Annotated in this window: 51 protein-coding genes and 2 pseudogenes (2 of these 53 cut by a window edge); 36 read left to right on the forward strand and 17 right to left on the reverse strand. The window is 61.6% G+C overall.

Annotated features, from left to right (window positions below):
* The 12 genes and pseudogenes from RVAN_RS17830 to RVAN_RS19890 all read left to right on the forward strand — a co-directional run.
* On the forward strand, positions 1–432 hold the 3' portion of the coding sequence (locus RVAN_RS17830; protein WP_013421091.1) for an MFS transporter. 798 nt of this gene lie to the left of the window's left edge; only the last 432 of its 1,230 coding nucleotides appear in the window; its start codon lies off the left edge, out of view; the stop codon is at positions 430–432.
* Positions 429–1,301, forward strand: coding sequence for an AAA family ATPase (locus RVAN_RS17835; protein ID WP_013421092.1), 873 nt, complete (start codon positions 429–431; stop codon positions 1,299–1,301). The genes RVAN_RS17830 and RVAN_RS17835 overlap by 4 nt, the downstream gene beginning before the upstream one ends.
* Positions 1,301–2,665, forward strand: coding sequence for a nitrogenase component 1 (locus RVAN_RS17840; RefSeq protein WP_013421093.1), 1,365 nt, complete (start codon positions 1,301–1,303; stop codon positions 2,663–2,665). Before RVAN_RS17835 ends, RVAN_RS17840 begins: the two co-directional genes overlap by 1 nt.
* On the forward strand, positions 2,665–3,945 hold the full coding sequence (locus RVAN_RS17845; RefSeq protein WP_013421094.1) for a nitrogenase component 1: 1,281 nt from the start codon (positions 2,665–2,667) through the stop codon (positions 3,943–3,945). Before RVAN_RS17840 ends, RVAN_RS17845 begins: the two co-directional genes overlap by 1 nt.
* Before the next feature lie 30 nt (positions 3,946–3,975).
* Positions 3,976–6,282 carry a tetratricopeptide repeat protein gene (locus RVAN_RS17850; protein WP_013421095.1) on the forward strand — a complete coding sequence of 769 codons (2,307 nt, stop codon included), beginning with the start codon at positions 3,976–3,978 and terminating at the stop codon, positions 6,280–6,282.
* Between the two features lie 294 nt (positions 6,283–6,576).
* The gene (locus RVAN_RS17855) at positions 6,577–8,922 is read left to right on the forward strand and encodes an arylsulfatase (RefSeq protein ID WP_013421096.1); all 2,346 of its coding nucleotides are present in this window, start codon (positions 6,577–6,579) and stop codon (positions 8,920–8,922) included.
* Positions 8,923–9,112: 190 nt separating this feature from the next.
* Positions 9,113–11,662 (forward strand): TonB-dependent receptor, encoded by a 2,550-nt coding sequence (locus RVAN_RS17860; RefSeq protein ID WP_013421097.1) that lies wholly within the window; start codon positions 9,113–9,115, stop codon positions 11,660–11,662.
* A 200-nt stretch (positions 11,663–11,862) separates the two neighbouring features.
* Complete coding sequence (locus RVAN_RS17865; RefSeq protein ID WP_013421098.1) at positions 11,863–12,594, forward strand: TonB C-terminal domain-containing protein; 732 nt, start codon at positions 11,863–11,865, stop codon at positions 12,592–12,594.
* Between the two features lie 29 nt (positions 12,595–12,623).
* Positions 12,624–13,364: a MotA/TolQ/ExbB proton channel family protein gene (locus RVAN_RS17870; protein ID WP_013421099.1), complete on the forward strand. Its 741-nt coding sequence runs from the start codon at positions 12,624–12,626 to the stop codon at positions 13,362–13,364.
* Positions 13,345–13,884: a protein TolR gene (gene tolR, locus RVAN_RS17875; RefSeq protein ID WP_013421100.1), complete on the forward strand. Its 540-nt coding sequence runs from the start codon at positions 13,345–13,347 to the stop codon at positions 13,882–13,884. The genes RVAN_RS17870 and tolR (RVAN_RS17875) overlap by 20 nt, the downstream gene beginning before the upstream one ends.
* A gap of 110 nt (positions 13,885–13,994) precedes the next feature.
* Positions 13,995–14,358: pseudogene (locus RVAN_RS20700) on the forward strand (transposase); the annotation flags it as partial.
* 258 nt (positions 14,359–14,616) lie between these two features.
* Positions 14,617–15,324 (forward strand): annotated as a pseudogene (locus tag RVAN_RS19890) (IS5 family transposase); the annotation flags it as partial.
* A 49-nt stretch (positions 15,325–15,373) separates the two neighbouring features.
* On the opposite strand, the gene RVAN_RS17885 reads toward RVAN_RS19890, so the two are convergent.
* The 3 genes from RVAN_RS17885 to RVAN_RS20590 are packed head-to-tail and all read right to left on the reverse strand — an operon-like array spanning position 15,374 to position 17,074.
* On the reverse strand, positions 15,374–16,411 hold the full coding sequence (locus tag RVAN_RS17885) for an IS481 family transposase (protein ID WP_013421101.1): 1,038 nt from the start codon (positions 16,409–16,411) through the stop codon (positions 15,374–15,376).
* Positions 16,412–16,460: 49 nt separating this feature from the next.
* Positions 16,461–16,841, reverse strand: a complete 381-nt coding sequence (locus tag RVAN_RS17890) for an ABC transporter permease subunit (RefSeq protein ID WP_049779531.1) — start codon at positions 16,839–16,841, stop codon at positions 16,461–16,463.
* Positions 16,841–17,074 carry a hypothetical protein gene (locus RVAN_RS20590; protein WP_049779533.1) on the reverse strand — a complete coding sequence of 78 codons (234 nt, stop codon included), beginning with the start codon at positions 17,072–17,074 and terminating at the stop codon, positions 16,841–16,843. The genes RVAN_RS17890 and RVAN_RS20590 overlap by 1 nt, the downstream gene beginning before the upstream one ends.
* Here RVAN_RS20590 and RVAN_RS20420 point away from each other — a divergent pair.
* From RVAN_RS20420 to RVAN_RS17900, 3 genes are all read left to right on the forward strand, one after another.
* On the forward strand, positions 16,967–17,479 hold the full coding sequence (locus tag RVAN_RS20420; protein WP_155942512.1) for an AMP-binding protein: 513 nt from the start codon (positions 16,967–16,969) through the stop codon (positions 17,477–17,479). The genes RVAN_RS20590 and RVAN_RS20420 overlap by 108 nt on opposite strands.
* Complete coding sequence (locus RVAN_RS19365; RefSeq protein WP_245258083.1) at positions 17,431–17,706, forward strand: AMP-binding enzyme; 276 nt, start codon at positions 17,431–17,433, stop codon at positions 17,704–17,706. The genes RVAN_RS20420 and RVAN_RS19365 overlap by 49 nt, the downstream gene beginning before the upstream one ends.
* 381 nt (positions 17,707–18,087) lie before the next feature.
* Positions 18,088–18,327, forward strand: coding sequence for a thiosulfate oxidation carrier complex protein SoxZ (locus RVAN_RS17900; protein ID WP_013421102.1), 240 nt, complete (start codon positions 18,088–18,090; stop codon positions 18,325–18,327).
* A gap of 283 nt (positions 18,328–18,610) precedes the next feature.
* Here RVAN_RS17900 and RVAN_RS17905 read toward each other — a convergent pair whose 3' ends face one another.
* The 7 genes from RVAN_RS17905 to RVAN_RS17935 form a co-directional block, all read right to left on the reverse strand.
* Positions 18,611–19,627: an ABC transporter substrate-binding protein gene (locus RVAN_RS17905; protein WP_013421103.1), complete on the reverse strand. Its 1,017-nt coding sequence runs from the start codon at positions 19,625–19,627 to the stop codon at positions 18,611–18,613.
* 95 nt (positions 19,628–19,722) lie between these two features.
* On the reverse strand, positions 19,723–20,625 hold the full coding sequence (locus RVAN_RS17910) for an ABC transporter permease (protein ID WP_013421104.1): 903 nt from the start codon (positions 20,623–20,625) through the stop codon (positions 19,723–19,725).
* Positions 20,618–21,454 (reverse strand): ABC transporter ATP-binding protein, encoded by an 837-nt coding sequence (locus RVAN_RS17915; protein ID WP_013421105.1) that lies wholly within the window; start codon positions 21,452–21,454, stop codon positions 20,618–20,620. The genes RVAN_RS17910 and RVAN_RS17915 overlap by 8 nt, the downstream gene beginning before the upstream one ends.
* A gap of 300 nt (positions 21,455–21,754) precedes the next feature.
* Positions 21,755–22,696 carry a hydroxyacid dehydrogenase gene (locus tag RVAN_RS17920; RefSeq protein ID WP_013421106.1) on the reverse strand — a complete coding sequence of 314 codons (942 nt, stop codon included), beginning with the start codon at positions 22,694–22,696 and terminating at the stop codon, positions 21,755–21,757.
* An 86-nt stretch (positions 22,697–22,782) separates the two neighbouring features.
* Positions 22,783–24,048, reverse strand: coding sequence for a UxaA family hydrolase (locus RVAN_RS17925; RefSeq protein ID WP_013421107.1), 1,266 nt, complete (start codon positions 24,046–24,048; stop codon positions 22,783–22,785).
* A gap of 10 nt (positions 24,049–24,058) precedes the next feature.
* Entirely contained in the window at positions 24,059–24,376 is a 318-nt protein-coding gene (locus RVAN_RS17930; protein WP_013421108.1) for a UxaA family hydrolase, read from the reverse strand.
* Positions 24,377–24,913: 537 nt separating this feature from the next.
* Positions 24,914–25,168, reverse strand: coding sequence for a Crp/Fnr family transcriptional regulator (locus RVAN_RS17935; RefSeq protein WP_245258011.1), 255 nt, complete (start codon positions 25,166–25,168; stop codon positions 24,914–24,916).
* A gap of 99 nt (positions 25,169–25,267) precedes the next feature.
* Between RVAN_RS17935 and RVAN_RS17940 the strand changes: the two genes are divergently transcribed.
* The 4 genes from RVAN_RS17940 (at position 25,268) to RVAN_RS17955 (ending at position 29,881) form a co-directional block, all read left to right on the forward strand.
* Positions 25,268–26,611, forward strand: a complete 1,344-nt coding sequence (locus tag RVAN_RS17940; protein WP_245258012.1) for a PLP-dependent transferase — start codon at positions 25,268–25,270, stop codon at positions 26,609–26,611.
* 324 nt (positions 26,612–26,935) lie between these two features.
* Positions 26,936–28,204 carry an O-acetylhomoserine aminocarboxypropyltransferase/cysteine synthase family protein gene (locus RVAN_RS17945; RefSeq protein WP_013421111.1) on the forward strand — a complete coding sequence of 423 codons (1,269 nt, stop codon included), beginning with the start codon at positions 26,936–26,938 and terminating at the stop codon, positions 28,202–28,204.
* 20 nt (positions 28,205–28,224) lie between these two features.
* Positions 28,225–29,220, forward strand: a complete 996-nt coding sequence (locus tag RVAN_RS17950) for a hypothetical protein (RefSeq protein WP_013421112.1) — start codon at positions 28,225–28,227, stop codon at positions 29,218–29,220.
* Between the two features lie 4 nt (positions 29,221–29,224).
* Positions 29,225–29,881 carry a dimethylsulfonioproprionate lyase family protein gene (locus RVAN_RS17955; protein WP_013421113.1) on the forward strand — a complete coding sequence of 219 codons (657 nt, stop codon included), beginning with the start codon at positions 29,225–29,227 and terminating at the stop codon, positions 29,879–29,881.
* Positions 29,882–30,212: 331 nt separating this feature from the next.
* Here the strand turns inward: RVAN_RS17955 and RVAN_RS17960 are convergent, their stop codons facing one another.
* Complete coding sequence (locus RVAN_RS17960) at positions 30,213–31,340, reverse strand: ABC transporter substrate-binding protein (RefSeq protein WP_013421114.1); 1,128 nt, start codon at positions 31,338–31,340, stop codon at positions 30,213–30,215.
* 554 nt (positions 31,341–31,894) lie between these two features.
* On the opposite strand from RVAN_RS17960, the gene RVAN_RS17965 reads away from it, so the two are divergent.
* The 10 genes from RVAN_RS17965 to RVAN_RS18015 all read left to right on the forward strand — a co-directional run bounded on the left by RVAN_RS17965 (position 31,895) and on the right by RVAN_RS18015 (position 42,410).
* Positions 31,895–32,917, forward strand: coding sequence for an ABC transporter permease (locus RVAN_RS17965; protein ID WP_013421115.1), 1,023 nt, complete (start codon positions 31,895–31,897; stop codon positions 32,915–32,917).
* Complete coding sequence (locus RVAN_RS17970) at positions 32,911–33,708, forward strand: ABC transporter ATP-binding protein (protein WP_013421116.1); 798 nt, start codon at positions 32,911–32,913, stop codon at positions 33,706–33,708. The genes RVAN_RS17965 and RVAN_RS17970 overlap by 7 nt, the downstream gene beginning before the upstream one ends.
* A gap of 6 nt (positions 33,709–33,714) precedes the next feature.
* On the forward strand, positions 33,715–34,416 hold the full coding sequence (locus RVAN_RS17975; RefSeq protein WP_013421117.1) for a DUF1847 domain-containing protein: 702 nt from the start codon (positions 33,715–33,717) through the stop codon (positions 34,414–34,416).
* 399 nt (positions 34,417–34,815) lie between these two features.
* On the forward strand, positions 34,816–35,184 hold the full coding sequence (locus RVAN_RS17985; RefSeq protein ID WP_013421118.1) for a NifB/NifX family molybdenum-iron cluster-binding protein: 369 nt from the start codon (positions 34,816–34,818) through the stop codon (positions 35,182–35,184).
* Positions 35,181–36,074, forward strand: a complete 894-nt coding sequence (locus RVAN_RS17990) for a radical SAM protein (protein WP_013421119.1) — start codon at positions 35,181–35,183, stop codon at positions 36,072–36,074. The genes RVAN_RS17985 and RVAN_RS17990 overlap by 4 nt, the downstream gene beginning before the upstream one ends.
* A gap of 29 nt (positions 36,075–36,103) precedes the next feature.
* Complete coding sequence (gene nifH, locus RVAN_RS17995; RefSeq protein WP_013421120.1) at positions 36,104–36,958, forward strand: nitrogenase iron protein; 855 nt, start codon at positions 36,104–36,106, stop codon at positions 36,956–36,958.
* Between the two features lie 39 nt (positions 36,959–36,997).
* Positions 36,998–38,527: a nitrogenase component 1 gene (locus RVAN_RS18000; protein WP_013421121.1), complete on the forward strand. Its 1,530-nt coding sequence runs from the start codon at positions 36,998–37,000 to the stop codon at positions 38,525–38,527.
* Positions 38,528–38,539: 12 nt separating this feature from the next.
* The gene (locus RVAN_RS18005; RefSeq protein ID WP_013421122.1) at positions 38,540–39,925 is read left to right on the forward strand and encodes a nitrogenase component 1; all 1,386 of its coding nucleotides are present in this window, start codon (positions 38,540–38,542) and stop codon (positions 39,923–39,925) included.
* 290 nt (positions 39,926–40,215) lie between these two features.
* Positions 40,216–40,482 (forward strand): hypothetical protein, encoded by a 267-nt coding sequence (locus tag RVAN_RS18010; RefSeq protein WP_155942514.1) that lies wholly within the window; start codon positions 40,216–40,218, stop codon positions 40,480–40,482.
* Positions 40,483–41,261: 779 nt separating this feature from the next.
* A complete protein-coding gene (locus RVAN_RS18015; RefSeq protein WP_013421124.1) occupies positions 41,262–42,410 on the forward strand; it encodes a trans-sulfuration enzyme family protein in 1,149 nt (382 codons plus the stop codon).
* Positions 42,411–42,426: 16 nt separating this feature from the next.
* On the opposite strand, the gene RVAN_RS18020 is transcribed toward RVAN_RS18015, so the two are convergent.
* Complete coding sequence (locus RVAN_RS18020) at positions 42,427–42,942, reverse strand: OsmC family protein (RefSeq protein WP_013421125.1); 516 nt, start codon at positions 42,940–42,942, stop codon at positions 42,427–42,429.
* Positions 42,939–44,915, reverse strand: coding sequence for an acetate--CoA ligase (gene acs / locus RVAN_RS18025; protein ID WP_245258013.1), 1,977 nt, complete (start codon positions 44,913–44,915; stop codon positions 42,939–42,941). The genes RVAN_RS18020 and acs overlap by 4 nt, the downstream gene beginning before the upstream one ends.
* A gap of 321 nt (positions 44,916–45,236) precedes the next feature.
* On the opposite strand from acs, the gene RVAN_RS18030 reads away from it, so the two are divergent.
* The 5 genes from RVAN_RS18030 to RVAN_RS18050 all read left to right on the forward strand — a co-directional run bounded on the left by RVAN_RS18030 (position 45,237) and on the right by RVAN_RS18050 (position 51,513).
* Complete coding sequence (locus RVAN_RS18030; protein ID WP_245258014.1) at positions 45,237–46,316, forward strand: ABC transporter substrate-binding protein; 1,080 nt, start codon at positions 45,237–45,239, stop codon at positions 46,314–46,316.
* A 48-nt stretch (positions 46,317–46,364) separates the two neighbouring features.
* Positions 46,365–47,192 carry an ABC transporter permease gene (locus tag RVAN_RS18035; RefSeq protein ID WP_041789509.1) on the forward strand — a complete coding sequence of 276 codons (828 nt, stop codon included), beginning with the start codon at positions 46,365–46,367 and terminating at the stop codon, positions 47,190–47,192.
* A 24-nt stretch (positions 47,193–47,216) separates the two neighbouring features.
* Entirely contained in the window at positions 47,217–47,987 is a 771-nt protein-coding gene (locus RVAN_RS18040; RefSeq protein WP_013421129.1) for an ABC transporter ATP-binding protein, read from the forward strand.
* Positions 47,988–48,040: 53 nt separating this feature from the next.
* Positions 48,041–50,530, forward strand: coding sequence for a glycyl radical protein (locus tag RVAN_RS18045; RefSeq protein ID WP_013421130.1), 2,490 nt, complete (start codon positions 48,041–48,043; stop codon positions 50,528–50,530).
* A gap of 68 nt (positions 50,531–50,598) precedes the next feature.
* On the forward strand, positions 50,599–51,513 hold the full coding sequence (locus tag RVAN_RS18050; protein WP_013421131.1) for a glycyl-radical enzyme activating protein: 915 nt from the start codon (positions 50,599–50,601) through the stop codon (positions 51,511–51,513).
* 43 nt (positions 51,514–51,556) lie between these two features.
* On the opposite strand, the gene RVAN_RS18055 is transcribed toward RVAN_RS18050, so the two are convergent.
* The gene (locus tag RVAN_RS18055; RefSeq protein WP_013421132.1) at positions 51,557–52,648 is read right to left on the reverse strand and encodes a YncE family protein; all 1,092 of its coding nucleotides are present in this window, start codon (positions 52,646–52,648) and stop codon (positions 51,557–51,559) included.
* 359 nt (positions 52,649–53,007) lie between these two features.
* Between RVAN_RS18055 and RVAN_RS18060 the strand changes: the two genes are divergently transcribed.
* Positions 53,008–53,793, forward strand: coding sequence for an enoyl-CoA hydratase (locus RVAN_RS18060; RefSeq protein WP_013421133.1), 786 nt, complete (start codon positions 53,008–53,010; stop codon positions 53,791–53,793).
* A 113-nt stretch (positions 53,794–53,906) separates the two neighbouring features.
* On the opposite strand, the gene tolR (RVAN_RS18065) is transcribed toward RVAN_RS18060, so the two are convergent.
* The 3 genes from tolR (RVAN_RS18065) to RVAN_RS18075 are packed head-to-tail and all read right to left on the reverse strand — an operon-like array spanning position 53,907 to position 55,928.
* Positions 53,907–54,446 (reverse strand): protein TolR, encoded by a 540-nt coding sequence (gene tolR, locus RVAN_RS18065; RefSeq protein ID WP_013421100.1) that lies wholly within the window; start codon positions 54,444–54,446, stop codon positions 53,907–53,909.
* Entirely contained in the window at positions 54,427–55,167 is a 741-nt protein-coding gene (locus RVAN_RS18070; RefSeq protein ID WP_013421099.1) for a MotA/TolQ/ExbB proton channel family protein, read from the reverse strand. Before RVAN_RS18070 ends, tolR (RVAN_RS18065) begins: the two co-directional genes overlap by 20 nt.
* A 29-nt stretch (positions 55,168–55,196) precedes the next feature.
* Entirely contained in the window at positions 55,197–55,928 is a 732-nt protein-coding gene (locus RVAN_RS18075) for a TonB C-terminal domain-containing protein (protein WP_013421098.1), read from the reverse strand.
* A 911-nt stretch (positions 55,929–56,839) separates the two neighbouring features.
* On the opposite strand from RVAN_RS18075, the gene cysK reads away from it, so the two are divergent.
* Positions 56,840–57,671, forward strand: the 5' portion of a protein-coding gene (gene cysK / locus RVAN_RS18080; RefSeq protein WP_013421135.1) for a cysteine synthase A. It continues 167 nt past the right edge of the window; the window shows 832 of its 999 coding nt (coding positions 1–832); it begins with the start codon at positions 56,840–56,842; its stop codon lies off the right edge, out of view.

Consider the following 57,671-nt stretch of genomic DNA (forward strand, 5'->3'; position numbering starts at 1 on the left):
GGTGCGGCTTACATCGCAACCTCCTTCTTCGCCGGGACGTGGATTCAGCGTTTCGCTTTTCCGGTGGCGCTCGGCGTCGGCACAGCGGTAATCGTCCCGTCGCTTGCAGGACTCGCCTTCGCGGAAGGCTTCCTCCTTCTCTTCGTTTTCGCGACAACCCTGGGCCTCGGCATCGGTCTGCTGACGCTTGTCGTGACGATGCGAGCCGGCACGCTGCCCGGTGCGAAAGGCGAGATCAGTTCACTCTTCATGACCGCAACAGGCCTCGGGGGCATGGTCGGCCCCGCTTTCGCCGGAGCTATAGCGGCGGCTTTCGGCACGCCAGCGGTCTTCCTTTCCTTCATGCCGCTCTTCGTCGCCCTTTTAGCCGTCACGGCCATTCGAGCCCGGGCACCCCGTATTTCAAGCCTCATCCCGTCGGAGGAAAAGTGATCCACGCGCCGAAACACATCGCGATCTATGGCAAGGGCGGCATTGGCAAGTCCACCACCACGTCGAATATCAGCGCGGCGCTCGCCGAGTCCGGGCAACGCGTCATCCAGGTCGGCTGCGATCCAAAGGCGGACTCAACGACGATCCTTCGCGGCGGCGCGGACCTGCCGACCGTGCTCGACACGCTGCGCGAGCGCAGCCGCACCACCATCGAGTCGATCTCCGCCATCGGTTTCGGCGGGGTCCTCTGCATTGAGGCGGGAGGCCCGGTTCCGGGCGTGGGCTGCGCGGGGCGCGGCATCAGCGCGGCCATCGACCTCCTTTACGAACTGGACGTGTTCGAGACGTTCAAACCGGATGTGGTCCTTTACGACGTCCTCGGCGACGTCGTGTGCGGCGGCTTCGCGGTCCCGATCCGCGATGGCATCGCGAGCAAAGCCTTCGTGGTGACTTCGTCCGACTTCATGGCAATCTTCGCCGCGAACAACCTCTTCAAGGCCATCCAGAAATATGCGCCGACCGGCGGCGCTCGCCTCGGCGGCATCATCGCGAACGGCCTTCAGGCTTCCTACGCGCGCCCGCTCGTGGACGATTTCGCCGCGAGAACAGGCACGCGCGTGGTGGGCTACGTGCCTCGCTCGCTCACGGTTGCGCAGGGCGAGCTTTACGGCCAGACCGTGATCGAAAGCGCGCCACGCTCTGAACAGGCCGACATTTATCGCGCCGTTGCGCGCGCCATCGTGGACGAGGAAGAAACGACGGTTCCCCATCCTCTCTCCGATCCCGACCTTAAAAGCTGGGCGCGTCAGTGGGGCGACCGGGCTTTCGCCGAGGAGAAAAAGCTGGTCGCTGTAGGGGGCGGAATCTGATGGCGCCTCGCCCCGGCCTTGTGATCCGCGAAAAACGGCTGAACGCGATTGGCGCATGGCTCGGCGCGTCGTCGTCGATCCTTGCCGAGTTCGCCTCGGGCGATGCCGCGCAGCGCGTGCGCACGTTCTCAGAGGCTGCGCCGGACGATGTGACGGCGGCGCTCAACTTTCTCGGTGGCATCGAGGGTGCAGCTATCGTCGTGCATGCACCCCGTGGCTGCGCGGCGGCGGCTCTCGCACAAAAGGGCGCTGCGGCCTTCGCCGTGACGGGCCTCGACCAGCGCGACACCATCATCGGCTCCGGCGAGGCTCTCGCGCGCACCATCCGGTCGCTCGTCGAACGACATCGCCCATGGGTCGTTTTCATCGTCGGCGGGCCGGTCGTGGCCATCAACAGCGATGACATCCGAAGCGTCGCCGCCGATCTGACCGAAACCCTCGGCATACCCGTCCTGCAGGTGCAGACGGACGGTTTCCGCTCGCGCATCGCTGCCACCGGCTATGATGCCGCGACGAAGCCGCTTTTGCCGCTCGCGTCGGCCCCGTTCGCGGGGGCGCGCGAGGACGTGATCAATATCATCGCGCTCAATGCGCGCGCGGGCGACGGCATAGCCATGCTGCTTGAGCCGCTCGGGCTTCGGGGGAATCTCCTGCCGGGCGGAGCGAACGCGGCGAGCTTCGAGCTAGCGGGGAAGGCGCTTCTCACCGTGCCTTTCGATGGCGATGCGGGCACGACTTTCGCGGAAAGTCTGGCTGAAGCGACGGGTGTGCCGTTCCTTTTATTGCCGCCACCCATCGGGCTTTCGGCATCGCGCGCGTGGAGCGAGGCCGTGGCCGCAGCAACCGGACGAAGCGCGTGGCCAGCCACCTGTCATCCAGTAGAGGCGGATCGGGCGCTCGACGGCTTGCGCGTCCATATCGCCTTGCCACAGGCATTTGCCTTCGCCGCCGCCGGGCTGGTGGAGGAGCTTGGCGGCGCCATCTCGGCCCTGACCGTGGATCACCTGGACAAGACGCATCTCCCCGCAGCAAGAGCCTTCGCGGAACGATGGCCCGAGGCGACGCTCCATGCGGCGGCGGGACAACCCTTTGAACTCGCCAATCTTCTGTCGAAAACAAAGCCGGACCTCTTCATCGGGCCGCCGCCCCTTGCAGCGTTTGCGAGCCGGGCCGGTATCGCCGCGGTCGGCGCGGCACCTTACCAGCTCATCGGTGCGAGCGGCGCTGAATGGCTCGCGAGCAAGGCCCGGAACGCGCTCGCCAACCGCGCTTTCGGCGCGCGCCTCGCGGGTATTCGCTCCCCATACGCAAGCGGCTGGTATCGCCGCAGTGCCGACTGGCACATCAAGCAGGAAGTTCGCTGATGGCTCATCCTATCGATTGCCCCGGCGCGGGCTGCGCGCTTCACGGGGCGATTTACGCCGCTTCGGCCGTGCGCGGGATGGTCCCGATCGTTCACGGACCGTCGGGCTGCGGTTATCAGGCAGCGCTCGCCGCGCCCCTGTCGGGCTGGCTCGATGCAGGCGGCATCGCCGTGCCGTCAACGAACCTGTCCGAGAAGCAGGTCGTTTTCGGCGGCACGGCGCGGCTGCGCGAAGAGATCAAGAACGCGGTGAAGGTCACCGATGGCGCGCTTTACGTCGTGCTGAGCACATGTCCCACCGAGATGATCGGCGACGACATTCCCGCCATGGCGAAGGAGGCGCGAGCGCAGGGCTTCCCCGTGGTCGACGTGCCCTCAGCTGGTTTTCGCGGTGCGGTGCAGGCCGGATATACAGCCTTCCTCAAGGCCGTCATCGGCGCGGACCTCGTCATCGATAAAGGCGCGCGCGATCCGACGCTTGTGAACGTGTTCGGCCTGGTGCCCGGCGCGGACGCGGCATGGGTCGGCGACATCGAGGAATGGTCGCGGCTTCTCGCAGGGATCGGCCTTCGCGCGAATGCAGTTCTCGGTCCCTCAGGCGGGGTGGAGGATCTTCGTCGCGTCGGCAATGCGGCGCTGACGCTCGTTCTTTCGCCAGCGGGACGTGGACCGGCGGAAGATCTTCAGGCACGGTTCGGAGTGCCGTGGCTTGAAGCCGGTGCGCTCCCGGTCGGTGCGTCTGCAACCGCCGATTTGCTGCGAAGGGTCGGCGACAGTGCGGGGCGTCCGCGCGATGGGGTCGAGACATTCGTCGCCTCCGAAATCGACCGCGAAAATTGGTTCCTGGAGAGGCTGTCGCACGCCTATCACGCGCTCGACCTTCAACGCAGCTTCGCTCTGGTTGCGACTGGATCAAGGGCGGCGGGTCTTTCCGCCTTCCTTACCGGAACGCTCGGGCTGCTGCCCCGGCTCGTTGTTGTGGCGGAACCGCTTGCGCCCGAGGAAAAGGCCCGGCTCCTTGCCGAACTCGACACAGCGGCCCCCGGCGGCAAGGTCATTTTCGCCGAGAGCGCGGGAGAGATCACGGATGCAATCGCGGCGGCGAAACCGGAGATTATCCTCGCGCGCTCAATCGAGGCGGACATCGCGGCGAGACTCGGCGTGCCGCTCGTGCAGATTTCCACGCCCGTCACCGACAGGATCGTGCTCGACACGCCGCTATCCGGCTCGCGCGGCGCGCTCGCGCTGATCGAGGCGATCGGCACCGCTGTCTTGCGGTAGCTTTGCCGCGCACCCGACTGAAAGCCCTCCATGCAACATCGCTCGGTTTTTGTGTGCGCCACGTTTTGCCTCACGCTTCTTGCCGGTGCTTTTTGGTGTGTGGCGGAGGCGCAGACCGGGAGCGATGCCCTGAAGTCTGTTTCGAGGGCCTTTCCGCCGGGCTATGTGGGGCAGGAGCGATGCGTCGCCTGCCACGAGTCGCAGCGCCGGGACTGGGCCGCCTCATCTCACGCGAAATCGATGCAGGTGGCGTCACCCTCAACGCTTCTCGGCCGCTTCGATGGCAAGCCGGTAGGCGGCGGAGACTTCGCCGCGTTCATGCGGGAGCCTTCAGCCTGGGCGCGCCTCGATGGTGCCAACGGAAAGAAGGCCGATTTCCCGGTAGCCTTCACGCTGGGTGTCTTTCCGCTTCAGCAATATCTGGTGCCTTTCAGCGGCGGACGATTGCAGGCGCTCCCCTTCGCGTGGGATAGCCGCCCGGCTTCGGAGGGTGGGCAGCGCTGGTTCAGCCTCTATCCCGAGGCAGGCATCAAACCCGGAGACGCGCTCCACTGGACGGGCCGCAATCAGACTTGGAACAGCATGTGCGCCGACTGCCATTCCACGGGCCTTCGCAAGAACCATGATCCCGCGACGCGCGCCTACAGCACAACCTGGTCGGACATCAACGTCGCGTGCGAGGCATGCCACGGCCCCGGTGCGAGTCATGTTGCGTGGGCAGAGAGCGGGCGTGCTGCGACCATTCCCAACAAAGACTTCACGGCTGAAGGCGCGAGCGCGCGCGGCGGCTATTGGGGCGATTTCGATGAACGAGGCATCCGCCGCTTCGTCGGTCCGGCGAGGCAGCGGGAGGTCGACCGATGCGCGCCCTGCCACGCCAGACGCCGCGCCCTGACCGATGGATGGACGTCTGGCCAGCCGCTCCTCGACAGCCACTCGCCGGCACTGCTCGACGACACGCTCTATTTCGCGGACGGACAATTTCAAGACGAGGTCTTTGAAATCGGCTCCTTCCTGCAAAGCCGCATGGCGCAGGCGGGCGTCGTCTGCACCGACTGCCACAGCGCGCATGGCGGCGGCCTCAAGGCGGGAGGCAACGGCGTGTGCGCGCAATGCCACGACGCCAGCCGCTTCGACACCTCCTCGCATCACCGTCACACGCAGGGGTCAGAGGCTGCGCGGTGCGTCACCTGCCACATGCCGGGACGCACTTATATGGGTGTGCATGTCCGCCACGATCACAGCTTCCGGCTGCCCGCTCCGAGGCGCGCTGCGGCGCTCGGCGCTCCCGATCCCTGCCTCACGTGTCATGCGAAGCGCGGCGCGGATTGGGCCGAAGAGGCGTTGAGCCGTTGGGGCGGTGGCGGTCATCGAACGGGCTCGAAATTTGCGGAAGCACTCGATGCAGGCCGCAAAAGGCTTTCCGGAGCGGACAGGCTCCTTGTCGAGGCGGCGATAGATGCGAGCAATCCAGCCATAGCGCGCGGGACCGCGCTCTCCCTCCTGGCCCGCTTCCCCGGACCTTTGGCGCTTCCCGCGCTCAACAAGGGCCTCGCCGATAGCGAGCCTCTCGTCCGGCTTGGCGCGGTTCGGGGACTGGCGCCTTATGCCCCACCGCTGCTCTCAAGGCTTCTCTCTCCTGTCATGGGCGATCCCGCGCGCGCGGTGCGAACGGAAGCGGCGCGGCTTCTGGCTTCCGCCAACCCCGCCGAACGCAGCGAGCCGTTCAGGAGCGCGCTCAAGGAGTGGGTCGAGGCGGAGCAGCTCGCATCGGAACGCCCCGAAAGCGCGCTCAACCTCGGCGTTCTATGGGCAGAGCTCGGCGATGCGGAGAAAGCGGAGGCGACATTGCGATCCGCCATTGAGGAAGATCCGTCGTTCACGGCCGGAGCAATCACGCTCGCGGATCTTTATCGCGCGGAAGGCCGAAATGGCGAAGCGGAGCAGGTGCTTCGAAAAAGCGCCGCGGCCGCCCCGCGGGCGGGCGACGCGCGCTATGCGCTGGCGCTCACGCTCATCCGGCAGGGTAGGCGCGCCGAAGCCCGCACCGAACTTGAACGCGCGGCGACCCTCAGCCCCGAAGAGCCACGGTTCGCCTACGCCTACGGACTTGCCCTATGGGAAGACGGCGACCGCGCACTTGCTATCGATATTTGGCAGAAGGCGAGCCGACGCAATCCGGGGGACCGCAATCTTCTCGAAGCGCTCGTAAGTTTCGCGCGGGAGAGCGGCCGTATCGAGGAAGCGGCGAGATATGCGCGGTCGCTTGCGCGGCTTGCTCCCGGCAACCCAGACGCCGCTACCGGACGTGAGGAAAAGGAGCCTGACGGTCGCTGAAATCCGTATGCGAATTTTACCGGATATGTCGCAGCGTGAGCTTCACGCAACTTCCCCGGAAGTGTTGAATTGTTCACAATCGATAACGGGTAGAAAAAACTTCTCTTGCTCGCGGCAAGCGCGTCTCCCAGAAGAAAAACTACCTTGACTATAGACTTAGTATACTTAATCTTTGCGAGCATGAAGAGCCATTATGGTCTTCTTTTGCGGCATCTGGTGGGGGATGCCGTGCGTCCAGTTGCAGGCGCAATCCCCCTGATCTGAATAACTCCGAAGTCCTTTTGGGAGAGACAAATGAGTCAATCCAGATCCTGGCGGTTTACTGCCGGGGTGGCCCTTCTTGCGGGCATGAGCAGCCATGTATTCGCGGCTGAGGTTTTGCCGAAGCCCGATCAGCCCTTCGCGGGTATAGTCGACGTCGACGCGAACAAGTCGAAGCCGGATGCGCCGAAAAATGTCACCGCGCCCAAGGGTGCGCCGAACATTGTCCTCATCCTGCTCGATGACGTAGGGTTTGGCGCGACGTCCATCACAGGCGGCCCGATTCCGACGCCAGCGCTCGACAAGCTGGCCAGCGAGGGACTTCGCTACAATCAGTTCCACGTCAACGCGCTCTGCTCGCCGACGCGCGCGGCGCTGCTTTCGGGGCGCAACGATCATCAGGTCGGCTTCGGCACGGTTGCGGAGATCGCCGCCAACTATCCGGGCTACAATGCGCGCTGGCCGAAAAGCGCAGCTTCCATCGCCGAGGTGCTGCGCTTCAACGGGTACTCGACCGCCGCTTTCGGCAAGTGGCACAATACGCCGATCGGCGAAACCGGACCGGCTGGTCCGTTCGACCGCTGGCCAACGGGACGCGGGTTTGAATATTTCTACGGCTTTCAGGGCGGTGAGACCAACCAATGGCAACCGAAGCTCTGGCGCGGCACCACGCCCGTCGAACCTTGGGGTACGCCGAAACAGGGCTACCATCTGACCACGGATCTTGCGAACGACGCCATCAACTGGCTGCATCAGCACGACGCGACTGCCTCCGACAAGCCGTTCTTCGTCTATTTCGCCACCGGCGCGACACACGCACCGCATCACGTTTCCCAGGATTGGATCGACAAGTTCAAGGGCCAGTTCGATCAGGGATGGGACAAGCTGCGGGAAGAAACTTTCGCGCGTGAAAAGGCTCTGGGTGTCATTCCGGCCGATGCGGAATTGACGCCGCGCCCGGCAGAAATTGCCGCTTGGGATAGTCTTTCGCCGGAGCAGAAAAAGCTGTTGGCACGGCAGGCCGAGGTTTACGCAGGCTTTCTTGCGCAAACCGATTACGAAGTTGGCCGTGTGCTCGATGCGATCCGCGAGGAAGGCAAAGGCGACAACACGCTGGTTCTCTACATCGTGGGCGACAACGGAGCCAGCGCCGAAGGTGGCCCCGAGGGCCTCGACGCGCGCGCTACGGACGGCAGTCCTGTCAGCGTCAAGGGACGCCTCGAGAGGGCTGGCGAGCTCGGCACCGATTCCTTCTACAACCACTATTCGGCGGCTTGGGCCTGGGGCCTGAACGCGCCGTTCCAGTGGACAAAACAGGTCGCCTCGCATCTCGGTGGCACGCGCGATCCGCTGGTCGTTTCATGGCCGTCGAAGATCACCGACAAGGGCGCGATCCGCGGCGGTTTCCGGCATGTCACGGATATCGCGCCCACGATCTATGAGGCGGTCGGCATCACCCCCCCCGACGAGGTCAACGGCGAGAAGCAGGCGCCTCTCGAGGGCAAGAGCTTCGTTGACAGCTTCAGCGACGGAAAGGCGAAGAGCAAACACACCACCCAAGTATTCGAGACGGTCGGCAATCGCGGCATCTACAAGGACGGCTGGTGGGCGGGCGCGCGCCATGTCGTCCCGTGGAAGACCTTCGAGCGCTTTGGCACGCCCATTGGCGAGCATCCGTGGGAGCTTTACAATCTCGACAAGGATTACAGCCAGTCGCGCGATCTCGCGAAGGAAAACCCCGAGAAGCTGAAGGAATTGCAGGCACTCTTCGATCAGGAGGCGAAGCGCACCAACATCTATCCTCTCGCTCCCGTCCCCGCGCTTCTTACGCCCGGCTCGACCGAGCCCAAGCAATTGGTGTTCCGAGAGGGCACAAACCGCGTTCCTGTTCTGATCGGTCCCAGAACTGGTTCGCGTTCTCACACGATCACGGCGAAAGTCGAAATACCCGATGGCGGTGCCAAGGGCGTGATCGTTGCCGAGGGCGGCCACCTCGGCGGCTATGTCATCTACATCGATGACCAAGGCCGTGCAGTCTACGAGACGAACGCACACGGAAACGCAACTGGCCGGATCGTCTCGGCAGCTACGGTGCCTTCCGGGAAGGCGACCATCACGCTCGATTTCAGTGTCGATGGCGACGAGGCCAATCCGCTTATCAAGGTGGCGCGAGGGTTCGGACGCATCCCGCAGCCAGGAACGGCTCGTCTTTCCGTGAACGGGGCCTCTGTTGGCGAAACGAAGATCTCGAACCTGTACACGAACTATCACGAGACGCTGGATGTCGGGTCCGATCTGGGTACGCCGATCAGCGACAACTACACCGTGCCGTTCAAGTTCACGGGCAAGATCGAGACGGTGACGCTCGATCTCAAATAGGCGCGCGGTCCGCGCTGCATGCAGCGCGGCTCAACGGTCAGGAAAGAGCCCGGCGGCGATGGGCATCCCGCCGGGCATTTCATCGGATTGCGAAACAAGCGTTGCAATCCGAAAACGTACGGCACCCGGCTGGGGTGGCGAAGTGAGTTGAACCCGGGGCGGGTTCATTGGGCAAGTTGGGTGGGAAAACATGATAGTAAAACAGTCGCCCTCGGCTGACGGGCAAGGTATTGACGCGCGTCGTCTGAGACGTGGGCTTCTTTACGGCGGTGCAGCTGCACTTGGCTTGAGCGTTTCGTCAACAGCGATCATGGCGCAGGATCAGGCGTCGCCCGCTGGCCAGAGCGGTGCAGCCTCCGCACCGAAAGCAAAGAAAAAAGCCGATCAGTCAGCCGCCCCGGAAACTGCGGGCAGCGCTACGCAAAACGCGGCAGGAGCGGCGGTCCCGCCAGCCGCCGGAGGGCAGACCGCGGCGGTTGGAGCGACCGCGACCATTCAGGACGTCATCGTGACGACCCGCCTGCGCGATGAAGAACTGCAGGAAGTGCCGATCCCGGTTTCGGCTGTTAACGGCGAGACCCTTGAGCGCGAGCAGCAGAAGACGGTGAAGGACTTCGCGCAAAAGGTTCCGTCATTGTCCGTCGTCGCGCCGAACGCCCGCAACACCAGTATCGCCATTCGCGGCGTCGGCAAGACATGGGCCAGCGACGCGCTTGAAGCGAGCGTCGGCGTCATCGTCGACGGCGTCGTAGCGACAATCCCCGGTATGTCCTGGGGCGACTACGCCGACATTCAGCAGATCGAGGTGGCGCGCGGACCGCAAGGCACGCTTCTCGGCAAGAATACGACGCTGGGAGCGCTGAATATCACGTCGAAAGCGCCGAGTTTCATTCCCGAGAAAGAGGTCGAAGTCACCTATGGCTCGCGCGACCTGTTCGTGACGAAGGCGACAGCGTCGGGGCCGATCATCGACGATACGCTTGCCTATCGCGCGTCGGTCTACTTCGACGGACAGAACGGCTACGTCGAGAACATCCTGCCGGGCGGCGACACCTATAACGGCCAGAATCGCTGGGGCGGCCGGTTCCAGTTCCTCTACACGCCGAACGAAAACGTCACGAATCGAACGATCATCGATCACAGCGAGGCGAGAGAAGATCTACTGGTGCAGGCGCGCCTGTCGGACCCGCGGACCTACAGCGACACCGGTTCAACGCGCGCCACAAGCTATACATCCCGGCTTTCCAATCTCGGATACACACCCTTCTTCGACATCTACAACAAAGTCGACGTCAACCAGCAGAAGCCGGTTTATAGTAGCGGCAACGGCATATCCACGCAGACGGATTGGAAGATCGGTGGCGGCTATACGGTGACATCGATCACCGCCTATCGCGATTACCATTTCGATGCCTTGAACGACAGCGACTTCTCGAAATATTCCATCGTTCAGGGCGGCTATCTCGTCGACGCCAAGCAATATTCGCAGGAACTTCGCCTAACCTCTCCAAAAAACGTCGATGTTCTGGGGCAAAAGTTTGACTACACGGCTGGACTTTTCGCGCTCAGGAACGAAACGACATCGACGCTTCGTACTAATTTCGGCAGGGACGCGGGCCAGTTCTACGCCAACTCCCCTGCCAGCACGCAGGTGATCGTAGATAGCCTCAACGGCGTCAACCTGCGCCAGCTCGAAAGCCCGGAGACGACGAGCCTCGCGGCGTACGGCCAGACCACATGGCATGCGACGAGTGCGGCCGACCTCACCCTCGGTATCCGCAATACTTACGAAGAGAAGGATAACTCAACGCGGAAGTGGTATTTCGGGGGAACCTCGACAGACGCGACCGGCATCCGGAACACGGTTCTCCGACTTTTTCCCAGCACGGAGCCAATTCAGGGCAAGGCCATCTACTCTGATTCATGGTCATGGCTCGTGAACCCAAGCTACAAGTTCACAGATGACATCCTCGGCTACATCTCGATCAGTTCGGGCGAGAAGTCCGGCGCGGTACAGTTCGACCAGACGACCGGTCAACCCCTCAACGTAGAGCCCGAGGGGGTCACGGATTACGAAATTGGCCTGAAGACGACGTTCCTCGACAAGAAACTGACGTTCAATCCGAACCTCTACTACACCGAAATTACGAACTACCAGTCTCTGCTTGGTAAGCTGAGTTCGAACGGGCTGACGGCGATCAGCTACCTCGGCAACATTCCCGGCGTTCGGCTGCGTGGTGTGGAGCTTGAGGGCAGTTACGATACCCCGTTGGAAGGCTTGAGGCTTAACTTCGGTGGGGCTTACAACGACGCAATCTACACCGACTTCAAGAGCGCGCCATGCGCTTCCGACCTCTCCTATTCCACGACGACAACATGCGACTTCACGGGCAACCGGCTTGCCGGTGCGCCTCGCTGGAGCGGCAATGTCGGGGCAACCTATTCGCGCTCGGTCTGGGACGGCTATACCGGCTATTTCTGGATCAGTGAGGCGTTCCGGTCGGGCGCTTATCTCGACACAGCTCTCTCCAAGCTGGCTTGGCAAGAGGGCTACGGCCTGACCAACCTCGGCATCGGCTTTCATCCCGATAACAAGGCTTGGGATGTGTCCATCTGGGGCAAGAACGTCTTCGACAAGGAGTACCTGACGACGGTCGTCAGCTTCGGCCCGACATCTCCGGTGATCGCCGCTACCGGCGAGCCGCGCGTCATCGGCATCACGTTTCGCACAAAGCTATGAAATTTCGCTGAAGGGAAATCGACGTCTCACACATCGTGAGACGCCCCGCCTTCCTGCAAATCAATTTTCAACTTGTAGACATATATAGATCGACATTTCATAGCAAAATTTTTTCGCGCGCGAATATATTTCGACAAAAAGTATGATATACGGTTAATAAAAGCGGGCACCCGAAAACGACGACTAAGGGCCTATTATTGATGAACCTGGAAGTCACCAGCAAGTTGACGCCCGATGCGGCGTTTTCGCTGCCTGCCCGGGAAGGTGAACCGGCTCCCATTTCGGCCGCGGTGTTAGGTCTTGATGCGCGCCGACAGCCCTATGCTCTCATCTTGTCGGGGATTGGCATCTATTCTGCAGCGCTCGTCGCTCTGCTTACGATCAATTTCGAGGCGCTGCCGATTACTCTCGAGGCTCCCGTCGAAGTCGTTTACGAAGACCCTGTTCCGGAAGAACCAGAGCAGCCACCAGCGCCGCCGGAGCCCGAGGTCGCTCCCGAGCCGCCGCCGCCAGAGCCGGCAGCGGAGCCCGAGCCAGTGAAGGAAGAGCCGCCACCGCCGCCGAAGCCCGTGGAGCCGCCTCCGCCGCCAAAGCAGCAACCGAAGCCCAAGCCGAGACCCGCAACGGCGCAAACTCCCGGCGCAGTTCCGAGCGACTACGCCAACAAGGTCTATCAGCGCATCAACCGCGTCGCCAGTAGTGGCTTCCCGAAGTCGGCGCTCTCGCGAGGGCAGTCGGTGCGCATCAGCTATGTGATCGTGATCGGTGCGGGTGGAGAACTCGTCTCGAAGTCGGTCGTGAACTCCGGCAATGCGGCGCTCGATCGGGCCGTTTCCGAGGCGCTCGCGCGGTCGGCTCCGTTCCCGGCGCCGCCAAGCCTCGGAGCGAAGAGTTACCGGATCGCCGGCGCGATCGTCTATCGCTCCCAATAGCAAACTGATAACCGACATAAGGACATACAATGGCCGATCCCGCTTCGAGCCTCGCTGCAGCAGGCGCCGCCCACATCCTGACCCCGCTGGAGTTGTTCCAGCAGGCCGATATCGTTGTGAAGGCCGTGATGGGGCTCCTGATCCTCGCCTCCGCATGGGGCTGGGGCATCATTGCAGCGAAGTCGATTCAACTGGCGATCCTGAATGCGCGCGCAAAGCGTCTGCTGAAGAGCCTCGCTCACGGTGTTCCTCTTACGGATCTTTCCGAAACCTTTCTCAAGGTGCAGCCAAACGATCCGCTTCGCGTCGTCTATCAGTCGATGATCGATGAGAACAAGCGCTCGGCAGAGCTGCGCCACAGCGCGGCCCAACAGGAGAGCCTTCTGGACCGCGTTTATCGCGTCGGGCAGCTCGCCAGCAGCAACACCCTCGATCGGCTGAAGGGCGGCCTGCAGAGCCTTGCCACCATCGGCGCGGTGTCTCCTTTCGTCGGCCTGTTCGGCACCGTCTGGGGCATCATGAACAGCTTCCAGGGTATCGCCGCCTCGAACAATACGAGCCTCGCCGTCGTCGCGCCTGGCATCGCGGAGGCGCTTTTCGCCACCGCGCTCGGCCTCGTCGCCGCCATCCCGGCGGTGGTCTTCTACAATCGCATCAACGGCAATATCGGGCAGTTCGGCAAGAGTCTGAAGACGTTCGTTGAAGTGTATGGCGTCGAACTATCCAGACAGCTTTCGAAAGGAGAGACTCATGGGCGCCTCGCTGCGTAATTCCGACGACGCGTCGGACGACGCCCCGATGAACGAGATCAACGTCACGCCGCTCGTCGACGTGATGCTTGTGCTCCTCATCGTGTTCATGGTCGCCGCGCCGATGATGACGGCGGGTGTGCCGGTCGATCTTCCCAAGACGCAGGCAAAACCGCTCAACGACCAGAAACCGCCGCTTGCCGTCAGTGTGAACGCTGCGGGACAATATTACATCGGCACGGAAGAGGTTCCGCTGGAACTACTTCTCTCGACGCTGCAAAATCATGCGGAAAACGAACTCGACCGGCGCATCCACGTGCGCGCCGACAAGGATCTTCCTTATCGCGCCGTGCTGGAGGTGATGGGGCAGATCAGTTCCGCCGGCTTCACGAAGGTTGCGCTCGTGACCGAAGCTCCGGGAGGCCCGGGTGTGCGAAGCGCTTCGGTGAATTCGGCACCGGGCGACAGCGGAACCGCGGCACCTGCCGTTTCGCCCGCAACCGCTCCGCCTGCGCCTGCGGCCACCGCGCCCGCGCAGTGAAACGCTGACCGCCGCGGCGTAGCGGCGGTCGAAAGGCGGCCTGAACTTGAAGCTGCGCGCGGTCTGATACCGACCTCGGTTTCTCGCGGCAGAAGGCAAGACCCGGCCATCCGAAGCGGAGGGCTTTCTGGGCCGAGGCGGCGCTTGCTTATCTGTCGCGCTACACGCACCGCGTTGCGATCTCGAACACGCGCCTCATCTCCCACGATGAACGCAGCGTGACCTTTCATGCTCCATATCCTGCCACGCGGCTTTCACCACATCCGCCATTACGGGCTGTTCGCCAGTGCGCCCCGGGCAGCCAATATCGTCCGCCTGCGCGAGTTGCTCGGTTCTGCGCCGCCGCCGGAGACAACCGCAAGTCCAAATCAGGACGAGCCGGCGGAAAAGCCTTTGCCGCCATGCCCCTGCCGCGGCGGGCGCATGATCGTCATCGAGGTGTTCGAGCGCGGAATGCAGCCGGGATATCGGCCGCCACCACATAAGCTGCTGAACTTGCGCTTCCGACGGGTGTGTATCCCATTGCAACAGACTGAAACCTCAGCGTCCCCCCTGGTCCCTTGGGAAGCATGGCGTCCGTTTCTGATCTAAGATCTCGAATCTCCAAAATGGGTGAGAGCAAGAACGCTTTGCCGCTAATGCAAGTTGCAGCTTAGTGTCCATCCGGAAACAGCTTGGGTCCATTGAATCACTTATGATTCCCTGTGGGCGGCTGATTCGGGGGAGCCGCCGATGTGGACGAACGACAACCGCGCTCGGTATGACATGAGCAAGCTTCGCTATCCGAGCGATCTGACGGACGAGGAATGGGCGGTGATCGGTCCCATGATCCCGCCCGCAAAGCGAGGCGGCAACAAACGCACGGTCAGCGAACGCGAGGTGGTGAACGGGCTGATGTACATTCTCAGCACCGGATGCCAATGGGCAGCACTGCCCAAGGACCCGCCGCCTCGCAGCACCGTGAACGATTACTTCCGCCTCTGGGACTATGACGGCACGCTGGATCGCATCCATCACGCGCTTTATGTCAAATGCCGCGAGCTTGCCGGGCGCGAGGCCAGCCCCGCGGCGGCGATCATCGACAGCGATGCGCTCAAGTAGCGCGTCGTGCGGTAGCGCGCCGCTCATAAGCGTGAAGAGCGCGGAAAAAGGGGGCGTTGCATCGATCAGCCGGGCTACGATGCCGGCAAAAAGATCAAGGGAAAGAAGCGCCACATCCTTGTAGATACGCAAGGCCTGCTGCTGTGCGCCATCGTTCATGCCGCCGATATCCAGGACCGCGACGGCGGCGTTCTGCTGATGAGCGCGCTGTTCGGACTGTTTCCGTTCCTGCTCAAACTCTACGCGGACAGCGGCTACCAAGGGGAGAAGTTTCAAAAGGGGCTGAGACGGGTCTGCGAGCAGATCGACGTCGAAATCGTCAAGCGCTCGGACGCTGCGACTGCAAAACCAGAACGACACGGCGGCAAACAAAACGACGATCAGCAGCTTAACCTGCGCGTAAGTGATCTGCGCGATGCCGAGATCGAGAACCCAGCGCCGACCCGGCTCCCAGGAGCCTAGCGCTGTTCAGTCCCGGCATTTGATGGATTGGATCGATCTTGAATCTTTCCGGCTCATTCGTCCAGCATTTACAGATGAACTCATAAGGCGTGAGGCCTTTGAGGGTCTTTAGTCGGCGAGCAAAGTTATAGGCGTTGATGAAGTCCGATAGGTGGGTTTCGAGCTGCTCGTGACGGTCGTAGTGATAGCGTTTGACCGTCGCCTCCTTGATCGTCCGGTTCATTCGCTCGACCTGGCCGTTTGTCCAGGGATGCTTGACCTTGGTGAGGCGGTGCTCAATGCCGTTCTCGCTGCATCGCATGTCGAACATGTGCGTCATGTATCTGGCCGTTGGTCCATCGGCATAACGCGGCGGAAACGTGAACTGGATGCCGTTGTCGGTGAGCACCGTGTGAATCTTGTAGGGAACTGCCTCTATCAGGGCGACGAGGAAGGCTGAAGCGGACGTCCTGCCGGTCTTTTTGACGAGTTGCACGAAGGCGAATTTGCTCGTGCGGTCAATGGCGACGTAGAGATAGAGCTTGCCTTCGGCCGTCTGCACCTCGGCTATGTCGACATGAAAATAGCCGATCGGATAGGACTTGAACTTCTTCCTGGCGGGCTTGTCGCCTTCGACGTCCGGCAGCCGAGAAATACCGTGGCGCTGAAGACAGCGATGCAGCGACGAGCGAGTCAGATGCGGTATCGTCGCCTGTAGCGCATAGAGGCAATCGTCGAGCGGCAAGAGCGTATGCTTGCGGAAGGCGACGATTATCGCCTCTTCCTCGACCGACAGAACCGTGGATTTCGGCTCTTTCGGTCCAGTCGGCACATCGGCGACGGATGAGCGCTTCTTCCATTTCGAAACCGTCTTCGGGTTGATGCCGTAGCGCTTGGCCAGGGCCCTCAAGCTCTCTTGACTATGCTGTATCGCTCGACGGACCGCCTCAGTCGTTGTGGCGCTCCCATGAAGAATTTGTCCCATAGCGCATCCTTCCAGCCGAGGGAGAATAATGCACCATCAAATGCCGGGATCAAACACCTAGCGAGAAGCGTGGAATACCGGAAAGGCCATCCGGGCCGCCGGTGAAGCCGAGGTTAATCACAAGCGTCACGAAGATGAGTTGCATCGCGAACGTCACGATCATGAAATAGCGGGCGCGTGCCTTGAGCGCGGGCCACCCGATGATCAGCGCGCCAACGGCTGCGGCAGGCGCGCCGAGAACAACGGTCAGCGGGAAGACGTTCGGCGGCAGCACCTTTGAGGAGAATATCGCCGCCGCATAGGCTCCGAGACCGTAAAACACGGCGTGTCCCAGATGCATGAGACCACCGAGCCCCTTGATGAGCATATACCCGTGCACGGCGATGACCAGGATATCGGCGAGGGTCAGAACATCGACAACGTAGGCCATCAGGCGCGCTCCCTGACGGGACTGATGCCGCCGAAAAGCCCCTGGGGTCGAGCCAGCAGGACGGCGAGAACGAAGCCATAGGCCACAACTTCCTGCCAGGTTGCAGGTAGGATCCAGACCGCGAGATGGAAGGCGAGTCCAAGAAGCACGGCTCCCAGGATCGGGCTTTTGAAATTGTTCAGACCGCTGATGATGATCGCCGCCAGCGCGAGAAACAGCCGGGTACCCAGCAATTCGATGCCGGGCAGAATCTGATCGATGACGCGGCCTCAATCGGCAAGCCGCGTGGCGACGCCGAGATCAGGATCGTCGATGAAAATGACGTCGAGCTTCCAGCAGGCGAAATCGGCGAGCTTGTGTTCAGGCCTGCGGATCCTTGGCGCGTGATGCTCGGCTATGACCAGATAGCGGAGGCGACCATCTCCAACAACCGGAATTCTGGTTCCACACCGGCGACCGAGCATGGAAGGCCGAGGACGGCTGGTTCTGGTATGTCGATCGCATCAAGGACAGCATCCGGCGGCGTGGAGAGAACATTTCCACGCAGGAATTGGATGCCCTCGTCAGGCAGCACCCGGATATCGACGATGTGGCGGCAATTGCGGTTCCTTCGGAGTTTTCCGAGGACGAGGTCATGATCTACGTGAAAGCGCGGGAAGGGGCGGCGCTTACGGCTGAAGGGATCATCCGCTTCTGTGACGGTCGGATGCCTTACTATATGGTCCCGCGCTATGTCGATTTCGTCGATGAGTTCCCGCTGACCCCGACCGAAAAAGTCCAGAAATACAAACTTCGAGAACGAGCTTTAGCGACGCTTTCAGGCGTATTCGATCGTGAGAAGGCTCGCATCAAGTTGTCGCGCTGATGGATCGCTGTGGTTCGCCGCCTGAACAGCGCGCAATGTCTCGGCTATGCCACCCGCATCATCGCACGACAATGGTACGAGAGCTACGATCCGGCCTATCTTGAAACAGCAAGGCAGGCGTCGACGCCATCATGGGGCAACTTCACGAGATCGCGCAAAGGCACAAGCGGCGCGCGATCCTACCGCCGAATATGATAAGCGGGACCGGCCTCATCGTTATCGACAACGAAAAACCGAAATTCTACCAAATGGCAGGAATGGCCGTAAGCGATCAAAATGATGCACGAAGGGCCATATGTCTGCAAATGCCTGCAAATCACACGCGCCGAAGGTTATCGCGGCCGGCGCTCCTGGCGAAGTGCTCGCCTTGACAGCCATCCAATGGAAACGGGCCTCAGAAAGGACGCCAAGGGAAACGTACTAGCGAAGCGCATCATCGAGCGCTTCGAAGCGAGCCTGAACGGCAGGCCGGCGCTGACGGTGGACCTGAACAGATCGGTGGCGGCGAATCCATATTTGCGGCTCTCTATCTCACCCACCGAAAGCGGAACCCTTGCGCTGCACTGGACGGAGGACACCGGCAGGCTCACCGAGAAAAGCGTCGCCATCGTGGTAGGATGATGGATGGTGGGGTCGGCGCTTCGGCGTTTTAGACTAATGCCTCATAGGCTTGTTTCGGGCGGGCCGGCCGGGGCGCGATGTGGTCGTTCGCGCGCCGGAGCGATCGATGCCGTCGAATGCATCGGCGACGCCGCAAGATATGATGGAACGGTCCGGAGCCGTCGCGCTACCGCTGCGCCTGCCCGCCAACACTCGTACCCATGGCCTCAAATTGGAAGCGACACGGGAATGCATCGAACTCATTATGAGAAGAGTGAAGACCGCAAATACTGAGGCGAAGAGATCAACTCCCCGGCAAGTGGTGGATGTCTTCGAAGAACACGTCCTTCCAACTCGCAGGCTTCGCCGATATAGCGCCCGTCGAGTACATGAAGTCCGCATAGTCGACGATCTTCTTGGGCGTGAGCGTCCACTCGTTTTCGGGCTTCGTGATGAGCGCCGCAGCCTGTTCCGGCGTGAGCTTCGATTTCTCGGCCTTCACCCAGATTTCGGCGGCCTTCAGAGGCTCCGCCTTAATGAACGCGAGGGACTCCTCTAGTGCGGCGAGGAACGCCTTGATGACCTTCGGATTTTCGTCGTGGAACTTTGACGTTGCCCAGACTGAATTGTAGGTGTGCGGGCCGCCGAGCACCTCATAGCTGTCGAGCACCTTGTGCACGCGCGGATCGGCAAGTTCGTCATAGGCGAACGGCGCGGCGGTGAAGTGCCCTGTGACCTCGGATCTGCCGCTCAGCAGAGCCGCCTGTCCGTCGGGGTGACCGAGGGAGATCGTGATCGAGTCCAGCTTGTTCGCCTGTCCCTTGCCGAACGCCTTCTCCGCGGCGATCTGCAAAGTCACCGCCTGGATCGAGGATTTTACGGCGGGCAGCGCGATCTTGTCCTTTTCCGTGAAGTCCTTAATAGACTTCACGTTCGAGTTGTTCGTGTTGAGAATGATCGGCATCGCGTTGAAGGAGGTTACCCCCTTCACCTTGAAATTGTTCTGCGTCTTGCCCCAGATCGTCAGGAGTGGGCCGACGCCACCCGATGCGAAATCCAGGTTGCCCGAAAGGATCGCCTCGTTCATGCCCGAGCCACCGGTGAAGCGCAGCCATTCCACCGACACGTCGACGCCGAGTTCCTTCCCGTGCTTCTCGATTAGCTTCTGTTCTTCGAGAAGGACCAGCGGCAGATAGGAAATGCCGAACTGCTTCGCTATGCGCAAGGTTTTCGTTTCGGCGCTAGCCTGTGGTGTCGTCACCGCTGCGAGAAGCACGAAACCAGCGATCACCGCCGCCAAATTTCGAAACAAGCCATTCATGATTTTCTTCCCTCTATCGCGAGCGACAGCTCACGTGAATGTTCCCACTCCCCTGCTCCCAGCCGAGCGAGAGGCACTATCCAAAAAGCGCCGCCTTACGCGTCGCGCCTCAACGAGATTTCAGACTGCATGCCCCAGCGTCGCACGGTCCTTTCCTCCAGCGCGCGGAAGATCAGCCCTTCAACCGCAAGCCCGATCAGGATCACGGTGAACAGCCCGGCGAATACGTTCGCGATCTCAAGCTGGTTCTTGTTCTCGAAGATGAACCAGCCGAGCCCGCCGCTTCCCGAACTGACTCCGAACACGAGTTCGGCAGCGATCAGCGTCCGCCATGCGAAGGCCCAGCCCACCTTGAGGCCTGTGATGAGGCTCGGTAGCGCTGCGGGAATGAGGATTTGCCGAACAGTCGAGAGAAGGCCCAGGCCGTAATTTTTGCCGACCATCCGCAGCGTCGGCGATACGGACTTGAAGCCCGAATTTGCGTTCAGCGCGACCGGCCAAAGCACCGAATGGACGAGGACGAAGACGATGCTCTGCGTACCCAGCCCGAACCAGATCAGCGCCAGCGGTAGCAGCGCGATCGCGGGCAGCGGGTTGAACATGGCGGTGAGCGTTTCGAGAAGATCCTCGCCGATGCGCGTGACGAGCGCGAGTACAGTAATGCAAGCCGCGATCAGAATGCCGATGCCATATCCCGTGAGAAGTACCTTCAGCGAGACCCACACGCGCCGCGGCAGTGTCCCATTGGCAGTCTCGTTGAAGAAGGCTGTAAGTGTCTGAAAGAACGTCGGGAAAAGTAGGTCGTTATTGAGGTGGCGAGCATAAAGCTCCCAAACGACAGCCAGCGCGATCAGGATGATCGTTTTGCGAAACGCGCCGTTGCCCCAAACAAGCGCGGCGAAAGGAATCGGTTTTTCAATCGGACCAATCGTTCCGGCGGGTTGCGTTTCGAAGAATACGTCTTGCCGTCGCACGGCATCAGCCAAAGTCTCAGGCATGAGCGGCTACGGCGGTAGCGGTGTCCGAGAAGAGGATGTCGTGAATCATGGCCTGAAGTCCTGCATCCAGGAAGCTGCCGTCACGTGTGCCGATCTCCGCCTTGACCTGCCCTGGCAGCGCCGAAAGAAGAAGAATGCGATTACCGATTTTGATGGCTTCGCTAATGGAATGGGTCACGAACAAAAGCGTGACGCGCGTATCCTCCCAGAGCCGCAAGAGTTCATCTTGCATTCGATCACGTGTTAGCGCGTCGAGAGCAGCGAACGGCTCGTCCATCAACAGAACATCCGGCTCCATCGCCATGCCGCGCGCGATGGCAACGCGCTGCTTCATGCCACCCGAAAGGGTATGCGGATAGGCGTCTGCGAATTCCTGAAGCCGGATCTTCTCTATGTAGTGTTCGGTGCGTTCGTGTGCTTCCGCGCGGGAAAACTTCCCGGTTGCACGCATTGGAAAGAGGATGTTTTCGCGAACCGTTTTCCAGGGTGCCAGTTGATCAAACTCTTGGAAAACCATCATCCGATCGGGGCCTGGCCTTGTGATCCTCTTGCCATTGAGCAAGATTTGACCTTCGGCGGGGCGGATAAAGCCGCCGACCGCCTTCAACAAGGTCGATTTCCCGCAGCCAGACGGCCCGAGAAGAATATAGCGATCAGACTTGAAGACCTGAAAATCGACGCGGTAAGTCGCCGTGACGAGGCTATCGCGGGTTTTATACTGAAGAGTGACCCCTTTGAGAGAGAGAAGCGGTGCCCCTTCGGCGTGACGCCGGACATCGCTCACTGGGTCCCCAACCGAGTCGGGTCCGCTTGGTCTTGCAAAAAACATCGCTTGGTTCGCTCGGTTGAAACGTCGCTTGACTATTCTTTTATGCGTCGACGAGTGTCAAACAAGCGGGCCAGCACACCTTGCCCCGTTCAGTCTCGCACGAAAAACATTGTGCTACTGAGGCAGCCCGGAGAGTTAAGGCGTTGCTCCGCGCCCAGTTGCGAGGCGACATCCTTCTCTTTAGCAAGCTCTGCGAAAATCTTCCGTGCGCCTATCAAGGAGTGGGTAATAGCGGGGGAACGGCCTCAGCGCCGCAGCGCCAAAGGCTGCCAGCTCCTCGATGGTCAGAACGGGGGTGTTTCAGGTGCCGAACAGATGGCGGCGCACATTTGCGACGGTAATTTCCGACACGCGGCGGTTCGCTTCCGCCGTTAGCCCCGCGATATGCGGTGTGAGAATGAGATTCGGGACGCCCTCGAAGCGGCTGGCATAGCCTTGCGGGAACGGTTCCGCCTCGAACACATCCAGCGCCGCACCACCGATGCGGCCTTCTACAAGCGCGCGGGCGAGGGCCTGCTCATTGGCCACGCCTCCGCGCGCCGTATTGATAAGGATCGCGTGCGGCTTCATAAGGCCGAGGGCGCGCTCATTAATGAGGCCGCGCGTGGCGTCAGTCAGCGGCACGTGAAGGGAGACGATGTCGGAAGTTTCCAGCAGCGCGTCGAGGTCGAGACGCTCCACGCGGCCGAAATCCTGCGCCCAGACCGGGTCATCGTTCGCGATGAAAGGATCGTGTGCGGCGACCGTCATGCCGAGGGCGGCCGACCGTCGCGCCACCTGCCGCGCGATGGCGCCGAAGCCGACAAGGCCGAAGCGCTTGCCGAAAATCTCGCCGCCATCCATCAGCGCCTGACGGGGCCAGCGGCCTTGCGCCAGCTCCGCGCTTGCGCCGAACGCACCGCGCGTGAGCAGCAGCGCCGACGCGATGACGTATTCCGCGACGGAAATATCATTCGCGCCGGTCGCCGGATAGACGGCGATGCCGCGCGCCTTGCATGCGGCGGTGTCGATGTTGTCGAGGCCGACGCCAAGGCGGCCCACGCATCTGAGCCGTGGCGCTGCATCGAGCAGGGCACCCGTCACCTGCGTGCGGTTGCGTACGATGAGCGCCTCCGCATCGGCGGATTCGGCGAGAAGCGCGTCTGGCTTGTCGACCAAGTCGGGATCGTAGACGACCAGCGCATCCGGTAGCCCGTTGCAGAGGACGTCCTCCTCCATAAATTCGGTTACGACAATTTTCACCGATCTGCCTCCTGCCCCACTTCGGATGCATCAGGGTCGCGAAAAAGCCGGGGCGCACGCCCCCGGCTTTTGGTTCGATCCGCGCCTTAAGCGCTCCGATAAAGCTTTGTGATGACAAATTCGCGGTGACCAAGCGCTTCCGCCGCCGTGAGACGCCCGTTGGCAGTGCGCACGATCATGTCGATGAGCGAGTCGCCCGCCTGACTGATGGTAATCTCGCGGCGCAGAACGCCTGACACGTCCACGTCGATATGCTCACCCATGGTGCGGATCGTGCGCGGGTTCCCCGAGATCTTTACCACTGGCAGGATCGGGTTGCCGATGACATTACCCTGACCGGTCGGGAAGGTGTGGACCACATAGCCCGCCGCCGCCATCAGCGTCACGCATTCGGCAGCCGCCGAGGACGAATCCATAAAGTACAGGCCGGGGCCTTTCGCAGGCGCTTCGGCGGGTTCCAGCGCGTCCAGGAACTTGGAATTGTGGCCGATCTTTTCGAGGTTGCCGAGCGCCTTCTCCTCGATAGTCGTGAGGCCGCCCGCGATATTCCCCTTGGTCGGCTGGCTGTCGGACAGGTCGTTCGTCTTGTGAGCCTCGATCACGTCCTCCTGATACGCCTTCCACATGGCATACCACTTTTCGGCAATCTCGGGCGTCGCTGCGCGCTCGCGTGCCAGGTGCTCCGCGCCGGTGATCTCGGTCGTTTCGCCGAACACGCCGTAGATGCCGAGCGGGATCAGCTTGTCGTACATATTGCCGACGGCGGGGCAGGAGGAGAGGCCGGTGGTCGTGTCGGACTCGCCGCACTTCGTCGAAACCCAAAGCTCGGAGATTGGGGCTTCTTCGCGCGGAAGTTCGGTCGCCCATTGAACGAACTTCTTCGCAGCGTAGCTCGCCTTGGCGACGGTCGCGATGTCGCCGTGGCCCTCGATGCCGAAGCCGACGACTGGCTTGCCCGTCTTCGCGATGCCCTCGACGACGCGGTTCGTCCACTGGTCCTCGATGCCGATGACGACGACGGCGGCCACGTTTGGGTTCGAGCCGGTGCCGATCAGCGTGCGGAAGAAGAGTTCGAGGTCTTCGCCGAACTGGAGGCGGCCATAGGCGTGGGGCAGGGCGAGCGTGCCCTTGACCTGCGCCGCGACAGCTTCAGATGCCGCGTTGGAGAGGTCGTCCAGCGGCAGGATGACAACGTGATTGCGCACGCCGATGCGGCCATTTTCGCGCCGCCAGCCGGTGAAGGTGGCCTTCGCGTAATCCTGTGAAGCCCGCTTCGCCGGAAGCGCGGGCGTATAAAACTGATCCGGTGCGCCGCCCACGAACGGGCTTTCCTTGCCTTGCACTATGCTCATCGTGGCGTCCTTACCAGCGCTTGGTCTTGAGATTGTGGATGTGGACATGCTCGCCCTTGGCGACATCCTTCACGATGCGGCCCACGTCCTGGCCGTATTTGATAGCGGTGTCGCCTGCCTTCAGATCCTTCAGCGCAACCTTATGGCCGATTGGAATGTCTTGCTTCACCTGGACATCGAACGGCGCGTCGGTTTCGGTGATGACGCCGAATGCGGTTGTGCCCGCGCTCAGCCCCTCGATCACCACAACGGCCACGTTGTCAGCCGAATTATGTGCGAGGACATGCGGAATGCGTTCCTCCTTATCCCGGCCTGCGGATTGCGGCATTAGCACCTCCATACTTTACAATCCCAATGGATAAAATCGATTTGAACAGATGCGTCAACGTCTGTCCCGAAGGTCCAGCGAGATTTGTCCATGCGCTATGGATATTCAGGCGGTCTTGCTCCCGCATCGATCCCGCGTAAAGCGGCATTATACCGACTGACAGCGTGAAGCGTTGCACACGCTCGCCTTCATGCGCTGGACGCCTACGTCGCGGCGCTCGACCTGCTGATGGAGGAAGGGGGCCGATAGGAATTGCGCAACATGGGCCAGATAATCGTCGAAGCTCCAACGCGGCCATGCGCGGTCGATGGCATCCTGTCGGACATCTCATGCGCGATCTCTCGCGCCCGCCGCGTCATCTCCTCGCGAAGCCTTTTCAGATTGTCGAGCCGACCTTCTTGGCTTACAACATTCTAAATCGCCGCTCACATTTTCGAAATATTGAAATTTTATGGCCCTGCATACGCCATTTCTAGGAATTTGTCCTATTTTGAGCCAGGGGTGGGGTTTTCGCTTAGCTGGAGGATCTCGCAAAACTCAGCGCGAGCATCGCAAGCGCGCCTCGTCGAGGATCACGATCCGGTCCGGGGCAACCTCGATCAGCCCCTTCTCGCGAAACCGTTCGAGCGTCGCGGAAATCCACTGGCGGGTCGCACCGACCAGTCGGGCGAGTTCGTCCTGCGTCAGCGTGCGGTTTATGATTATGCGGTCGCCGATGCGCTGGCCGCCCATCTCGGCCATCAGCAGCAGCAATTGCGCGAGACGTTCGGCGGCGGAACGCGTACCAAGCATTTGAATGAGGCTTGAGAAACACTTGCCCTTGAGCGCCATCGCCTCGACGAGCGCGACGGCGAGGCGCGGCCGCTGCGCGTCATTCCCCGCGCTGTGATCGTGACGGTGCTCTCCGTCGGTCTCTTCTTCGTCTTCACAGGCTACGTGCTCGTCGCCGCCTTTCAGGGCGCCGCAACCGGTCTCGACAAAGTGGACGCGCCGCTTTCCGTTCTCGCGACGAGCGTCGGCCTGGAACCGCTCGGCCTTCTGATCGCGGCGGGCGTTGCGGCAAGCTTCTTCGCGTCGGCGCTCGGCAGCATCAACGCGGGTGCGCGCATCATCTACTCGCTGTCGCGGCATGGCATCATCTTCGGCCGCGCCGGCGATGCGCATGAAACGCACGCGACGCCGCATGTGGCCGTGGCCATTTCCGCCGCCATCGCCGCGCTGCTCGCCCTGCCGCTCCACGAGATCGTCGCGGCGAAGACCCTTTACGGCGGCTCGTTCAACCTGTTCCAGAACACGCTGCCGAAGCACGGCGTCAGGACGACGCTCGTCGATCCTGCCGACACCGACAATTTCGAGCGCGCCATCAATGAGCGGACCCGCGCGCTCTTCGTCGAAACCATCGGCAACCCCGACATCAACATCATCGACTTCGAAGCCGTGGCGCGCATCGCCGAGCGCCATGGCATCCCGCTCATCGTCGATAACACCTTCGCCACGCCCTACCTGTTCCGCCCGTTCGACTACGGCGCGAATATCTCGGTGCATTCGGCAACGAAGTTCATCGGCGGCCACGGCACGAGCATCGGCGGGCTCATCGTCGACGGCGGCAATTTCAACTGGGCGAACGGCAAGTTCCCCGACTTCACGACGCCCGACCCGGCCTATAGCGGCTTCGTCCATTGGGACAAGTGGGGCAACTATCCGGGCGTGGGCAACATCGCCTACATCATCAAGGCGCGACTGCATTACCTGCGCGACCTCGGCGCGAGCCTGAGCCCGTTCAACGCATTCCTCTTCTTGCAGGGACTTGAGACGCTGTCCTTCCGGCTCGAACGCCAGATCGCGAATGCGCAGGCCATCGCCGAATGGCTTGAGGCAAACCCGGAAGTGGAGTGGGTGAACTATCCTGGCCTTGCGAGCAGCCCCCATCACGAGCTTGCGCGGAAATATCTGCCGAAGGGGCCGGGGTCCATTCTGACTTTCGGCGTGAAGGGTGGCTTCGAGCGCGCAAAGAAGCTCATCGAAAGCGTGAAGCTCTTCTCCTTCCTCGCCAATGTGGGGGACTCGAAATCGCTGATCGTGCATCCGGCGACCGTCACGCACGGCCAACTCACCGAAGCGGAACAACTGCTCGCGGGCGTGAAGCCGAACCAGATCCGACTGTCCGTCGGCACGGAGGACGTGGACGACCTCATCTGGGATCTCGAGCAGGCTCTCGCTGCCTCGCAGAGATAATCTTGCTACATCGGATAGGTCGCTCAAGATGGGCGACAAGATCGTCCATCCTGAAAAAAGATCCCTGTCTCAGCGCTACACCGAAAGTTGCTGTCAGCTGCCGGACAAGATTTCGGCAATTCCATGCTTGATTATGACTAATTAGTAGAATAACATTATGAAAATGGACTTATTAATCCGCTGTAAGGCAATATTGTCCTATTCCATTTGCTGGCGAAGGTGTATGCAGGCGGCGAACTTGAGCGAGGTGCGATCCGGGAATCGGCTTGAAACGTGCCGGTAGGAGTTTGAGCGCTCGCGAAGACCTTCGGGAAACGAAATATCATGAGCAATTACGGCAAGGGCACGCTCTGTATTCAGGCGGGGTATACGCCGAAGGTGGGCGAGCCTCGCATCACACCCATTGTGCAGAGCACGACCTACAAATACGACGACATCGCGCAGGTGAACCGCGTGATGACGCTTCAGGAGTTCGGCTACAAATACAGCCGCACGGGGAATCCGACCGTGACCGCCTTCGAGGAGAAGGTGCGCATTCTTGAAGGCGGAGCCGCCGCCGTCGCCACGGCCTCGGGCCAGGCCGCAAATGTGCTCGCGCTGACAAATATCCTTAAGGAAGGCGATCACGCGGTCTCCGCCACGACGCTCTACGGCGGCTCGTTCTCGCTCTTCAACAACACGCTGAAAAAATACGGCATCGAGACTTCGTTCTTCGAGACTGAGCAGCCCGAGGAGGAAATCGCGGCGCTTTTCCGCCCGAACACGAAGGTGCTTTTCGGCGAGACCATTGGCAATCCCGGTCTCAACATCCTCGATTTCGACAAACTCTCCCGCCTCGCGCGCCGCTTCGACGTGCCCTTCATCGTCGACAACACGCTCGCCACGCCCGTGCTCTGCAACCCGTTCCTTCACGGCGCGAACATCGTCACGCACTCCGCGAGCAAATATATCGACGGGCACGCGACGAGCATCGGCGGCATCGTCATCGACGGCGGCAATTACGACTGGAACAATGGCAAGTTCCCCGACATCACCGAACCGGACCCGACCTATTACGGCGCGCGGTATACAGAGAAGTTCCCGAAAGCGCCGTATCTCGCCAAGGCGCGCGCGCAATTCCTGCGAGACTTCGGCGCTTGCCTCAGCCCGCAGAACGCATTCCTGTTCACGCTCGGGCTTGAGACGCTGCACCTTCGGATGCGCGCGCACCGCGAGAACGCGCTGGCCCTCGCGACATTCCTCACCGATCATCCGCGGGTGACGTTCGTCGGCTATCCGGGCCTCGACGCGCTCGGCCGCGAACGCATTGCGAAATACTTCCTGAAGGACGCGGGCAGCGGCGTGCTGACCTTCGGCCTGTCCGGTGGCATCGAAGCTATCGACCTTTTCGTCAAGAAGCTGAAGGTCGCGGCGCTCGTCGTGCATGTCGGCGATGCGCGCACCTCCGTGCTGCATCCGGCGTCGAGCACGCATGCGCAGCTCACCGAGGAGCAGCAACGCGCGTCCGGCATCACGCCCGACATGATCCGCGTGTCCGTCGGCATCGAGGACACGAAAGATATCGTTGAGGATTTTGAACAGGCGCTCCAGTAGCGGCCGCAGTGGAGACATCCATGCCCCTGACATCCGCGACCGGCGTGCGCGACGGTCACCCGACTATCGAGGTCGACGCCGCGCGCTATCTCGGCCTTGCGAGCAAGCCCGAACATGTCGCCAGCCGGCTTGCCATCACCTACACCGACCGCAGTTTCGTGCCGCTGCCCGACGAACTTGCCGCCGACTGGGTTGCAACCGTTGCAGTGCCAGCGTTCAAACTGATCCGTCAGCGCCAGGGCGTGCAGCAGGCGTTCGCGTCCATCGGCACGGGCGTGGGCCTCGACGCGCTCGCCGCAATCGAAACGCTGGGAGCGACGCGGATCGGCATCACCGATGTGCATGAGGAAGTGGTATCGACGGCCGTGACCAACATCACCCGCAACCTGCGCGATCCGTTCGGCATCGCGCTCGATGCGGGTGCAGGCGACCTGCTATCACCGCTCCACCCCGTCGCGCTGCGCTACGATCTCATCTACGAGAACCTGCCGAACATCCAGATCGACGACGCGGAGCGAATCGCTGCCGAGCGCACGAGTTCCGGCCATTTCTCGCCGCGCACGGAACCGGTGCCGGACATCCTGCAAATGAACTTCCTCGCGCTGCACTATCTGGCCTTGCAGCAAGCGCCGCACTTCCTGAAGCCAGGCGGCGCGGTGCTGTCGATGCTCGGCGGGCGCGTGCCGTTGTCGCTGTTTCAAGAGATTGCGACGCTCGCCGGGCTCAAGTCCGAAATCTATACCTACGGCTGGAAAATTCAGGCGATGCCTGAGGAAATCATTCGGGGCCATGCGGAGCGGCAGCGCGACGGGTATGGGCCGTTCCATTTTTATCTTGCTGCGCGGCTCGCCGATGCGTTCGACGGCGTTGATCTGGAAAGTTCTGGCGCGCGGGCGCTGGAGATCGAAGACAGCATCGCGTCCGATCGGCTCGCCCCGTCAGAAGCTTACGAGGCATGGAAGCGCGGCGAGGTAATCGGCCACACCTTCGCGGCGCTGCGCTCTTGGGTCGGCTGACGCGATGACCGACGCAACTGTCACAGCCGAGACGCTGAACCGCGTCCTCGCCGCCATAAAACTGTTGCGCTCTCATTACGCGCGGCTCCGTGAAATGGAGGCGGCCGACGTTGCGCGCGAACTTTCGGCCGTTCTCGCGCTTCTCGATAAGGTCAATTTCGCCAAGCCCGACCTCACCCATCTCGCGCCAAGCGGCCACGGCGTCACGCGCTATTTGTCGGGCAACCTTCCCTCGCGGAACGGCGCGGTGACGGACCTTATGGCCGCGTTTCAACCGCTGTTGCCAGCCCTTCCGTGGCGCTACAGCTACGAGCCGCGCCCCGACGCTCCCGGCCTCGAAAACAGCATGGCGTGGGCGGAACTCATCGGCCCCATCGCGCCGTTCCGAAGCGAAAAGGTGTGCCTGGGCATCACCGCTATCGGCCCGCGCGTCCGCTATCCGGAGCATCGCCACCCGGCCATCGAAACCTATTATGTGCTGAGCGGCACGGCGCGCTGGACGGCGGAGGGCATTACACACGAGCGCTCGCCGGGCTCGTTCATTCTTCATCCGTCGAACATCGTGCATGTGATGGAGACGGGCGACGAGCCGCTCATTGCCGCCTACACTTGGACGGGCGACGTGGAGACGCTTTCGAGCTTTACCAGTTCGGCAGCCTGACCGTTGCCGTGTTGGCTACGACAACATTAAACAACAAATGCTTGGGCGCTTCGAGCGCTCGAAGGCGCGCTGCGCCTCGTATCACGGTGCAGTCGCCGCTTCGGTGGAGCGATTCGCAACATCGAGCGGCAACGAACCGAGCGCGTCGACCCTTACGAGATCGTGCGCCGCTCATCGCCAGAAACCAATTCGGCAACGACCGAGGGCGGCGCTTCGCTCTTGATCAGCCTGCGTCAGGTCGAACGCGATGTGACGCACAGTAGCTGATCGACAACGGAAATTTACAGCATCGTGCCGCGTCTGATTTGGTGGCACGATGCTGTATGCGCGCTCAGCTCAGCACGTCGGCATAGATGCGCTCGACATATTTGCCGATGTCGGTTGAAGGCTTCAGTACGTTGACGAGCCTCAGTTCCTCAGCATAAAGCATAAGCTCATTCTTGAGGTCGGCACCGTTCGGGTGATGGCCGTGCGTGTGATATTTCGCCAGCGTCGTCACGTCTTCGACCGTGACCTTGCCAGCCGTGTACGGCACATACGTCGCGGCGGCCTCTTCCGGATTATGGTGCGCATAGTTTGCGCCTTCCACAAGCGCACGCACGATCGCGGAAGCTGTGGATTTGTCTTCGCGCAACGTGGTGCCGCGCACGCCGATGAGGCAGCACACGCGGTTCGCATATTCGTCGGTGAGGTTCGACGAGATTTCCACGAACTGACCGTCCTTCAGCCAGAGATACGGCATCGGGTCGTTTTCGGCCAGGGCATGCGCCTCGCCTTTCTCGACGGCGGTGCGCAGGAGCGGCAGTGGGAAGGGGCGGAAGTCGACATCCTTCTCTGGATCGAGCCCGGCTTTCTTGAGCCGCACCGAGAAGAAGTTTTTCGACGGCGAGTTCATGTCGCTCACAGCAACCGTCTTGCCCTTCAGGTCTTCGAGCTTCTTGATGTCGCTCGTCGCGGGCACGAGGAGGCGCAAGCATCCGCCATGGGTGCTGCCCACGATCTTCACGTCAAAGCCGCCTTCGAGCGGCTTCAGCCAGCGAAGCGCCATGCCGACGGCGGCATCGGCCTTGCCGGTGGCGATGGTTTCCAGAAGCTGATCGGTCGAGCCTGAAAAGTTGACGAGTTCCACGTCGAGCCCGTGCTTCGCGAAGATGCCCTTCTCTTTCGTCGTCGTGATCCCGACGAGGCAGGCCGCCCCCGCATTCCAGGCGAGGCTCACCTTCTTCAGCGGCCCGGTGGCGGCCACGCTGTCCGCAACACGGCACACGGCCGAGTCTGGCAGGCCGGTCGGAAATGCCGGAATGGGACCGGCAACGCTGCCTCGCGCCGAGAGCACAAACGGGGCTGCGAGGGCGACAGCGCCCGCGCCTGTCAGGATCGCGCGGCGGCTGATGGCTTGCTGCTTGTCAGCCGGTGCCTTTTCAACCGCGTCTTCCGCATCCGATGTGTCATGCGTCATGAGAAGTCCCTCGCAATTCCCGCGCCCAGAACGCGCCCCGTAGGTGGTCGAATTTCGGTCACCATCCTGACGATGCCTATCGTTTTGGTCAATTTGAAACGAAAAGGGTGCCTCTCAAACCGGGACATCGGGGGCGTTATTAAAAGCAAATATCGCCAATTCCAGCCGGAGCAGCGACTTTTCTTACTAACGCATGAAGCTGAGGCGCAATGCGATCCCATCCCATTTGCGAGTTCGACAGGTTTTTGGCTATTTCGCTGACGCGATGGCGGCACCGCCCGATGGGGCATGAGCATCATCCGAGCCGAGTCCATATTTCCTGACAGGACAGCGCAAAACTCATCGCGTCCGGCACTTGCGTAGAAAAAAATTCCATCTTGCTCTCGCAAGAGAACAATCATCCTCGTTATGCTCACTGTAGGCGCCGGAAACGAAAAATATCAGTTGATGAGCTGGTCGCGCCGCCCTTAAAATTGCCTCGTTCGCGCGGCCCGCCGCTGCGAACCGCGATGTGTTTGCGGCGATTGTTGCGCCTGCCGCTTCTCGGGAGTTCCATGACCCTAATCACGACAACACTGGATGGCCAGGGAAGCGAAGCCTCAAACCTTTCCCGGTCGAATCAGGCGATCAAGATACCAGCGGTGCTCCTTGCGTTAGCGGCGAGCGCCTCGTGGCTCGCGACGGCGGCTGTCACCTATTACATGCCTGACGTGATCGATTTCGGCCGCGTGCCCGAATTCGCGGCACTCAGCATTCTCATTGGCGCCGCGCTGATCGCAGGCGTTGTCACGGGCATCTGGCAGCCCGCGCTTGGCGCGAAGGTGCGCCGCCTGCTGCCGTGGTCGCTGGCGCTCGGCATTTTCACGCTGATCTGGCAGTTGCTCGCGGGCAAGCTCGGCGTGCTGCCCCAACCTTTCTTTCCTCCGCCGCACGGCCTTCTGGAAGTCTTCACCGACGATTACCCGAAACTCATCGAAGGCGTGCTCGCCTCTCTCAGGCTTGAGTTCCTGGGCTTCGCATTTGGCGCGATCATCGGCTTCTGGGTGGGCGTCGCGCTCGGCTGGTCGAGAACCTTCGGCTACTGGGTGCATCCGATCATGCGGTTCATAGGCCCGGTGCCGTCCATCGCGTGGCTTCCCATCGCCTTTTTCGCCTTCCCGTCGAGCTTCAGCGCCAGCATCTTCCTCATAGCGCTGACGACCGGGTTTCCGGTGGCCGTGCTGACATGGTCCGGCGTGGCGAGCGTGAACCCCGCCTATTATGACGTGGCGCGAACGCTCGGCGCGAACGAACGCTTCCTCATCTTCAAGGTGGCGATCCCGGCCGCGCTGCCGCATGTGTTCGTCGGGTTGTTCATGGGGCTTGGCGCGTCCTTCGCCGTGCTCGTCACCGCCGAAATGATGGGCGTGAAGGCGGGCCTCGGCTTCTATCTTCAATGGGCGCAGGGCTGGGCGGCCTACGCGAACATGTATGCGGCGCTGATCGTGATGGCGCTGATGTGCACGGGCCTTGTTTCCTTGCTTTTCAAGATCCGCGACCGGGTGCTCTCCTATCAGAAAGGCGATGTGAAATGGTAGGCGCAACAGCCTATGCGCACGAGCCGGTCGCCGCTGCCACGCGGCCGCTCGACGTCCATGGCGTCAGCCATGCCTACACGCTCGAAGGCAATCCGCTGCCCGTGCTGGACAATGTCGGCTTCCGCGTCCAGCCGGGTGGGTTCGTGGCTCTGCTCGGGCCGTCCGGTTGCGGAAAATCAACGTTGCTGCGGCTCGTCGCGGGCCTCGAACAGCCGGTGCGCGGCGAAATCCGCGTGGATGACAAGGCGATTACCGGGCCGGACCCCTCACGCGTCGTGGTCTTTCAGGATCCCACGCTCTTCCCGTGGCGTAGCGTGTACGACAACGTGGCGCTCGGCCTCGAAGCACAGGGGCTCTTGAAGACGCGACGCCACCGCGTGGATGAAGCGCTGGCGCTCGTGGGCCTGACGCCGTTCAAGAAGGCCTATCCGCATCAGCTTTCGGGCGGCATGGCGCAGCGCGTGGCGCTGGCTCGCGCGCTCGTCAACGACCCGGAGTTCCTCATCCTCGACGAGCCGCTTGGCAAGCTCGACTCGCTCACTCGGATCTCGATGCAGGGCGAAATCGTGCGGCTCTGGCAGCAGAAGGGTTTCACGGCGCTCCTTGTCACGCATGACGTGGAAGAAGCGCTTGTGATGGCGACGCGCATCATCGTATTCAGCGACCGCCCTGCCACCGTCAAGGCGGACATTCCTGTAGATCGCGATTATCCTCGCCACCGCGACGATCCCGACCTTGTCGAGCTTCGCCGCAAAATCCTCGGCCTTCTCGGCCTCGAAGCGACCTGGTAAGCGGCAATGACATACAAAGATCCAACATGCGCGCTGTGCCCATCCACGGTTCAGGCCTGCAAACAGGGCGAGGCGGAGGCGCGCGGGCCGGGCTTCTGCCCGAGCAAGGTCGATCCCGCGACCATCGCCGACGGCTGGTCCTCCTATGACGATGCGGAGACGTTGAAGATCGCGCAAGTTTCGGCGCGCGTCGAGGCAGAGGGTTACTGCAAGTGGACGCGCGTCGAGGAAATCGTCGAGTTCTCGAAGCGCATGGGTTTCAAGAAGCTCGGCATTGCGAATTGCATCGGACTGATAGAACAGGCCAATGTGCTGTCACGCATCCTCGAAAGCCACGGCTTCGAGGTGGTTTCGGTTTCGTGCAAGGCCGGGAACATCCCGAAGGAAGACATCGGCCTGAAGGATGGCGAGAAAATCAAGCCCGGCGCCTTCGAGCCGATGTGCAATCCCGTCACGCAGGCCGAGATGCTGAACCGGCACGGCAGCGAGTTCAATATCGTGCTCGGGCTATGCCTCGGACATGACAGCCTGTTCTTCAAATATGCGAACGGGCTTTCAACGGTGCTCGTCGCGAAGGATCGCGTGCTCGGCCATAACCCGATCGCCGCGCTTCAACTGGTCGATACGTATTACAGCCGCGTCTGGGGGCCGCTGAAACCTGAGACCAAGGCGAAGAAGAAGCCGGCCAAGATTCGCGAGCGCGCCTGACGCGCCCAGCCAAGCGTCCTCCTCCAGCCGATAGGGACGCGTTCGCGAAATCGAAGCTGCCCGCCCGCTGCACACGTGCGTGATGTGATGGCGATACGCTCGATTGCAGCTCACATTGACGCTCTTCCAAATATGCACATCCAACCGGCAAAAACGTACGTCGATCATCCGTTTCGAAAAATGTCATAACGGCAAATCCTCGAACGGAGAAATTACTTCCCTTTGTTACGCCGTTTTCGCCTATTTCGCAAAAATTATTCTTGATAAAATTGAGGGAAAAAGTCAGCATCCTACGGGGTTTTCGCCCGCCGCGGGTGGCTTTCTGAAGCCGGTTCGGAAACGCTCGCCGTTCGGCAAGTGAAGCGCAGGGGCGGTGCATCAGATTATCCGGGAAAGCGTATGAAAGTCGCAATCGGAACGAGCGACGGCATAGCTGTCACCGAGCATTTCGGGTACGCGCTGCAATTCCAGATCTGGGACTTCGCGGATGGACGGTTCCGGCTTCTGGAAACGCGGCGCAACCTTCCTGCCTGCGGTGCAGCACGCGACGAGCGGACCGTGCGCGATCCGATGGACGTATCCGTTGACCTCGTCAGCGATTGCCGCGCGGTCCTCGTGACCCGCATCGGCGAATGCGCCGTGAACAGGCTCGACGCGCTCGGCATCCTCGCCTTCGAGACCGAAGACGCGATCGAGCAGGCGCTCGGCGAACTCGCCGAAAGCGGCCTTCTGACGGAGAGGGAAGCGGCTGTGCGATCCGGGCGATGAAAGAGACGGCCGCGCCCGCCTTTCCTGCCCTCGAAGGCCGTCATCCCTGCTTCAGCACAACCGCCGAGGGCCACGCGGCAGCGGCGCGCTTGCACCTCCCGGTCGCGCCCACCTGCAATATCGCATGCGCATTCTGCCGCCGCGACTTCAACCGCAGCGAGAAGCGCCCCGGCGTCGCCGCGCGGCTCCTTTCGCCCGATGAAGCCGTCGGCATCGTCGAACGCGCGCTCGCCCTTCTGCCGAACCTCGCGGTGGTCGGTATCGCTGGGCCGGGCGATCCGCTCGCCACGCCGCACGCGCTCGAAACCTTCGCCCGCGTGCATGAGCGCTGGCCGCATCTCGTGCTGTGCCTGTCGACCAACGGCCTCGCGCTGCCGCAGCATGTCGATGCGCTCGCGTCGGCAGGCGTCGAAACCGTGACGGTGACAGTCAACGCCGTCGATCCGGAAATTCAGGCACAGATCACGCCGAAGATCGCGTGGCAGCGAAAGCGCCTGGACGGGATCGCCGCTGCCGAACGGCTCATCGCGCAACAGCTGGAAGGCATCAAGGCGGCGTCAAGGCTCGGCCTCACGATCAAGATCAACACGGTGCTGATCCCCGGCGTAAACAACCACCACATCGGCGAGGTCGCGGCCCGCGTTGCCGCGCTCGGCGCGCACCTCATCAACATCATCCCGCTGATCCCGCAGCACAACCTCGCGCATCTCAAGGAGCCGGGAATGATCGAGCGCCAGCGCGCCCGTGCCGAGGCTGCGAAACACCTGCGCGTCTTCACGCACTGCCAGCGCTGCCGTGCCGACGCCTGTGGCATCCCCGGCGTCAGCGACTACACGAACGAGCTTTACGGCGACGGCCTTAAGGTCGAGCCCACCTTTTCGCACGGCTGAGCAAGCCCTCAACCTGGTCAGGAGAGAAAATGTCGAAGAAACTCAAGCAGATCGCCATCTACGGCAAGGGCGGTATCGGCAAGTCGACCACCACATCGAACATCAGCGCGGCGCTCGTGGAAGCGGGCTACAAGGTGATGCAGTTCGGCGCGGACCCGAAGGCCGACTCGACCAACACGCTGCGCGGCGGCGAATACATTCCCTCCGTGCTCGACCTTCTGGCGGAGCGCCGCCGCGTCGACGCCTATGAGGCGATCTTTCAGGGCTTCGGCGGCATCTATTGCGTGGAAGCGGGCGGCCCGCAGCCGGGCGTCGGCTGCGCGGGGCGCGGCATCATCACCGCCGTCGAGCTTCTGAAGCAGCAGCGCGTGTTCGAGGAACTCGACCTCGACTACGTCATCTACGACGTCCTCGGCGACGTGGTGTGTGGCGGCTTCGCGGTGCCGGTGCGCGAGGGGATCGCCGAGCATGTGTTCACGGTGTCGTCGTCCGACTTCATGGCGATCTACGCGGCGAACAACCTGTTCAAGGGCATCGAGAAGTTCTCGACCGCAGGCGGCGCGCTGCTCGGCGGCATCATCGCCAACTCGATCAACACCGACTTCCAGCGCGAGATCATCGACGACTTTGCGGCACACACGAAGACACCCATCGTCCAGTATGTGCCGCGCTCGCTGACCGTTACGCAAGCCGAGCTTTCGGGCCGGACCACCATCGAAGCGGCGCCGCAGTCCGAACAAGCCGAGATCTATCGTACCCTCGCGCGCCGCATAGCCGAGCATACGGAATCAAAGGTGCCGACGCCGCTCGGGCCGCTCGAACTGCGCGAATGGTCGGCGAAATGGGCCGACCGGCTCGTCGAACAGGAACGCGCCGCCGCCTGACGATCTCGTTCGGCACTTCAATGGAACCCTGGAGCACATATGAGCATCAACCTGAAAACGTCCACTGTCGAGACGCGCGAGCAACGTCTCGGCACGATCATCGGCTGGGACGGAAAGGCGAGCGCCCTTGCCGATGAATCCGCGTACGCGCGCGGCGAATGCGGCGGCTGCGGCACGAGCGGACGGGGCGGAGCCAAGGCGCGCCGTGTCTGCGAACTGACCGGACCGTTCACGCAAGGGTCCGTCTGCTCCGAGCAGATGGTGGAATGTCAGGCCGGCAACATTCGCGACGCGGTGCTGATCCAGCATTCGCCAATCGGCTGCGGCGCGGGCCAGGTGATTTACAACTCCATCTATCGCAACGGCCTCGCCATGCGCGGGCACCCCGTCCAGAACATCCGCTTCATCTCGACCAATCTGCGCGAGCGCGACATGGTCTATGGCGGCGCTGACAAGCTCGACGCGGCCATCCGCGCTGCGTTCGAGCGGCACGCGCCGAAAGCGATCTTCATCGCCACGTCCTGCGCGAGCGGCATTATCGGCGACGACGTGGAAAGTGTGGCGAAACACGCCGAAGCTGATCTCGGCATTCCCGTCATCCCGCTGCACTGCGAAGGCTTTGCCTCCAAGCACTGGAGCACCGGCTTCGACGCGACGCAGCATGGCATCCTGCGCCAGATCGTGCGCAAGAACCCGACGAGAAAGCAGGAAGACCTCGTCAATGTCATAAACCTTTGGGGCTCGGACGTATTCACGCCGATGCTGAAGGAACTGGGGTTGCGTGTGAACTACGTGGTCGACATGGCGACCGTGGAAGAACTCGCGCAAATGTCCGAGGCGGCGGCGACGGTCACGTTCTGCTACACGCTCGGCACCTATCTCGCGCAGGGGCTCGAACAGGAACATGGCGTGCCGCAGATCCGCGCGCCCCAGCCCTACGGCTTCGCGGGAACCGATGCCTGGATTCGCGAAGTCGCCCGCGTGACGGGACGCGAGGACAAGGTCGAAGCCTTCATCGAGAGAGAGCACGCGCGCGTTCGGCCGAAGGTGGAGGAACTCAAGAAGAAGCTCGCCGGGCTGAAAGGCTATGTCGCCACCGGCTCTGCGTACTCACACAGCCTGATTGGCGTTCTCCGCGAACTGGGCGTGGGTGTGGACGGCTCGCTCGTGTTTCATCACGACCCGGTTTACGACAGCGAAGACCCGAAGCAGGACACGCTCACTCATCTCATCGAGAACTATGGCGAAGTCGAGAACTTTACCGTAGGCAACCGCCAGCAATATCAGTTCTACAACCTGCTCCAGCGCGTGAAGCCAGACTTCATCATCATCCGCCACAACGGTCTCGCGCCGCTCGCCGCGCGGCTCGGCATCCCGGCTATCCCGCTCGGGGACGAACTGCATGCCTTCGGCTATCAGGGCATGATCAATCTCGGCGAGGCGATCCTCGCTGTGCTGCAACATCGCAAATTCCACCAAGACATCGCAGGCCGCGTGAAGCTTCCCTACAAGAAGTCGTGGCTTGCCGAGAAAGACCCGTTCGCGCTCGCCCGTGCCCAAGCCGAATAATCAGGAGAATTCATGGCTCTTCTAGCGTTGAAACCGCGCGCCGCTTCCGACACAAAGGCGGAAGAGGCGGAGGCGACCCATATCGAACTCGTGCGCTATGCATGCGCCATCGGCGCGATGCAAAGCGCCGCGGCGATCCCGCGCGTCGTGCCCATCACCCATTGCGGTCCGGGCTGCGCCGACAAGCAGTACATGAACATTGCTTTCTACAACGGCTATCAAAGCGCCGGTTATGGCGGCGGCCCTGTCGTACCGAGCACGAACGCATCGCAGCGCGAAGTGATCTTCGGCGGCGCCGAGCGTCTGCGCGAACTGATCGAATCCTCGCTGAAGGTCATCGACGCGGATCTGTTCGTGGTGCTGACGGGGTGCATCCCCGACCTCGTCGGCGACGATGTCGGCTCCGTCGTGCGCGATTTCCAGAAGCGCGGCGTGCCGATCGTCTACGCGGAAACGGGCGGCTTCCGCGGCAACAACTTCACCGGCCATGAAGCCGTCTCGCAGGCCATCATCGAGCAATATCTGGAGCCATGGGACGGCACGCGCGACGCGAAGACCGTAAACCTTTGGTCGCTGCTCCCGTATCACAACACCTTCTGGCGCGGCGATCTTGAGGAGATCAAGCGGCTCCTCGAAGGCATAGGCCTCAAGGTGAATGTGCTGTTCGGGCCGGACAGCGCCGGCGTTTCGGAGTGGCGCGACATCCCGAAGGCTGGCTTCAACCTCGTGCTTTCGCCCTGGCTCAACCTTTCGACCGCGAAGCTGCTCAAAGAGAAGTACGATCAGCCACTCCTGCACATCCCGGTGCTGCCCATCGGGGCGCGGCAGAGCGCGGCCTTTCTGCGCGAAGTCGCGGCCTTCGCCAAGCTGCCGGAAAAGCACGTCGAAAGCTTCATCGAAACCGAGGAGCAACGCTATTACACCTACATCGACGGCTTCACTGATTTCTATTCCGAATACTGGTGGGGCCTTCCCGCGAAATTCGCGGTTGCGGGCGACAGCGCCTATAATCTTGCGCTGACGAAGTTTCTCGTGACGCAGCTTGGTCTGATCCCGGCGAAGCAGATCGTGACCGAAGACCCGCCGCTCGAATATCGCGACGCGATCCGCGACGAGTTCCGCCGCATCGATCACGATGTTTCGGTTGAGGTCGAGTTTCTGGAAGACAGCTATCGGATTCACGAGGCGATCCGGGGTGCCGACTTCGGGCAGAAGCCGCCCATCATTTTCGGCACGACGTGGGAGCGCGACCTTGTGAAGGAGATGAAGGGATCGATCGTCGAGGTCGGCTTCCCGACGTCCTACGAGGTGGTGCTGTCGCGCAGCTATGTCGGCTATCGCGGGGCGCTCACACTGCTCGAACGCATCTATAGCACGGTGGTCAGCCACAGCGCGTAGAGCGACCCTAGGCAAGAGCGACATGTCGGCTTTTAGTTTTTATGCAACAGCCGAGAGCGCGCCAACATTATACGCGATGAACGCGTTGCCACAAAAACCTGAGGATCCGAACCGATGTCCGCAGCTCCGTTTGTCCTGCGTTCCGATAATGAAGGTGTCGTCACGCTGACACTCAACCGGCCGCAGAATCGTAACGCCAGAACGAGCTTTAGCAACGCTTTCGGGCGTATTCGATCGTGAGAAGGCTGGCATCGCGTTGTCGCGCTGATGGATCGCTGTTGGTTCGCCGCGTGAACAGCGCGCAATGGCTCGGTCATGTCGACCCGCATCGCACGACCGAAGAGTGGTACGAGAGCCATGCTCCGGCCTATCTGGAAACATGCAAGACAGGCGTCGACGCCATCATGGGGCAGCTTCACGAGATCGCGCAGAGGCACAAGAAGCCGCGCCCGATCCTTCCGCCGAACTTGATTGCAGGGACTAGCCTGATCGTTATCGACAATGAAAAACCAGAAAAGCTACCAGTTAGCAAAAAAGACCCGAAGCGATCAAAATGAAGCACGAGAGGCCGTCTGCCTGCAAACTGCCTGCAAATGGCAGGCTTTTTTCTGGATAAACATATGATGGAAAAGGGGAATCTACAATGCCACTACTGGCTGCGCCCCAATGGGTAAATTGTCAAGTTTTTGGCATTTCACGGGGTTTAACATCGATACCACGGGGATACAAGGGGGAACGGAGGGCGAACTTCGGTGTTTTGCACCCACACTGAAAAACAATGGGTTTTGCACCCACATCGCTCAAAATCTGCACGGATCACGACGTGAGATTCAAAGGCTCGGCTTGCCGAAGGGTTGCCCCCATCCGCGTCTTCATCCTGAGCATGACCCGACACCGCCAGTGCGAGGCAGAAGAACGCGCAAATCGCCGACCTGAGGAACGCATTGGGATAAGCCAGCCTCGATTTCCGGAATTCCCGCACGTCGCACCTCCGCCAGCATAACCTGAACCTTCAGGTTAACACGATTACGGTGATGCTTTCCCGGCCGGAAGATGGACGAAATGTGGCCCCGAAGTTACCGACGCCGCGACATGACGGAGGGAGCGATGAGGAGCCGCTGATCGAGCGCTGGCGCCGCCATGGCTTCCGGCCACACTCCTCGCTTGGCTATCGCCCGCCCCACCCCGAAACGATCTTGCTTCCAGCATTCAACTTGGCTTACGCTTCGCTTTAGCCAGATGGGGGGATAAGATATCCAACGGCAACCTGAAACGTCATGCCGCCTCATCAGAACGGCGGGCACTCAGGAGATACATCAACTGGACTCCACCCGTCATGATCAAGAAACGTCCCGAAACCGTCGCGGCCAGCGCGCTTGGCCGGGAAGACGAAGCCACGGGAGCGCTCATTCCACCGCTCTATCCTTCGACGACCTATATCCGCGATCCCGATAATCTTTATCGGCGCGGGCGCGTCTATTCCCGCGCGCAGAATGCCACCTTCGACACGGCCGCCGAGACGCTGACCGCACTTGAGGGCGGCGCGGAAACTGCGCTGTTCGGCTCGGGTATGGCGGCGGCAAACGCTGTGTTTCTGGCGCTTGCACCCGGCGATCATGTTGTCGCGCCGCGCGTGATGTACTGGGCGCTTCGGGCATGGCTTGAGGGATTCGCGTCGCGCTGGGGCCTCCTCGTTGACTTCGCCGATGCGGGCGACATCGACGCGCTGAAAGCCGCCATCGTTCCGGGCCGCACGAAACTCGTATGGCTCGAAACGCCCGCGAACCCGCTCTGGACCGTGTACGACATAGCGGCGACCGCCGAGATCGCGCATGCTGCCGGCGCTCGCCTCGCGGTCGATTCCACGGTCGCGACCCCGGTTCTCACGCGGCCGCTTTCGCTCGGCGCGGACATCGTGATGCACTCCGCCACGAAATATCTGAACGGCCATTCGGATGCGGTTATCGGCACCGTGACCACGGCGCGGCAGGACGATTTCTGGGCTACCATCAAGACCGTGCAAAGCCAGAACGGCGGCGTGCCCGGTACGCTTGAGGCATGGCTCCTTCAGCGCGGCATGCGTACGCTATTCCCGCGCGTGCGCTGGCAAAGCGCTTCCGCGCAGACCCTGGCAGAGCGCTTTTCCGCTCATCCGGGCGTCGCCGAGGTTCTTTACCCCGGTCTGCCCGGCTTCAAGGGCCACGAACTCGCGCAGCGGCAGATGCAGGGCGGATTTGGCGGCATGCTGTCGATCCGCGTCCACGGAGGCGAACGGGCCGCCATCGCGACGGCCGCGCATGTCTCGATCTGGAAGCGGGCGACCTCGCTCGGCGGGGTCGAAAGCCTGATAGAGCACCGTGCCAGCATCGAAGGGCCGCGCTCCCCCGTACCCGCCGATCTCTTGCGCCTTTCGGTCGGCCTCGAAGCGGTGGACGACCTTTACGACGATCTTTCAGAGGCGCTCGCACAAGCGCGCGAGATTTAGGCCGAGGCGGCGGCGTTTACGCCGCCGTCGTCCTGACGGTGAGGCCGAGGTCGGCGGGCCGCGCGAGCGTCTGGTAGACGACGCAGTAGCGCTCGGTGAGCTTCACGAGTTGGTCGATGCGCTCCTGCGGCTCGGATGTTTCGAGATCGAAGGTGAGGCGGATGGCGCGAAAGCCCACGGGCGCGTCCTTTGCCACGCCGAGCGTCCCGCGAAAATCGAGGTCGCCTTCCGCCGAAACAACGCCGCCCCTGAGATCGAAGCCGATTGCCGTCGCGACCGCCTTCAGCGTCACGCCCGCGCAAGCCACCAGCGCGTCGAGCAGCATGTTGCCCGAGCAGGCGAAAGCACCCGTGCCGCCGGTGGCAGGATGCAGCCCCGCCTCGACGAGCGCCTTGCCTGTGTCGACGCGACATACGACGCTCTCGGCGTCAAGGTCGCCGCGCGCCTTCAGCGTGATGATTGCGGCTTCGGGCTCGGCTTTGTAGCGATCCTTCAGCGGAGCCTGAAGGGCGCGGAGATCGTCGGCGTTCATGCGTTTTCCCTGGTAAGTTTTGCGAGTTCGGCCTTGCGGCGGGCAATGATGTCTTCGACGACAGACGCGTCGGCGAGCGTGGAGGTGTCGCCGAAATCCGAAAAATCGTTGTTGGCGATCTTCAGGAGGATGCGGCGGAGGATCTTGCCCGCGCGGTTTTTCGGCAGCGCCGGTGCCCACTGGACGATGTCGGGCGAGGCGATAGGACTGATACGCGCGCGCACCCATTGCCTGATCTCGGCGCGTAATTCCTCCGTTTCCGGCATGTCGGCCTTGAGCGTGACATAGGCGAAAACCCCTTGCCCCTTCACGTCGTGATTATATCCAACGACCGCAGCTTCCGCGACGGCGGGGTGGGAGGCGATGGCGCTTTCGAGTTCCACAGTTCCGAGCCGATGGCCCGACACGTTGATGACATCGTCCACGCGTCCGGCGATGCGGTAGTAGCCGTCCTCGTCGCGGGTGACGCCGTCGCCTGAGAAGAAGCGCCCCGGAAACGGCGCGAAATAGGTTTTCAGGAAGCGCTCGTGATCGTGCAGTATGGTGCGCGCCTGTCCGGGCCACGAACCGCGGAAGCACATGTTTCCTTCAGCCGGGCCTTCAAGCGTCACGCCTTCGGGGCTGACCACCTCAGGGCGAATGCCGAAATAGGGCTTCGCCGCCATGCCCGGCTTGTTCGGGATCGCGCCGGGGATCGGCACGAGCGTCACCGCGCCCGTTTCGGTCTGCCAGTAATTATCGACGATGGGGCAGCGCCCGCCGCCGATCACGGAATGAAACCAGCGCCACGCCTCTGGATTGATCGGCTCGCCCACCGAGCCCAGCACGCGCAGGCTCGACAGATCGTGCTTCCTGACTGGTGCCTCGCCTTCGCGCATGAGGGAACGCAATGCCGTTGGGGCGGTGTAGAAGATATTGACGCGGTGCTTTTCGATGATCGACCACCAGCGCGACGCATCGGGCCAGCTCGGCACGCCTTCGAACATGACAGTCGTCGCGCCGTTGAGCAGCGGCCCGTAGAGTTTGTAGCTGTGCGCCGTGACCCAGCCGACATCGGCGGTCGACCAGAACACATCGCCCTCATGCCAGTCGAAGATGATGCGCCACGACGTCCCCGCATGCACGAGATAACCGGCGGTCGTGTGAACGAGCCCCTTCGGCTTGCCGGTCGAACCGGATGTATAAAGAATGAAGAGCGGGTCTTCCGCGCCCACTTCGACCGGCTCGCACCACGGGTCTGCAGCCTCCGTCGCCTCGTCGTACCAAAGGTCTCGGCCCGGTGTGAACGGAACCTCGGCGCCCGAGCGGCGCACGACGATCACGTGTTCGATGCTCGGCTGGTTTCGCACCGCGTCGTCGGCGTTGCGCTTCAGCGGTGAGATGCGCCCGCCGCGAAAACCTTCGTCGGCGGTTATGAGAACCTTCGCTTTCGAATCCGCGATCCGATTTTCGAGCGATTCCGCCGAGAAGCCGGAGAACACTACTGTATGGACTGCGCCGATGCGGATCGTGGCCATCATCGCCACCATCACCTCAGGGATCACGGGCAGATAGATCGCGACCACATCGCCCTTGCCCACGCCGAGGCTTTTGAGGACGTTCGCAAGGCGGTTCACCTTGTCCGCGAGTTCGCCCCACGTGACGACGCGGCTTTCTCCCGGCGTATCGCCTTCCCAGAAGACGGCGGGTTTGTCGGCCTTCGCGGCAAGATGGCGGTCGATGCAGTTGACCGAGCCGTTGAGCGTGCCGTCGGCGAACCAGCGGACGCGGAAGTTGTTCACATCGAAACTGGTGTCCGACACCTCTGTGAACGGCTTGATCCAGTCGAGGAACGCGGCCTCCTTCTTCCAGAACCCGTCCGGGTCTTCGATGGACCAGCGGTAGAGGCGTTCATAGGCAGCCGCGTCGACATGCGCGCGGGCAGCGAATTCCGGCGGCACCGGGTAAACTTCGGACTGAACCATCTGTCTCATTGACTGAATGTTGGCGATGCGTTGCGGCAGGCGCCCCGCGGTTCGCCAGGGTGAACCACAGCCGGAAGTCTTATAGGGAGGCACGCTGCGGGGTCCAGACATTTTTTGATTAAATCGCTAGACGTAATAATCAGGTAAATTTCTAATTCACCATACGATTGGCCTCATTACAGAAAAAACTATTTTTTCGATTAGTCGCCAAAATGCGGTTCTCAGGTTTGCATTCTTGGTGTCCTATGGCTATTTGCTGAGCAATATATTGCGTTGACATAAATGTTATAGTCGAGCAAACATATCGATATTAATCGCAATGAGGATACCGTGAGAAGCAAGCTAATCGGGTGGGCGCGCGTTGCAGGCCGCGCCGCATTTGTCTCCGTGATGGTTGGAGTTGGCATGGCGGGGCATGCCTGCGCCGACGCGCTGCCCTCGATCAATCTGCAACTTACTCCCTGGACAATCGTCGCGCAGGAGAAGGGGTTCTTCAAAGAAGAATTCAGCAAGATCGGAACGTCGAAAGTTACGCTTATCGCGGGTGGAGCGGCCGACCTCCTTGGCGCAGAAGCCGCCGCAGTCGGTGGCGGCGCCATCGCCATTGCGCAGCGCATGATCTATCCGGCAACCGTTCATCGCGCCAACGGCCTCGACGGCGTGATCATCTGGGCATCCGAGCCGTCGAACCGCTATCGCGCCCCGATCCTGGCGCGCGCTGACAATGATAGCGTCAAGTCTGTGCAGGATCTGGACGGGAAGAAGTTCGGTTCGAGCCGCATCAGTTGCTACTGGTCGTCGCCGTTCGAGATAACGACCAACGCAGGGCTTCCATTCGATTCGCGGCAGACAAAAGGGCGGATCCGTTACGAGTCGATCGACAATTCGGCGGTCGCCATTTCGGCGGTGCTGTCCGGTGCGACCGACGCGACGACAGCTCATCTCGCCGCCGGCGCTTTCACGGGAGCCTGGCTGTCCGGCCGCCTCAAGGTGGTCGGGCACTCACCCGACGACGGCGTTTACGTGAATCACGCCGGCCGCGTCACTTACTTCGCGCGCCGCGATTTCGTGAACAAATATCCCGAGGTAGTGAAAGCGTTTCTGATCGCCCGCGAACGCAGCCGCGAATGGGCGCTCGACCATGTCGAGGAAGCCACCGAAATCGTCGCGCGGGGAACGCGCGTACCTGTCGAGGTTGCTCGCTTCCAGATCACCCATGTCGGCGAGTGGGAGTTCATGGCCGGTGAGCCACGCGCCGACCGCGCCCGTCAGTCCATCAAGACATTTCAGCAATGGTACGTCGACAACGGCGACGACATCCTGAACGAGCGCAGGCTGACGGATGAGCAGGTCGACTCCTTCATCGACGGGCGGTTCTTCGTCGGCGGTGAATACTCCATCTACAATTAGTTAAATCTGGCGCGCCTCCCGAGCGAAGCGCGCATGGGACGGATGGAAATGAGCACCACAAGCAGTTATCTCGACTTGGCAGAAATCCGGCCGCCATCGCGAAGGGTGGCGAGGTTTTTCAGCAAAATCAATGTCGTCGGGCTTCTTCTGCCCCTCATCATCGTCACGCTCTGGCAGGCGGCTTCCACCTACCAATGGGTCGAGGCCGTCTTCCTGCCCGCGCCGGTCAAGGTGGCCGAAGCCTTCTGGGTGATGCTGACAAAGCAACAACTGGCCAACGACTTCATTTCGAGCGTGTCTATCGTCGGGCAGGCGCTCGTCTATGGCGCGACCGCGGCAATCGTGCTCGGGGTCGCCGCCGGACTTTCGAAACGGGTCGAGCAGTTTTTCGGGCCGACATTCGACACTTTGCGCCATATCCCCGGCATCGCGTGGTTGCCTCTCATCGTTTTGTGGCTCGGAATCGGTGCGCCCGCAAAGGTGCTCGTCATCGCAAAGGCCGTCTTCTTTCCCGTGTTTCTCAACACCCTTCAGGGCATCAGGAACGTCGAGAAAAGCCATATCGAGCTGGCGAACGTGCTGACGCTCAACCGCTGGCAGATGGTGCGAAAAGTCGTCCTGCCTTCGGCGTTCCCCTCGATCATGGTTTCACTGCGCTACGCGGCCGGTCTCGCCTGGGCGATGGTCGTGATCGCGGAAGGGCTGAGCGGCCTCGAAGGGCTGGGCTTTCTGATTTTCCGCGCACAAGGGCTGTTGCTCACCGACCAGCTCGTCGTCTGCATGATCATCATCGGCCTCGTCGGCTTCACCATCGACCGGATCATGTATCTGGCGCAGCGGAGGCTATTGCGCTGGAAGCAGGGCTTCGAAGGCTGATCGCACTCAAATCGGGAAACTGAGATGTCAAAACTGCACGTCAGGTCGGTTAGCAAAAGCTACCAGGGCCACGACGGAGGGCGACTGTCGGTCCTCTCCAATATCGAACTGAGTGTCGAATCCGGCCAGTTCCTCAGTATCGTTGGCCCTTCCGGCTGCGGAAAGTCGACGCTGCTTCGCCTTATCGCCGGTCTGGATCAGGACTACGAAGGCAGCATTCTTCTCAACGGAAACAAGATCTCGGCGCCAAGCCTCGCGCGGGGCATTGTCTTTCAGGATCACCGGCTGCTGCCCTGGCTGACGCTTGAGCAGAACGTCGCTTTGAGCCTCGAAAACGCGCCCGGATCGTCGAAGGAGAAGGCGAGGCTCGTCCGCGAGCATATCTCGCTCGTGGGGCTGAATGGCTTCGAGAACGCCTATCCCTACCAGTTGTCGGGAGGGATGGCACAACGCGGCGCGATTGCCCGCGCGCTCGTCAACAAGCCGGAAGTGCTCCTCCTCGACGAGCCGCTCGGCGCTCTCGACGCGCTCACCCGTCTTCGCCTTCAGGACGAACTGCTGCGCATCTGGCGCTACGAGAAGACCACCATGATACTCGTGACGCACGACGTCGGCGAGGCGATCTTCCTCAGCAACGAGATTGCCGTGATGAGCGCCAAGCCCGGCCGCATATCGCGTCGCGTGACCGTGGATCTCGATTATCCGCGCAGTCGTGCGAGCCGCGAATTCGTCGCCCTGCAAAGCGAAGTGCTCGCGGAAATGAACGTCTTCGAGGCCGGTCAGGAAGCAGCCTGACGCGCCTCCGCACCTCAAAAATCAAATTTGCTACCCAGAAGGAGACCGCCCTCATGTCCGTACCGAATGCATTGCCAGCGGAGGCTCTGCTCGCGCCTTCAATTCCCGGCCTCAGCCCATTCCGTGAGAAAGGAAAGCTGACGAACGCCGCGCAGTCCGCGCGCTGTTCCGAAGCCGCATCGCGCGCGAAGGAATTCCTGCTCGACGCGCCGCAGAAGATCGACACCGAGCGGCTCACCCATCTCCTCGACGTGTATCGGGAATACGCGCAGGAGCCAGTCATCGTTCTTCGCGCCCGCGTCTTCGAGCGCGTGCTGCAAAAGAAGACGCTTTACATCGACGACAACCCGCTCGTCGGCACCGTGACCAGCAAGCCCGCTGGCGTGTATCCCTATCCCGAATGGGGCGCGGAATGGATCCTTCGCGAAGCCGATCAGCCGATGGTCAGCCATCTCGGCGAGGTCGAGTTGAGCGATGAGGAACGCGCGACCCTGATCGAAACCGCGAAGTATTTCCAGACCCGCTCCGCCGAAGCGAGAGCCCGCGAGCTTTCGCGCGAGCTTCACGGCTTTGATCCACGCGATAGCGTCGCCGCCGGCCTCATCACGGAGACGGCGCCCTACACCATCGGCTCGGGCACGCTCGACTATGCCACGTTCATCCGGCGTGGGCTCGGCGACATCATCCGCGAAACGGAAGGGCGGCTGAAGGCGCTTCCTCTCACTCAGGAAAACGCCTCGAAGATCGACTTCTATCGCGCGGTGCTGATTTCACTCAACGCGCTGATCCATCTCGCGCACCGCTACGCCGATCTCGCCGAAAAGCTCGCCGCCGAGACGGGCGACGCCGTGCGCCGCGCGGAGCTTCTGGAAATCGCGGAAGTCTGCCGTCACGTGCCGGAGAACCCCCCGCGCAATTTCCGCGAGGCGATCCAGTTCTGGTGGTTCCTGCACCTCGGCAACCAGATCGAGCAGAGCGGTTGCGGCTCGTCGCCCGGACGCATCGGCCAGTATCTCGACCCGTGGTTCCAGGCCGACAAGGCGCAGAACGGCTTCACGCGGGAGGACGCGCAGGCGTGGTTCAAGTGCCTTTTCGTGAAGATCCTCGAATATGGCTACTATCAGGGCCTCATCTCGGCGCGCACCAACTCCGGCCACACCGGGCACACGATCAACCTCGGCGGCTTGAACGCGGCCGGACAGGACGCCACGACCGAGCTCGACTCCGTCCTTCTCGATACGCAGATCGAGCTGCAAAACATCCAGCCGACGATCACCATTCTCTACCACGACGGCCTGCAGGAAGACTTCCTGCTGAAGGCCATCGAACTGGAGCGCACGGGTCTCGGCCAGCCGCAATGGATGAACACCCGCCTCATCATTGAGCGGACGCTGGCGCGGCACGCGAAGAACGGCATCACAATCGAGGACGCGCGCGCCAGCATCAACATGAGCTGCGTCGGCACGGGCGTCGAAGGGCGGACGGCGTTCATTCATGAAGGCGGCACGTTCAACCTCGCCAAGTGCATCGAACTGGCGCTGCATGACGGCATCGATCCCGGCACCGGCTTCTTCGTCGGCGCTCGCACTGGCGATGCGCGCTCGTTCAAGAGCTTCGAGGATTTTTACGGTGCGTGGCTCCGGCAGGTGGAGCACCTCTTCAAGGTGCAGCGTGCTTTCGGCTCCGTGTCGACCAAGGCGCTCGGCGAGACGATCGCGCCCGCGTTCCGCTCGGCGCTTTACGGCGGCTGCCTCGAACGCGGCAAGCACGTCTTCGACGGCGGCGTGGATTACTATCTCTACTTCGTCATCAGCAACGCGGGCGTGGACGCTGCGAACTCGCTCGCCGCGATCAAGCATCTCGTGTTCGATACAGGGCGGCTGACGCTCGGCGAACTGCTCGATGCCGTCGATGCCAACTTCGAGGGGCACGACCGCATCCGCACGCTGTGCCTCAACGCGCCGAAGCACGGCAACGGCGATCCCGCAATCGATGCGCTCGTCCGCCGCGTCTATGACGACGCCTTCAAGACGTTCCACGCTGCGGGCTACAGTTACTTCGGCGACCACATCGCGAACATCGAGGCCTACTCGCTTTCGATCCACAACTACTACGGCCTCAAGACCGGCGCACTGCCAAGCGGGCGGCAGAAGGGCCGCCCCCTTACGGACGGCAGCGTTTCCGCGACGCCCGGCACCGACAAGAAGGGGCCGCTCGCGCTGATCCAGTCTGCGGCTCAGGCAGTGGACGCGGTGAAGTATGGCTCCAACCACTTCAACATGAAGTTCCACCCGACCGCGCTTGCGGGCATCGGCGGCGCGCGGAAGCTGCTCTCGCTCATCAAGACCTACATGGACGCGGGCGGCTCGCACATTCAGTTCAACGTGGTGACGTCGGATACGCTGCGGAAAGCGCAGGCCAACCCGGACGCTTACAAGGGGCTGACGGTGCGCGTGGCGGGCTTCAGCGCTTACTTCACGCGCCTGCACAAGGGCGTGCAGGACGAGATCATCGAACGCACGGAACTGACCTTCGACTGCTGACGAAACATCGGGCGAGCCGCATGTCGGCTCGCCCCGCACCCGCATGTCGGGACCAGGAATAATCTCACATGAAACCGACGGACAATCCGAGCGGCATCGTTTTCGATATCCAGCATTTCAGTGTGCATGACGGCCCCGGCGTTCGCTCGACGGTCTTCCTCAAGGGCTGCCCGCTGACATGCCGATGGTGCAGCAATCCCGAGTCGCAGAGGCATCAACCCGAACTTCTCCATTTCGGCAAGCTCTGCACCCAGTGCGGCATCTGCGTCGAGGAATGCCCGAACGACGCGCTTGCCATCGCGGGCGACGAATTGCGCCGCGACGAAGCAGCTTGCAAACTGTGCGGGCTCTGCGTTTCCGTCTGCCCGCAGGATGCGCGGCAACTGTCAGGCCGCCGCATGACGGTGGAAGAAGTTTCGACCGAGGTGCGCCAGCATTGGCGGATCTTCATGCAAAGCGGCGGCGGCGTTACGCTGAGCGGTGGCGAGGTGTTGGCGCAGCCTGCATTTGCTGGCGCGCTCCTCTCCGCCCTGCATGACGACCTCGGCTTTCACACCTGCGTCGATACCACCGGCTTTTTACCTTGGGAAAACTTCGAGCGGCTTCTCCCCGCGATCGATCTCATCTTGCTCGATCTCAAGCATATGGACGATTCGCGCCATCGCGAGGCGACAGGCATAGGCAACGCCCGCATCCTCGAAAATGCGCGGCGGCTCGGTGAGCGAGGCTTTCCGGTTTTCGTGCGTCTGCCGCTCATTTCGGACTACAACGACACGGACGAGAACCTTCATGCGTTGGGGGCTTTCATGAAGGAAGTCGGGCTCGCGACGCTCGAAATCCTGCCCTATCATGAGTTCGGCGTGTCGAAATACACCGCGCTTGGAAAGACCTACACCGTTCATTCCCGAATAGAGCCCAAGGCGGATCGTGCTGCTTCCATTCTCGACGACTACGGTCTGAGCGTGACCGTAGCGCGCCGGTAGTCGCGCGCGCCCGAGTCATTTGATTCGAAGGCGCGCCGAGGCGTCAATGGCAGACGCCATACGCGCCAGCCATCTCGGCAAGCGTCGGCGCGAAGTCGAGCTTTATCCTCGCCCCCACGGCGCGCGATGCGGCATCGATCGCGATCAACTCACGGGCGCTCTCGACGGGAAGATAAAGTTTCGTCGTCTCCGGTGTCACGACGCCCGGCCCCGCCGTTCCAGAAATGGCGATCCGCCCCGAAGGCACCAGTTTTTCCATGTCGTACACGAAGATCGTCTTCGTGCCCGGCACAAAGGCGACCGTGTCGAAATATCCGCTATAGGCTCTGCTGATGGCAGGTTCGGCCTCAAGGTGAACCGCCTCTCCCGTTGCCTCAAGCGGCACAATTTCGATGGTGCCCGATGCTGGGTCGGGGAGCAGCAGCCGCGCGATCGTGGGATAGATGGTCCGGCCTCTCGTGGGGGTCTCCTGATACCCGGCTGTTTCCAGGTTGAATCGCGTCAGGAACGGGTCCGGACCGGCAGATAATGCAAACCCGTTCTTCCCCAGCAGTGAGCGCGAAAGTGCTCTGGCGGGCCGGGTGCCGATAATCGACGTCAACTTGCCCGTCAATGCGTCGTAGACCGAGACGCCGTCAATAGAATCGGCGGCTATGAAGATGCTCGCTCCGTCCTTCGCGACCATAAGATCGCGGATATCGGACGGCCCCTTGATGCGGGCTTTTTCTCCCATCACAGACAGATCGATGAGAGCAATTTCGCCTGCCTTGTCATTCGCCGCAATGACGGTGCCCTCATCAGCGGTTATCAGCAGGCGTGTCGGCGCAAAATCGAACGGCAGAACCCTGACGGCACCAGATGCAATTTCGGCGATGGTGACGCCGAAGCTCTTGCCATCGATCGCGACGAGTTTGGCCTGCGCTCCCGACACCCGCATCTGAAGCGGCACGATGCCCAGTGCAATTGTGCCGACGACGCTATCTCGATCGACATCGACAGCCGTCACCGAAGACGCATCGCGCCCCGCCACGAAAACCAGGCGCTGAACATTTGAAGGCATATCCGACGCGCGGGCCAGCGACAAAGGCATGACCAGCAGAGCCAGAAAAACGCAGAAGCGGAAGATCGGATTCATATGTGGGGTGCCATCGATGCCTTACGTCGGTCATGGGATGCGGCTGGCGATGCCCCGATTCCAAAATCAGCTCGGCACCTTCTTCAGACCGCCGTGCACATCCGCTTAAGATTATGCCAAAGAAGCTTTCGGGTGCTAGATAAAATGTCCGGCAGGAGGAGCTACTTTCAGGCCAAAGCAGCTGCACATCGTCTTCGGCTTGCCGTCGTCTCGGGGTGTTCATGTAAAGCGGATGCGCGAACCCGAGCCGCTCGAATGAGTGCGGTGCGCCTGCGTACCGAAATACTATCAGCACACTGTCTCTACACCAACGTTATGTGCGATGAACGCGTTGCCACAAAATCCCGAGGATCGAACCGATGTCCGAATCTCCTTATATTCTGCGTTCCGATAATGAAGGCGTCGTCACGCTGACACTCAACCGGCCGCAGAATCGCAACGCCCTGTCGTTCGGCATGCTCGAAGCTTTGCGCGATACCCTCGCCCAGATCGCGGAAGACGAAAACGCTCGTGTCGCCATCCTGGCGGGGGCCGGTCCGGGCTTTTGTGCCGGTCACGATCTCAAGGAAATGCGCGCTACCGGTTTCGACGATGCCTTTGTGGAGCGGCTCTTCAAACTTTGCTCCGAGGTCATGCAGGCAATCGTCCACTTGCCGAAGCCGGTCATTGCCCGCGTCCACGGCATCGCCACAGCCGCGGGTGCCCAACTCGTCGCCAGCGCAGATCTCGCCTTTGCGGCGAAGGATGCCCGTTTCGCGACGCCGGGCGTCAACATCGGCCTGTTCTGCCTCACGCCTGCCGTCGCCCTGTCGCGCAATCTGGCAAACAAGCACATGATGCAAATGCTGCTTTCCGGCGAACTGATCGACGCCGAAACGGCGCTGCGCTTCGGTCTTGTCAACGAGGTTGTTGCGGGCGACACGCTGACCGAGGTTACAGCAGCATTCGCGCGGAAAGTCGCGTCGAGGTCTCCTCTCACGCTGGCGGTCGGCAAGCGCGCTTTTTCCCAGCTCACGGAATTGCCGCTGTCCGAGGCTTATGCCCATGCCAGCAAGCTGATGGCCGACAACCTCAAGGCCCACGACGCCCGCGAAGGGATCGAGGCCTTTCTCGACAAACGCGACCCCGTTTGGCGCGGGCGCTGACCGCGGGACCGTAGCGACTTTCACACAGACCTGGCTCACAATCGATCTCATGGTCAGAACGGTGTCGGTGCAAGCGCCGCCACGACCGCCGCTACGCCGCGTCGGTCAGGCTTTCACTGCGCGGGCGCGGTGGCCGCAGGCGCAGGCGGAGCGGTTGCGGGCGAAACGGCAGGTGCCGCGGTTCCGCTGTCGCCCGGTGCCGAATTCACCGAAGCGCTTCGCACACCCGGGCCTCCCGGAGCTTCGGTCACGAGCGCAACCTTCGTGAAGCCGGCGGAACTGATCTGCCCCATCACCTCCAGCACGGCGCGATAAGGAAGATCCTTGTCGGCGCGCACGTGGATGCGCCGGTCGAGTTCGTTTTCCGCATGATTTTGCAGCGTCGAGAGAAGTAGTTCCAGCGGAACCTCTTCCGTGCCGATGTAATATTGTCCCGCAGCGTTCACACTGACGGCAAGCGGCGGTTTCTGGTCGTTGAGCGGTTTTGCCTGCGTCTTGGGAAGATCGACCGGCACACCCGCCGTCATCATCGGCGCGGCGACCATGAACACGATGAGGAGCACAAGCATCACGTCGACGAGCGGCGTGACGTTGATCTCGTTCATCGGGGCGTCGTCCGACGCGTCGTCGGAATTACGCAGCGAGGCGCCCATGAGTCTCTCCTTTCGAAAGCTGTCTGGATAGTTCGACGCCATACACTTCAACGAACGTCTTCAGACTCTTGCCGAACTGCCCGATATTGCCGTTGATGCGATTGTAGAAGACCACCGCCGGGATGGCGGCGACGAGGCCGAGCGCGGTGGCGAAAAGCGCCTCCGCGATGCCAGGCGCGACGACGGCGAGGCTCGTATTGTTCGAGGCGGCGATACCCTGGAAGCTGTTCATGATGCCCCAGACGGTGCCGAACAGGCCGACGAAAGGAGACACCGCGCCGATGGTGGCAAGGCTCTGCAGGCCGCCCTTCAGCCGATCGAGGGTGTTGCTGCTGGCGAGCTGCCCGACGCGATAAACGCGGTCCAGAAGGCTCTCCTGTTGGGCCGCGCTGTGGCGCAGCTCTGCCGAGCGCTTGTTCTCATCGATCATCGACTGATAGACGACGCGAAGCGGATCGTTTGGCTGCACCTTGAGAAAGGTTTCGGAAAGATCCGTAAGAGGAACACCGTGAGCGAGGCTCTTCAGCAGACGCTTTGCGCGCGCATTCAGGATCGCCAGTTGAATCGACTTCGCTGCAATGATGCCCCAGCCCCATGCGGAGGCGAGGATCAGGAGCCCCATCACGGCCTTCACAACGATATCGGCCTGCTGGAACAACTCCAGCGGGGTCAGGATGTGGGCGGCGCCTGCTGCAGCGAGGCTCGAAGCGGGATCGGCCATTGTATGTCCTTATGTCGGTTATCAGTTTGCTATTGGGAGCGATAGACGATCGCGCCGGCGATCCGGTAACTCTTCGCTCCGAGGCTTGGCGGCGCCGGGAACGGAGCCGACCGCGCGAGCGCCTCGGAAACGGCCCGATCGAGCGCCGCATTGCCGGAGTTCACGACCGACTTCGAGACGAGTTCTCCACCCGCACCGATCACGATCACATAGCTGATGCGCACCGACTGCCCTCGCGAGAGCGCCGACTTCGGGAAGCCACTACTGGCGACGCGGTTGATGCGCTGATAGACCTTGTTGGCGTAGTCGCTCGGAACTGCGCCGGGAGTTTGCGCCGTTGCGGGTCTCGGCTTGGGCTTCGGTTGCTGCTTTGGCGGCGGAGGCGGCTCCACGGGCTTCGGCGGCGGTGGCGGCTCTTCCTTCACTGGCTCGGGCTCCGCTGCCGGCTCTGGCGGCGGCGGCTCGGGAGCGACCTCGGGCTCCGGCGGCGCTGGTGGCTGCTCTGGTTCTTCCGGAACAGGGTCTTCGTAAACGACTTCGACGGGAGCCTCGAGAGTAATCGGCAGCGCCTCGAAATTGATCGTAAGCAGAGCGACGAGCGCTGCAGAATAGATGCCAATCCCCGACAAGATGAGAGCATAGGGCTGTCGGCGCGCATCAAGACCTAACACCGCGGCCGAAATGGGAGCCGGTTCACCTTCCCGGGCAGGCAGCGAAAACGCCGCATCGGGCGTCAACTTGCTGGTGACTTCCAGGTTCATCAATAATAGGCCCTTAGTCGTCGTTTTCGGGTGCTCGTCAATTAGCACTACTTACATATATTTTGTCAACTTATTGTGTTTCGGATAGCAAACTTCCATTGAAATAGTCGTCCATGTTTTGGGAATTATCAGAAATATATTCGCTGAGCAAATCGCCTTATAGCGATAAATGGGTGTCTATATCCAACCCTGATGGTGATATTATTATATTTTAGCATCCGTATCACCGAGCCAGTCGCAGAGAAAACTGGCATCTCTCCGCGCTATGGCCGGACATAGTCAACCTGGTCGCTCACCCACCTCTGCATCGCACAGCGCCCAAGAGGCAACTACGAGATGCCCCGCGTCTTGTCGATGGATCCGTTCCACTGATTCTGCAAAGCTCTACGTCCGCTGCACAAGACGTCGCGATGCCCTGAACCGAAACGGCTTTCGAGCAATTACCCCATCTCCACGATAAAGTTGGAAATAGTCAGCGCCTCTTAATCAGTCGGATTTCGTGTTAGGGGAGTCTGCGGTCTCAGCAAGTTCGTCAAGCGAAACGGAGGCTGTCAGCCGCCGCTGGTACTTGGCGGCGTTTTGTTTTGAGTACATCGGCGTCGAAATCGGTTGCCGTCTTTCCAACATGACACACCCTCCCAAACGCACCACTGGAATTTTATGATAAAACCACTAATCTAGTCAAGAATGTCAAGCTCGCGCCTATCTTTTTAATCCTCCTGCATTCCTGCATTCCTGCATTCCTGCAAAGCAGAGCGCATTTCGCACGCGCGAGGGCGAATGTGCGAGCGAAGCGGCGTTGGCAAATGCACCGCCTTGGCTTTAGCGACGAGCCTCTTGGGCGACTTTGCCTACCAAGGGCAACGAAAGGCGGCTTGAAATCTCTAGCCGGATATCGAAAGGAAGCGTCCATGCAACGGCGTGCCAGAAAGCGCCCGGCCCAGACACGCTGGGGTCGTGGCCATATATATAAAGACATAACGGGTGCCATCGGTAATACGCCGTTGGTTCAAATCAACGCTATGGCTGAAGCCGCAAATGCCCACGCGACATTGTTAGCCAAGCTTGAATTCATGAACCCGTTGGCTTCTGTGAAAGACCGGATCGCTCTCGCCATGATCGAAGCCGCCGAGGCGGAAGGTCGTATCGTTCCTGGCGAAAGCGTTTTGATCGAGCCGACCTCCGGTAACACTGGCATCGCATTGGCATTTGTGGCGGCGGTCAAACGTTACCGGCTGATCGTGGTGGCGCCCGAGAGCATGTCTGTTGAAAGGAGGAAGATGCTCAGCCATCTCGGCGCTGAAATTCAACTCACTCCGGCAGCTCTTGGCATGACCGGCGCGCTGTCTCAAGCGGATGCTCTGGCGGCGAGACTACCGGAAGCCGTGATATTGCAACAATTCTCCAACCCCGCTAACCCGACAATCCACGCGATGACTACCGCCGAGGAAATTTGGGCCGACACTGACGGCGCCGTTGATGTGGTTGTTGCCGGCGTGGGAACCGGGGGCACATTGACCGGTTGCGCGCGGGTATTGAGGCCGCGTAAACAGGGTCTCCAGGTCATTGCGGTGGAGCCTGAGGCGAGTTCTGTGCTTTCCGGAGGCTCTTCGGGCTCCCACGGGCTTCAGGGCATCGGACCAGGTTTCATACCCGCCGTCCTGGATCAGAGCTTGATTGATGAAGTGCTCACGATCAGTAACGAGACTGCGTACGAAACGGCGCGTCAGGCCGCTAAACTCG

The sequence above is a fragment of the Rhodomicrobium vannielii ATCC 17100 genome, from assembly GCF_000166055.1.
Taxonomy (GTDB): Bacteria; Pseudomonadota; Alphaproteobacteria; order Rhizobiales; family Rhodomicrobiaceae; genus Rhodomicrobium; species Rhodomicrobium vannielii.

Excerpts from the sequence above, each read along its gene's own strand:
- RVAN_RS17840 (WP_013421093.1), top strand. The coding sequence starts at position 1,301 with ATGGCGCCTCGCCCCGGCCTTGTGATCCGCGAAAAACGGCTGAACGCG.
- RVAN_RS17845 (WP_013421094.1), top strand. The coding sequence starts at position 2,665 with ATGGCTCATCCTATCGATTGCCCCGGCGCGGGCTGCGCGCTTCACGGG.
- RVAN_RS17850 (WP_013421095.1), top strand. The coding sequence starts at position 3,976 with ATGCAACATCGCTCGGTTTTTGTGTGCGCCACGTTTTGCCTCACGCTT.
- RVAN_RS17855 (WP_013421096.1), top strand. The coding sequence starts at position 6,577 with ATGAGTCAATCCAGATCCTGGCGGTTTACTGCCGGGGTGGCCCTTCTT.
- RVAN_RS17860 (WP_013421097.1), top strand. The coding sequence starts at position 9,113 with ATGATAGTAAAACAGTCGCCCTCGGCTGACGGGCAAGGTATTGACGCG.
- RVAN_RS17865 (WP_013421098.1), top strand. The coding sequence starts at position 11,863 with ATGAACCTGGAAGTCACCAGCAAGTTGACGCCCGATGCGGCGTTTTCG.
- RVAN_RS17870 (WP_013421099.1), top strand. The coding sequence starts at position 12,624 with ATGGCCGATCCCGCTTCGAGCCTCGCTGCAGCAGGCGCCGCCCACATC.
- tolR (WP_013421100.1), top strand. The coding sequence starts at position 13,345 with ATGGGCGCCTCGCTGCGTAATTCCGACGACGCGTCGGACGACGCCCCG.
- RVAN_RS17885 (WP_013421101.1), bottom strand. The coding sequence starts at position 16,411 with ATGGGACAAATTCTTCATGGGAGCGCCACAACGACTGAGGCGGTCCGT.
- RVAN_RS17890 (WP_049779531.1), bottom strand. The coding sequence starts at position 16,841 with ATGGCCTACGTTGTCGATGTTCTGACCCTCGCCGATATCCTGGTCATC.
- RVAN_RS20420 (WP_155942512.1), top strand. The coding sequence starts at position 16,967 with ATGGAAGGCGAGTCCAAGAAGCACGGCTCCCAGGATCGGGCTTTTGAA.
- RVAN_RS17900 (WP_013421102.1), top strand. The coding sequence starts at position 18,088 with ATGGAAACGGGCCTCAGAAAGGACGCCAAGGGAAACGTACTAGCGAAG.
- RVAN_RS17905 (WP_013421103.1), bottom strand. The coding sequence starts at position 19,627 with ATGAATGGCTTGTTTCGAAATTTGGCGGCGGTGATCGCTGGTTTCGTG.
- RVAN_RS17910 (WP_013421104.1), bottom strand. The coding sequence starts at position 20,625 with ATGCCTGAGACTTTGGCTGATGCCGTGCGACGGCAAGACGTATTCTTC.
- RVAN_RS17915 (WP_013421105.1), bottom strand. The coding sequence starts at position 21,454 with ATGTTTTTTGCAAGACCAAGCGGACCCGACTCGGTTGGGGACCCAGTG.
- RVAN_RS17925 (WP_013421107.1), bottom strand. The coding sequence starts at position 24,048 with ATGAGCATAGTGCAAGGCAAGGAAAGCCCGTTCGTGGGCGGCGCACCG.
- RVAN_RS17930 (WP_013421108.1), bottom strand. The coding sequence starts at position 24,376 with ATGCCGCAATCCGCAGGCCGGGATAAGGAGGAACGCATTCCGCATGTC.
- RVAN_RS17935 (WP_245258011.1), bottom strand. The coding sequence starts at position 25,168 with ATGCTTGGTACGCGTTCCGCCGCCGAACGTCTCGCGCAATTGCTGCTG.
- RVAN_RS17945 (WP_013421111.1), top strand. The coding sequence starts at position 26,936 with ATGAGCAATTACGGCAAGGGCACGCTCTGTATTCAGGCGGGGTATACG.
- RVAN_RS17950 (WP_013421112.1), top strand. The coding sequence starts at position 28,225 with ATGCCCCTGACATCCGCGACCGGCGTGCGCGACGGTCACCCGACTATC.
- RVAN_RS17955 (WP_013421113.1), top strand. The coding sequence starts at position 29,225 with ATGACCGACGCAACTGTCACAGCCGAGACGCTGAACCGCGTCCTCGCC.
- RVAN_RS17960 (WP_013421114.1), bottom strand. The coding sequence starts at position 31,340 with ATGACGCATGACACATCGGATGCGGAAGACGCGGTTGAAAAGGCACCG.
- RVAN_RS17965 (WP_013421115.1), top strand. The coding sequence starts at position 31,895 with ATGACCCTAATCACGACAACACTGGATGGCCAGGGAAGCGAAGCCTCA.
- RVAN_RS17970 (WP_013421116.1), top strand. The coding sequence starts at position 32,911 with ATGGTAGGCGCAACAGCCTATGCGCACGAGCCGGTCGCCGCTGCCACG.
- RVAN_RS17975 (WP_013421117.1), top strand. The coding sequence starts at position 33,715 with ATGACATACAAAGATCCAACATGCGCGCTGTGCCCATCCACGGTTCAG.
- RVAN_RS17985 (WP_013421118.1), top strand. The coding sequence starts at position 34,816 with ATGAAAGTCGCAATCGGAACGAGCGACGGCATAGCTGTCACCGAGCAT.
- RVAN_RS17990 (WP_013421119.1), top strand. The coding sequence starts at position 35,181 with ATGAAAGAGACGGCCGCGCCCGCCTTTCCTGCCCTCGAAGGCCGTCAT.
- nifH (WP_013421120.1), top strand. The coding sequence starts at position 36,104 with ATGTCGAAGAAACTCAAGCAGATCGCCATCTACGGCAAGGGCGGTATC.
- RVAN_RS18000 (WP_013421121.1), top strand. The coding sequence starts at position 36,998 with ATGAGCATCAACCTGAAAACGTCCACTGTCGAGACGCGCGAGCAACGT.
- RVAN_RS18005 (WP_013421122.1), top strand. The coding sequence starts at position 38,540 with ATGGCTCTTCTAGCGTTGAAACCGCGCGCCGCTTCCGACACAAAGGCG.
- RVAN_RS18015 (WP_013421124.1), top strand. The coding sequence starts at position 41,262 with ATGATCAAGAAACGTCCCGAAACCGTCGCGGCCAGCGCGCTTGGCCGG.
- RVAN_RS18020 (WP_013421125.1), bottom strand. The coding sequence starts at position 42,942 with ATGAACGCCGACGATCTCCGCGCCCTTCAGGCTCCGCTGAAGGATCGC.
- acs (WP_245258013.1), bottom strand. The coding sequence starts at position 44,915 with ATGAGACAGATGGTTCAGTCCGAAGTTTACCCGGTGCCGCCGGAATTC.
- RVAN_RS18035 (WP_041789509.1), top strand. The coding sequence starts at position 46,365 with ATGAGCACCACAAGCAGTTATCTCGACTTGGCAGAAATCCGGCCGCCA.
- RVAN_RS18040 (WP_013421129.1), top strand. The coding sequence starts at position 47,217 with ATGTCAAAACTGCACGTCAGGTCGGTTAGCAAAAGCTACCAGGGCCAC.
- RVAN_RS18045 (WP_013421130.1), top strand. The coding sequence starts at position 48,041 with ATGTCCGTACCGAATGCATTGCCAGCGGAGGCTCTGCTCGCGCCTTCA.
- RVAN_RS18050 (WP_013421131.1), top strand. The coding sequence starts at position 50,599 with ATGAAACCGACGGACAATCCGAGCGGCATCGTTTTCGATATCCAGCAT.
- RVAN_RS18055 (WP_013421132.1), bottom strand. The coding sequence starts at position 52,648 with ATGAATCCGATCTTCCGCTTCTGCGTTTTTCTGGCTCTGCTGGTCATG.
- RVAN_RS18060 (WP_013421133.1), top strand. The coding sequence starts at position 53,008 with ATGTCCGAATCTCCTTATATTCTGCGTTCCGATAATGAAGGCGTCGTC.
- tolR (WP_013421100.1), bottom strand. The coding sequence starts at position 54,446 with ATGGGCGCCTCGCTGCGTAATTCCGACGACGCGTCGGACGACGCCCCG.
- RVAN_RS18070 (WP_013421099.1), bottom strand. The coding sequence starts at position 55,167 with ATGGCCGATCCCGCTTCGAGCCTCGCTGCAGCAGGCGCCGCCCACATC.
- RVAN_RS18075 (WP_013421098.1), bottom strand. The coding sequence starts at position 55,928 with ATGAACCTGGAAGTCACCAGCAAGTTGACGCCCGATGCGGCGTTTTCG.